Genomic DNA, 54,458 nt, shown 5'->3' on the forward strand with positions numbered 1-54,458 from the left:
GCGACGACGTGGATGCAACGCACGGTTTGCTGGATACCCAGCTATAACGATCGATAATCAGCAAACAATTTGGTGGAGCTAAGGGGACTCGAACCCCTGACCCCCACACTGCCAGTGTGGTGCGCTACCAGCTGCGCCATAGCCCCGAGAAGTCGTGCCCATCGAAGCTACACCACCGGTAACCGTCCATCAAAGTTGCTGCTCAGACCGGCTCCACGTCCGCCTCGGAGGCCAGCAGATCGGCCTCGAGATCCGCCGCCGTGCGGGTCTCCGGCGCCACCACCCAGCCGATCGCGGCGATCAGCAGGACGACCCCGCTGATGACGAAACCCCACATGTAGCTGAACTGCTCGGCGGCCCAACCGACCGCCATCGACCCGACAATCGCGCCCAGGTCCGACATCATCTGCACCGTCGCCACCGGAAGACCCGCCCGCGCCTCATTGCCCAGGATGTCGGCGACGGCGGCCTGCAACGGTGACATATAGATCCCCGTCATCGCCCCGACCACGCCCGCCGCCACCATGAACACCGGCAACGACGAGACGAAACCCAACCAGACGGTCGCCGCCCCGGACGTCACCAGCCCGATGATCAACAGGGTGCGCCGCCCCATCCGGTCCGACAGGTAGCCGCTGGGGATGACCGCCAGCGCGTTTCCACCCGCGAACGCCGCGAGCACCACGCCGATGATGCCGATGCCCCGGCCCATTACATCGGAGATGAACAGCGGCACCAGCGCGACCCGTAGGCCGAACGCGGACCAGCCGGTCGCGAAATTCGACAGCAACGCCGAGCGGTACGCGCGCACCCGCAGCGCCTCGCGCAGCGTCACCGTGGATCGCGTCGGGGGTGGCGGCGCAGCCAGCGCCGAGTTCCGCAGGCTGTAGAACAGCACCACCGCGACGGCCAGCATGGCGACGCCGTAGACCACGAACGGAGCGGTCAACCCCCAACCCGCCGCCAGGCCGCCCACCGCCGGGCCGCCGACCGCGCCCACCATGAACGAGGTGGTGAACAGCCCGGCGATCCGGCCGCGCGCATCGGGAGGGCTGATGTGGATCATCAGCCCCAGCGCCGAGACGTAAAACATCGTCGACCCGATGCCGCTGAAAACCCGGCAAAGCATTAACTGCCAGTAGGCCTGGGAAAAGGCACACGCGGCGGTGGACACCGCCACGATCAGCAAACCGCCGATGTAGATCCGCCGCTCGCCCAAGCGTTCGGTGAGCAGTCCACTGATCGGCGCGAAACACAACCTGCTCAATGAAAAGACGGTGACCAAGAAAGTCACCGCCTTGATGCTCACCCCGAACGTGCGCGCAAAGGTCGGCAGCGCCGGCGAGATCACGCCGTAGCCCAGGGCGATCATGATATTCGCCCAGCTCAGGATCCAGACTTCGCGCGGCAGCCGGCTAGAACGGGATGCACGTCCCCCCGGGCGGGCACGACGGAGGGAAAAGGTCACCCAATGACTTTATTAACCACCTCGCGCGCGGTCTCCTGCACCTGGGCCAAATGCTGCGGCCCCTTGAAGGATTCCGCGTAAATCTTGTACACGTCCTCGGTGCCCGACGGGCGCGCGGCAAACCACGCATTGGCCGTCGTCACCTTCAATCCGCCCAATGGTGCGCCATTGCCGGGCGCCGCGGTCAGCTTCGCGGTGATCGGCTCCCCCGCCAATTCGGTCGCGGTCACCTGGTCGGCGGAGAGCTTCGACAGCCGCGCCTTCTGGTCGCGATCGGCGGGCGCGTCGACGCGCGCGTAGTAGGGCGTGCCGTACTCGCCGGCCAGCTGCTGGTAGCGCTGCGACGGACTCAGCCCGGTGACCGCGAGAATCTCGGACGCCAGCAGCGCCAGAATGATGCCGTCCTTGTCGGTGGTCCACACGGAGCCGTCCCGCCGCAGGAACGACGCCCCGGCCGACTCCTCGCCGCCGAAGCCGATGGTCCCCTCGATCAGGCCGTCGACGAACCACTTGAATCCGACCGGCACCTCGATCAGCTTGCGGCCGAGCCCGGCGACCACCCGGTCGATCATGGACGAACTGACGGCGGTCTTGCCGACGGCGATACCGCCCGGCCACGACGGCCGCCGGGTGTAGAGGTATTCGATGGCCACCGCGAGGTAGTGGTTCGGGTTCAGCAGACCCCCATCGGGCGTGACGATGCCATGGCGGTCGGAGTCCGCGTCGTTGCCGGTGGCGATCTGATACCGATCGCGGTTGGCGATGAGGCTCGCCATCGCGTCCGGCGAGCTGCAGTCCATCCGGATCTTGCCGTCGTGGTCGAGGGTCATGAACCGCCAGGTCGCGTCGACCAGCGGATTGACCACGGTCAGGTCCAGGCGATGCCGCTGGGCGATCTCGCCCCAATAGTCGACGCTGGCCCCGCCCAGCGGGTCGGCACCGATGCGCACCCCCGCCTCGCGGATGGCATCGAGGTCGACCACGTTGGGCAGGTCATCGACATAGTTGCCGAGGTAGTCGTGGCGCTGCACGGACTGGAGCGCGCGGGCCAGCGGAACGCGCTTGACCCCCGACCCGTCGCGCAGGATCTCGTTGGCGCGCTTGGCGATTGCGTTGGTGGCGTCGGTATCGGCCGGTCCGCCGTTGGGCGGGTTGTATTTGAAGCCGCCGTCCGCGGGCGGGTTGTGCGACGGCGTGACCACGATCCCGTCGGCCAGCGCGTCGGTGCGCTCCCGGTTGTAGGTGAGGATGGCATGGCTGATCGCCGGCGTGGGCGTGTAGCGGTCCCTGCTGTCGACGACGGCCACCACCTCATTGGCGGCCAGCACCTCCAGCGCCGACACCCAGGCCGGCTCGGAAAGCCCGTGCGTGTCCCGGCCGATGAACAGCGGACCCGTCACGCCGTGCGCGGCGCGGTATTCGACGATGGCCTGCGTGATCGCCAAGATATGCGCCTCGTTGAACGCTCCGCCCAGTGCCGAGCCGCGATGGCCCGACGTGCCGAACGCCACCTGCTGGGCGACGTCACCGGGGTCGGGCGCGATCGAGTAATACGCCGTCACCAGGTGGGGCAGATCGACGAGATCTTCGGGCTGGGCCGGCTGTCCGGCGCGAGGGTTGGCGACCATGGTTGTCAATTCTGCCCGTGTCCGCGTCCCCCCGGGCTGCGCCGGTCTGGACTTCGGCCATACGCTGCGTAGCGCACCGGCAAACGAAGGGAACCGACGCCAGTGGCTCAACGGGACTATCGCGAATTGGCCGCGGTGTTCGCCGGTGGTGCGCTGGGGTCGGTGGCCCGTGCCGCGCTGAGCACGCTGGCCGGCGGCGATCCGGCGAGTTGGCCCTGGGCCACGTTCGCGGTCAACATCGTCGGGGCCTTCCTGGTGGGTTACTTCACCACCCGGCTGCTGGAGCGGTTGCCGACGTCAAGCTATCGGCGGCCCCTGCTCGGCACCGGATTGTGCGGCGGTTTAACCACTTTCTCGACAATGCAGGTCGAGACGCTGCGGATGATCGAGCACGGTCATTGGACGCTGGCCGTCTCTTACACGGTCACCAGCATCGTGCTGGGCCTGCTGGCGGTGCACCTTGCCACCAAGTTGGTGCGCCGGGTTCCGGTGCGCCGATGACGGCCGCCACCGTGACGACGGCTCTGGTCTGGGTCGGCGTCGCGCTGATCGGCGGCATCGGGTCGGTCCTGCGTTTCGTCGTCGACCGCACGGTGGCGCGGCGGGTGTCTCGGCCGTTTCCGTTCGGTACGCTATGCGTGAATGTCAGCGGCGCAGCGCTTTTGGGCTTTCTCGGTGGCCTGGCGTTGAACAAGGAGGCGGCCCTGCTGGCGGGCACCGCCTTCGTCGGCGCCTACACCACGTTTTCGACCTGGATGCTGGAAACGCAGCGGCTCGGCGAAGAACGCCAACTCCGCGCGGCACTGGCCAACATCGTCGTCAGCGTCGCGCTGGGTGAGGCGGCGGCCTTCATCGGACAGCAGCTGGCACAGCAGCTTTGATGGCTGTTCAGGTATCGCGCTGACGCGGGACGTCCTCTGGAGTGCGGGGCAGCACGTACAGCGCCATCCGCCGATTCGACATCTGATGCTCACCGAGGAATGTGCAACCGCTGCGCTCACAGAACTTGCGCGCCAACACGTTGCGATGGTCGGGATCGAACATGATGCGGCGACATCGCGGATCGAGGGTGAGGATGCTGACCACCAGGTAAGGCAGCAGGTAGCTGACGTGGCCGCGCTCGATGTGGTCCAGATCGGCGACCGCGACGTGCAATCCCAGATCGTGCGGGTCGTGCTCATACCGTCGGGCGATGGAATCCTTTGCCGCCCTGTATAATTCGATATACGCGCGATCGACCCCGTCCAGGGTGGCGATGAAGGGACGCGAAAACGCGCCTTCCAATTGCGCCTGCAGATACCGATGCCAGCGCTGCACCGGCCAGTTGGACTCCCAGGCCTGCACCAGATGGGGCCGGCTCATCCACTCCGCGATCATTGCGGCGTCGGCGTCCGGGTCGACGACGCGCAGACCGTAGGGCTCGGGGAGGTCCGGGATGGGCGGCGGCGGGACGCTGCTGATCGCCTCGGGAAGATCGGTCAGTTCCCGCGGAAGGATGGGCTGGGCGTCACTCATCACTGGACTCAGCGCGGCTTGAGCAGCTTCGCCAGGACGGCCGCCTGGCTGATGTCCAGGTCGCGGGTCGCCGTCACCAGCGTGACCGGGCCCTGCTTGGCAAGCGCGCGCAACTCCTGCAGGGCGGCATTGCCGTGCAGCTCCTCCTTGTAGCGTGCCGCGAATTCGTCGAACCGGTCCGCGTCGTGGTGATACCACTCGCGCAGGTCCTTCGACGGCGCGACGTCCTTGCACCACATGCCCACTCGCGGATCGTCCTTGCGCACTCCCCGCGGCCAGACCCGATCGACCAGAACCCGCTGCCCCTCGCCGGGGCTGACTTCGTCGTAGACCCGCGCCACCTGGATGCGCCTTCTGGCGCTCATCCGTTCAGCGTAGCGATGGGCGCTTGTCGGTGGGCCGTTTATAACCGAATATATGTTCGAAGAATTGGCGGCGGTCGACCCGGCTGCCGACGAAGCGGCGCTGATCGAGCGCATCGCCGACTTGGAGTCGATCAAGTCTGCGGCGGCAGCGGGCCAGGCCCGAGCGGCGGCGGCCCTGGATGCGACGCGTCGGGCCGCCGAAGCGGCCGCCGCGGTGCCCGCGGCGCGCCGCGGCCGCGGCGTGGCCGGCGAGGTCGCGCTGGCGCGACGGGACGCACCCGCGCGAGGCGGCCGGCACCTGGGCTTCGCCAAGGCTCTGGTGTACGAGATGCCACATACGCTGGCGGCGCTGGAGAGTGGGGTCTTGTCCGAGTGGCGGGCCACGTTGATCGTGCGCGAAAGCGCATGCCTGGACGTCGAGGACCGCCGCGCCCTGGACGCCGAAATGTGTGCCGACCCGACGAGTCTGACCGGCATGGGCGATGCGCGCGTGGCCGCGACCGCGAAGGCGATCGCCTACCGGCTCGATCCGCACGCCGTCGTCGAGCGGGCGGCCAAGGCCGCGAATGACCGGACGGTCACCATTCGGCCGGCGCCGTACACGATGACCTATCTCACCGCGTTATTGCCGGTGGCCCAAGGGGTTTCGGTGTACGCGGCGCTGCGCCGTGAAGCTGACACCCGCGGCGACGGGCGGCCGCGCGGGCAGGTGATGGCGGATACGCTGGTGGAACGAGTCACCGGGCGCTGCGCGACGGTCCCTACGCCGATCGCGGTCAACCTGGTGCTGTCCGACGAAACGCTGCTCGGCGGCGGCAATGCACCGGCCGACGTCTGCGGCTACGGTCCCATTCCCGCCGCGGTCGCGCGGAGCATGGTCGCACAGGCCGCCACCGACGATCGTTCGCGAGCGACCCTGCGCAGGCTCTACACGCATCCCCGAGCGGGGGCACTGGTGGCCATGGAATCACGGGCACGACTTTTCCCGCGCGCACTCGCCGCGTTCATCGGGTTGCGCGATCAACGCTGCCGCACGCCCTACTGCGACGCGCCGATCCGGCATCGCGACCACGCACAGCCGTGGGCCGACGGCGGCCTCACCACCGCAGACAATGGCCTGGGCCTGTGCGAGCGCTGCAACTACGTCAAGGAGAACGCGGCGTGGAAGGTTAGCACCGGTGTTGACGAAAACCATACGCACACCGCGCTTGTCACGACACCGACCGGCAAAACCTACCGGTCGGCGGCCCCGGCGCGTGGGCCCACGATCACCGTCAGCAAGCTGGAGATCCGCGTCGGTGTCGCGCTCGCGCGACACGCCGCATAGCGCTCAGTAGTGATAGGTGTCCGACGGCGCCGGCGAATGGTCCCGTTCTTCGTCGTCGAATTCCGACGATTCGATGCCGTACGCCCGGGCGAGCTCGAGAATCTTGGTCGCCCGGGCGATGCGCGGGAGGTCGGAGCCGTTGCGGATCTCTCCCCCGTCACGCTCGAACTCAGCGAAAAACTCTTTAGCCCACGAGATTTCGTCGTGTGAGGGTGACAGGCCCTCGTTCACAACGGCGCATTGGTCCGGGGTCAAGCAGATCTTGCCGGTCATCCCGAACTCCACGGAAACCGCCGTGGCCTCGATCAGCTTCAAAGCGTTGGAGCCGATCGTGGGCCCGTCGATGGCGCTGGGCAGGCTGGCCGCCTTGGCCGCGATCGTGAATCGCGACCGGGCATACGCCAACGTGCCCGGGTCTTCACCGAACCCCGTGTCGCGGCGGAAGTCGCCGATGCCGAAGGCGAGTCGGAAGGTTCCCTTCGCCGCGGCGATCTCGGTGATGCGCTCCAGGCCGCGGGCCGTTTCCACCAGCGCGACGATCGGCACGTTGGGCAACCGTTGCGCCGTCTCGGTGACGTGGTCCACCGATTCGACCATCGCCAGCATCACCCCGCCGACCGGAGTGGCGGCCAGGGCGGCGAGGTCGTCCGCCCACCACGGGGTGCCGAAGCCGTTGATGCGCACCCAGTCGGTGTTCCCGGCGTTCAACCAGCGCACCACGTTGTCGCGGGCGGCGTGCTTGTCCTTGGGAGCGACCGCGTCCTCGATGTCGAGCACGACGATGTCGGCGCGCGAGTGCGCCGCGGCCTGAAACCGGTCGTCGTGCGCACCGTTGACCAGCAGCCAACTCCGGGCCAACACGGGGTCGATGCGGAAACCGATGACGTCGTCGGAGTCCGGCGCGCTGCTGTTGACCTGCTCGTACATTCCCCAACCGTAGCGATATCGCAGACGGCTCGGCCGCCCGACCGAGCGAGAACTCGGGCCGGGCGGCCGTGCCACCTGATCGGATGTTCGAACTAGTTGATGCCCACGACCTCTTGCGCAATGGCCGCGACGCGCGTTTGGGCAGCTGAGACGACCCGCTGGCGATTCTTGTTCGCCTCCTCGTAGGCGATGATCGCCCGCACGTCGCTCGGGCTGGTGAGCTCCTTGACCGCGGCCGCCGCCTCGTTGACGTTGAGCTCGTCGTAGTTGGCGATGGGCAGCTCGTCGGCGTCGAGGACACCCACCGCGGCGCGCGCCGAGTGCAGGGCATCGGCGGTCTGCCGGGCGCCCTCGTTGCGAGTGACCTTCTCGGCCGCCTCGAGCGCGGCATTACGCGACGCGGCGAGCGCTTTCGTCGCCACATCACCGGCGTGGGCGCCCCTGCCTACCAGGTCATTGATCGCCGGCCGCGCCGAACGCAGTGCGTCGGCGGCGCGGTCGATTCCGCGGGTCGACCACTCAACGGGCAGGTTGAACAGTTTCACCGCGGTCCCGGTCGCCGCCTGCAATGGCGTGCGCCGCAGCGCGGCCGGACCGCCGAGGGCGTCCTCGGCAAGGACGGTCGTCAGCCAGGCGACGGTGGCCGAGTGCGCAGTGATCAGCCGCGTCGCCAGGCTTTCGATGTCGGGGAGCTCGGCGGCGACGGCCAGCGCCTTGAGGTAGCGCGAGCGGTCCAGCAGCTGGTTTTCCAGCGCCAGATCACCCAAAAGCGCCTCATCGAAAGGTTGGGCCTGCTCGGTCAAGGCCTTGACCGCGGCCGCGGCGCGGCCCAGGAACGGGCCGACCACGTCGGGGACGCCACCGAGGTCCCGGATCGCCTTCTCGATGGCCTCCGATCGCTCACGCCCGTTCGAGGCGTTCTGCGTCAGCTCCCGTTGCACCGCCTCGGTGCGTGCCTGCGCGATGCGGGTTTCGGCGACCTGGATTTCGGTGTTGGTCAGCTGGTGCAGTGCGCGCAGCTGCGCAAGCACTGTGGTCTTGTCCGATGAAGTCATGAAGATTTCGCCTCCTGCGTTGATTACTTGGATCGGCACGAGAGCGCCTTGTTTCTGCGGCTACCCATTCGCCGGGGGGCGCTCAACATCTGCGGCGGACGTGTGACACATCTCGCTTTTTTGGTTGGCGTCCGACCGGCCCGCCAATCGCTGCGGCGGTGGCCAGCAAACGAAAAAGGTCTGGCGTCGAGTTTCGGCGTGGTTTGCCGGGGTAGCCCACACCTCGCTACGTTGCGGCCATCGGTCGTGCGTCGTGTCATGCGGAGACTAGAGCATCCTGGTCCCGAAATGCGTGTCGATCAGTCGTTATGGCTCGATCAGCAAACTCACTAGGAGTAGAAATGCGTAAGACCATTGCAATCGTTTCAGCCACCGGAGCGCTGTTGTTCGGTGGCGCGGGTGTCGCCAATGCCTCCAGTGCTCCGGCGCCCTCCTCCACGACGACGACGTTGGCGGACAGCAACAACAACAATGACCAGCACAGCGACAAGACCGGGCTGTGGGGCCTGGCTGGCCTATTGGGCCTGGGCGGACTCGCCGGACTGATGCGCCGCAAGGACACGCCCGCCGGCACCGGCGTCGGGCCGGCCACCACCCGCGACCGCGGCGTCTAACTAACCCGCGCTTCCCAGATCCCCGTCGGACGTCCGCGCGGTTGACGGGGATCTGGGGAGCCGCGCACAAACACCCTGTGCCGCAAGCTATTTCAGCTGACGGTCGAGTGCCGGCGTGCGTCGCGCACGGTGAGGCGCCGTTTGGCGGCTTGTGCAGCGGGTATGCCCTGGATCAAGCCGCACACAGCCCAACGTGCGTTTCCCACTCTCTCCTCACAGGAGGTACGGCGATGGCCGAGATGATCATTCAGTCACCCGACGAAGTCGTCGCGTTCCTGAAAGCCCAGCACAACCTCATCGAGGACATGTTCGATCAGGTGCTGCACGCCACGGACCCGAAAGCGCGTGAAGAGCCGTTTGCGGCCTTGCGCCAGTTGCTGGCCGTCCACGAAACGGCCGAGGAAATGGTCGTGCATCCGCGGGTGCGGCGGGAGGACGACGCCGGCGACGCCATCGTCGATGCCCGTCTCAAGGAAGAGCACGAAGCCAAGGAGCTGCTCTCGCAAGTGGAGAAGCTCGATATCACCTCCCAGGAATTCATCGACGAACTCCGCAAGCTGCGCGAGGCCGTCCTCGAGCATGCCCGGCAGGAGGAGAACGACGAATTCCCCGTGCTGGAACGCGAAGTGGACCCCGACGATCTCAAGCGGATGGGCGCGGCGGTACGTGCGGCCGAGGCCATCGCCCCGACGCGTCCGCACCCGGGCGTGGAGTCGGCGAAGCTCAACTTCGCGCTCGGGCCGTTCGCATCCATGCTCGACCGTGCCCGTGACCTGATCGGGAAAGCGCTCGGATAGAGCACCCGGGTTTTCCGTAGGCTCGATGAGATGAGCGTTGCCCCGGATACCACCGTCGCGCTTCAGGATCGGTTCTTCCGCGAGCTGCCGGAGATGGCGGTCCGCTGGCAGGCGGAGACGTTCCCCGAGTTGCGGCTGCTGGTGCTCAATGAGCCGCTCGCCGCCACACTGGGCCTCGACCCCGGCTGGCTGCGCGGCGCCGAAGGGCTGCGCTTCTTGGCAGGCAACCTGGTGCCCGACCGCGCCACTCCGGTAGCCCAGGCCTACGCCGGGCATCAGTTCGGCGGCTTTGTTCCGCGGTTGGGCGACGGGCGTGCGCTGTTGCTCGGCGAACTGGTCGACGGTGACGGACGGCTACGCGATGTCCACCTCAAGGGCTCCGGAGCCACCCCGTTCGCCCGCGGCGGTGACGGGCTGGCGGCGGTGGGGCCGATGCTGCGCGAATACATCGTCAGCGAGGCGATGCATGCCCTGGGAGTGCCCACGACGCGGTCGCTGGCGGTGGTGGCCACCGGGCGTCCGGTCCATCGCGAAGAAACGCTGCCGGGGGCGGTACTCACCCGAGTGGCAAGCAGCCATCTGCGCGTCGGCAGCTTCCAATTCGCCGCGGCCACCGGCAACCACGACCTGCTGCGCCGCCTCGCCGACCACGCGATCGGCCGCCACCACCCCGCTGCCGCCGGGGCCGAGAATCCCTACCTCGCCCTGTTCGAAGCCGTGGTCGCCGTCCAGGCATCGCTGATCGCCCAATGGATGCTGATCGGGTTCGTCCACGGGGTGATGAACACCGACAACACGACCATCTCGGGCGAAACGATCGACTACGGACCGTGCGCCTTCATGGAGGCCTACGACCCCGACACCGTCTTCAGTTCGATCGACTTTTGGGGCCGCTATGCCTACGGCAATCAACCCGTGATCGCCGGATGGAACCTCGCCCGGTTCGCCGAGACGCTGCTGCCACTGTTCTCGGACAACACCGAGCAGGCGATCGCGCTCGCCGAGCGGTCGTTCGGGATCTTCCAAACCCGCTACGACGCGGTGTGGTCCTCCGGGATGCGCGCCAAGCTCGGTTTGCCCGCCGACATCGACGCCGAATTCGCCACGGTGTTGGCGGAGGAATTGCTCCTGCTGCTCAAGCAGAATCACGTCGACTACACCTCGTTCTTCCGCCGGCTCAGCGAGGCCGCGCGCACAGAAGCCAAGTCAGGCGCCGAACCCGTCCGCGGGTTGTTCGCCGACCTCGCCGGTTTCGACGCCTGGCTGACGCGGTGGCGGGCGCTGGGTCCCGACGCCGATGCGATGGATCGCACCAACCCGATCTACATTCCGCGCAACCACCTGGTCGAGGAGGCCCTCACCGCCGCGACGGCCGGCGAGCTCGGCCCGTTGGAACAACTGCTCGCAGCGGTGACGCAGCCCTATGCCGAACGGCCGGGTCTGGAACGCTACGCCACCCCCGCCCCCGAGGACTTCGGGAAGTACCAAACCTTCTGCGGGACTTGAGTTTACGATAGCTTGGCGAGCTCGGCCTGCAGCCCGTCCAGGCGTCGCAGCGTCTGATCGCGAGGCTCCGTTGGCAGGTCCACCAACAGGTGTGTCACTCCCAGATCGCGATAAGCCTCGAGGTTCTCCGCCGTCGGTTCGCCACCGTGGAAGTGGATCACCGGCACGTCCTGGCCGGCCACCTCGCGCAACTGCTCGAGCGGAGCCGACAGCTCCTTCGCCGATGGTGTCATCGACAGCCACCCCGCGTTCAGCCGGGCGATGCGCTTGAAGCCCGCCGGCCCGCCGCCAAGATAAAGCGGCGGATAGGGCCGCTGCACCGGCTTGGGCCAGCTGTAGATCGGGTCGAAGTTCACGAATTCGCCGTGGAATTCCGCCTTTTCGTGGGTCCAGATCTCGATCATCGCTTCGAGCCGCTCGTCCACCACACGCCCGCGAACCGCGGGATCCACACCGTGATTGGCGATTTCCTCGCGCAACCAGCCGACGCCCACACCGAACCGAAACCGGCCCTGCGACACCAGATCGAGCGATGCCACCTCTTTGGCCGCGTGGATCGGGTCGCGCTGGGGCACCAGCGCGATGCCGGTGCCCACCACGAGTCGTTCGGTGGCGACCGCCGCGGCGGTCAGCGCCACGAACGGATCCAGGGTGCGGTAGTACTTCGGCGGGATCGGCCCACCGCTCGGGTACGGAGTCTTCGCGTCGACCGGGATGTGTGAGTGCTCGGCGAGGAAGAGCGATTCAAACCCGCGCTGCTCGAGCGCCTTGCCCAGATCGACGGGACCAATGCCGTCGTCGGTAACGAAAGTCAGCACACCGAAACCCATGACGCTTAGTCAACCGCATCGCCGCGCGGCTGTCAGCGCGACGTCGTTCCGGCGGCCAGTTGGCCGCCGTCGGTGATCGGGGCCAGACGCGCCATTCCGCGCAGGATCCAGGGGGTGCGCCGGGCCAGCACCGCCACCGCCCGGTCCGATCGACGCATCGAGGTCCGTGGGCCGGGCGTGGGTGCCGCGGCCAACTGCGCTTCCCGCGACGCTATGCCGGTGCCGTGGCGGTCGACGGCGACCAGCTCCCACTCGCCCGGTACACCGCGCAACTCAACGAGACCGCGCTCCCGGAAACCGATCCCGGAGCCGACCACCAGGTCACGAACCGTGCGCGACACCAGGATTTCCCCACCACCGGCTTGACCGAGGATCCGGGCCGCGATGTGCACGGCGATGCCACCGATGTCGGTGTCCATGAGTTCGCACTCGCCAGTGTGGATGCCGATGCGAATCTCGACGCCCAGTCTCTCGACACCGTCGCGCAGGTTCTCGGCGCAGCGGATGCCCTGGGTGGGCGCGTCGAAAGTGATGAGGTAGCCGTCGCCGGTGCTCTTGACCACGGTGCCGCCGTATCGTCGCGCGGCCTCTGCGGTGATCTCGCCGAAGCGCTGCAGGATCGCGCGCCATCGCTCGTCGCCGGTCGCCGCCACGCGTTCGGTCGAGGAAACGATGTCGGTGAACAGCACTGTGCGCAGGGCGCGGTTCGACGGCGGCGGAGTGGCGTGGCTGCCGGTGAGAAGCTCCTCGATCTCGGTGGCGATCTTGTCGGGATCGGTGAACCACGGCGCGTGATCGGTGCCGTCGAGTTCGACCATCCGCGCGTTGGGAATGTGTGCGGTGAGGTACCGCCCCGCCTGCACCGGGACGCCGGGGTCCCGGGTGGCGTGCACGACCAGCGTGGGCATGGTCAGCGTCGGCAAGATCGGCCGCACATCGATCTGGAACGCCGCTTCGAGTGTGGCCCGCGCCATTCCGGGGCTCGCGCACATCCGCTCCAGCATGCCCAGCTGCCGAGAGGACCGGACGGAGGGCAGCAGACATTTGAGGGCCTCGCCACTTCCCCACGCCGACAACACCGCCCGGCCGAACCTCTGAAAGCCGCTGATCTGTTCTTCGGACGGGGTGTACTCCTCGCCGAGCTCGGCTATGCAGCGTGCCCGCAGTTCGGCCGGATCAAGATCGAGGTCGTCCCATCCCTGGCTGGGAAGGTATGCCGCCGTGCCGGTGAGGATCAGCGCCCTGGTCCTTTCCGGTCGCGTCGCGGCGAACAACATGGCGGCCGGGCCGCCCTCGCTCACGCCCAGCAGGGCGGCCCGCTGGAAGCCCGCGGCGTCCATGACGGCCTCGATCTCGGCGGCCCGATCGTCCAGGGTGCGGACCCGCGGCACCGGGTCCGACAACCCGACGCCCGCCTTGTCGAAGAGGATCACTCGGCAGAAGGTGGCCAGCCGCTCCATGAAGGCCTGGAACTCCGGCATCGCCCAGTACAGCTCGACATGGCTGGCGAACGAGCCAGCGAAGACAAGTTCGATCGGCCCGTCACCAAACACCTGGTACGCGAGGCTGAGACCACCGCTGTTTGCATACGCCGTCTCCGGCACGCACTGAGCGTACCGAGTGCATTCCGTTCTAGGGCAGCAAAAAATTAATGATTCGCCCGGGTATGTCAGCTCAGGGCGCTGGCGGTTCGGTCACCGCGCGGTTGGCCGGACGGCGGCTCGGGCGTACCGCACCCCAGAGGCCGGTGGCGACGCCGACGGCGGCGCCGCCCAGGCCGATGATCTGTTGGGAGGGCTTCAGCTCGCCGTGCACGCTCAGCCCGCCGACCAGGTCGGCCACGTCGGCGCCGGCGGACGCCAGAAACCAGCCGCGCGTGTTCTTACCGCGCAGCGCCGCCGCGGCGAGCAGCACACCGATCAATGCGTCGCGATAACCCATCGAGCGCAACAACAATTGCGCGGTCGGCGTCGGCTCTTCCGGGTCGCCCCATAGCTTGTTCGCCCGTAAGGGATCGACGAGGAATGAAACGCCAGAGGCGAGGCGGATGGTGCCTGCAAGAAGGCCGAACCGGTCGATTGACATGTTCACAGAGCCTAGGAGCAAACCGTCCCGTCGTGCACGCATTGCGTCCGCACGTCGCTCACGGTGCGGGGCAGGAATCGGCGATCTGCAACGACGCCGGCCACAGCACCGTGGCCGCCCCGAAGGCTATGGCGTCCGCGCCGGTGGGCGACACGGCTTCGATCCGTGCCTGGATTCGCTGGGTCTGCTCGGGATGAAAGACGGTCCACGCGAACCCAATACACAAATACGGAATGGTCAGCCACACCGCCAGTTCGATCAGCGCGCCGACGCTGACCTTGTGCCCGAGGATGCGTCGGACCGGGGCCATCGCATGATCGATTCCGCCCATGAGACTCCCAGCTACCGAAGCACCAGTTTGAGAGCGTAGTCGACGACGGCGTCGAGATCACTGCCCAGATGCCCGGCGAGCCACTGCTGAGCAAGCTCGGCCATGGCACCCGTGTACAGGGCGGCGGCCACCTCCGCGGCCACCGGATCGGAATCCGGATTGAGCCGCCAGCCCTCGGTCAGCACGCCCTGGCGCAGCATGTCCTGCGTCGCGCGACGGCGCGCGGCCAGCACGGGATTCGTGCGGGCATCGGTGAACAACACGCGACCGCGCCGCGGATCGGCCGACGAGAAGCCCAGCACCGCCGCGATGCCGGCGCGGGTTCGGGCCCCCAACGAGTCCCCCGCCTCCTCGATGGCGGCCGCGATCACCTCGGTCAGCTGCTCGCTCACCCGGTCGTAGACCGCGCCGAGCAGTTCGTCGGTGTCACCGAAGCTTTCGTAGAAGTACCGCGTGTTCAGCCCGCATTCCCGGCATACCGAGCGCACCGAGACGGCCGCCTCGCCGCCGTTGCCGAACAGGCGATAGGCGGCCTCGACCAGCAGCGCACGACGCTCGGCGCGGCGGTCCTTGAGCGGTATACCGGCCCACCGGGTGGGACTCGACATTCCTACAGCGTAAGTCGAGTGGGCTTCGGTCTTGTCACACTCGTAGCCAAAACTTATTCTGGTTACAGTCGTGACCAGAACTGCCGAGGAGCGCGCCGTGTTTCTGCCACACCAGATCGTCGGGCAGCTGATCAACAAAAAGTTGGACGACAACATGCGGCGGTACTTCTTTCGTGGCATGGAGTTCGCCGCACCCGTCGGCGATCCGGGCTGGTTCGGTCCCGACAGCGCCGTGTGGCGGGTGCATTCGCACCTGCCCGCCCTGATCTTCGGCCTGCAATGCGCCGCCTTCATGGAGACCCTGGACCCGTCGATCTATTGGATGGGGATGCATCACTCGCGGCTGATCAAGCGGGACAGCAACGGGAACCCGGTTTCGCATGTGCCCCACATCGATCCGGAAGGCGCAGCGACGCGCCTCGGCCACTCGGTGGCCTTCTTCATCGGCACGGCATACGGGTCGACGGAAACCGCTGAGCGACTGGCGAAATCGGTGCGCGCGATGCACCACACCATCAAGGGCACGCGCCCCGACGGCGCCCGCTACGACGCCGACGACCCCGAGTGGCTGCGGTGGAACTATGCAACGGTGGTCTGGGGCCTGGCCACCGCACACGAGCTTTATCACCCAATGCCCTTGCGCGGCAAGCAACTCGACCGATACTACGGCGAGTTCGTCCGGGTCGGACACGCCCTGGGCGGCACCGATCTGCCGGCCACCAAGGCCGAAACGCTCGAGTGTCTCGAGTCCTACTTGCCGAAACTGGCTGTCACACATGGCAAAGCGATGGGTACCGGCCCCAACGTTCCCATGCCGCAGGCGGCCGTCGACTGGGCCATCCGTGACACCATGCCGAAGTGGGCCAAGCAGCTGCTGCAGCACCGCGACTGCAACATCATCGAGCGCACCGCCCGTCGCACCGCGGTGTGGTCGATCATCAACGGGATCAACGCCGCATCCGGCCCGGCCCCGGAGTTTCGGCAGGCCCAGGCCAGGGTCAAGGGCGGCACCGCCGTCCCACACACCCTGCCGACCTACGTCCTCGGCAGCGATCAGGTTCGCAGCCGCTCCGAGGTGGAGCGCAGCTTCCAGTCGGTGTAGCCCACACTAAGGGCATCTCACAGAACTCCCGGCCCAAGCGTCTACACAGCGTGACAGCCAAACGCCCCTTCGAGGCGGTGGTGGTCGACCACGGTCCCGCGGTGTTGCGGGTGTGCCGTGCCATCGTGGGGCCGGTCGACGCCGACGACGCCTGGTCGGAGACGTTCTTATCCGCGTTGCGCAGCTACCCCGACCTGCCCGCCGACGCCAACGTCGAGGCCTGGCTGGTCACCATCGCACACCGCAAAGCCATCGACGTCACCCGGGCCCGGGCGCGGCGCGCGGTGCCCACCGATCAGGTTCCCGAGACCGCCGGCCCGGCGGACCCCGGCAGGGACGACGACCTCGCCGACGCGCTGGACAGGCTGCCGGCCAAACAGAAGCAGGCCGTGGCCTACCACTATCTGGCCGGCCTGCCCTACGCCGAGATCGCCGCCATCCTCGGCGGCAGCCCCGACGCCGCCCGGCGCGCCGCCGCCGACGGCATCGCCACCCTCAGGCGCACGTACCCCGGCATCGCCACCACCGGGACAGGAGAACACCGATGAGCAACGAACGAGTGATGGCCCACGAGCTGGCGCGGATCACCGACGCCACCGCCGGCGATCTCGACGCGCTGCACGCCCGGCTAGCCACGTCCGCCGAACACCAAGGCATCCTCGACATCGCCTACCGTGTCGTCGACAGCCCGGTCGGCGCCCTGCTCATCGCGGCTACCGAGCACGGCCTGGTCCGCGTCGCCTACGCCAGCGAGGGCCACGACACCGTCCTGCAGAGCCTCGCCGACAGAATCAGCCCACGCATCCTGCTCGCGCCGGCCCGTCTCGACACGGCCGCCAGGCAACTCGACGAGTATTTCGCCGCCAAGCGCCAAGAATTCAGTGTGCCGCTGGACTGGCGGCTCTCGGTCGGATTCCGCAACACGGTGCTTCGCCATCTGCCCGAGATCGGCTACGGCCACACCGCGAGCTACGCCGCGGTGGCCAGGCTGGCGGGCAACCCCAACGCCGTTCGCGCCGTCGGCAGTGCCTGTGCCACCAACCCGCTACCGGTCGTGGTCCCCTGCCACCGCGTGGTGCGCAGCGACGGCGCGCTGGGCGGCTATCTCGGGGGCGTGGAAGCCAAACGCATCTTGCTCACCCTCGAGGCCGCGGCGTAAGGGCGAAACCCGTTGCTGCATAACGTGATAGCGGCCGAGCCGACCGCTAGGCGGCGCCTGGGGTGAGCGGCGGAAGGTCGACGACCGGCGCCGGCTGCGCCGGCGGCGCCTGGTTCACGCGTTGACCCAGGTGCTGCGGGCAGTAGGCGCTCGCCGCGATCATGGTGAACTGCGCGGCGCCGTCGACCGTGAACCCGGGATTGCTCGACGACACGCTCTTGATGACGTCCACCTGGGGACTGCCCTGGTCCATCAGCTCACACGCCCTTTTGCCCACCCCGACGGCGGCGGCCGGATCCCGATAGGTGATGCCCGCCTGGTTGAGCGCGGCGATGAAGCTCGCATCAGGTCCCGAAGTCCCGACCGGGTCGGCGTAGGCGGGCGCGGCCGCGCCGACCAGGGCGGCGGAGCCCGCAAGCACTACCAGCATTCGCATCGCTTCATCCTCATATAGATCGGCGCCATTGTCCTGCCGAGGCCCTCCGACCCCGCATAACCGCGGTGAAGGTGCAAGTCGAGCGGTCGGGCGGCGGTTGCGCAGCAATCCTGACAGCCGCCTCCGATGTGGTACACAGTGGCTATGTCCGCGCTGCCCTATCAACCTCGTTGAGAGCCCCGGCATGCACGACGATCGACTTCTGATTCCCGGCCAGACCTGCTGGCGCGTGGCGCGTGCCGACCAGTTTGCCCCCATCATCGACGCGGCCGACTACTTCAAGCACGTCAAGGCGGCCATGTTGCGCGCCCGCCATCGAATCGTGCTGATCGGCTGGGATTTCGACTCGCGGGTGACGTTCGAGCGGGGCGAGAAAACCCTTCCCGGGCCAAATCAGTTGGGCGCGTTCCTTTATTGGATGGTGTGGAAACGCCCCGGCCTGGACATCTATGTACTGAAGTCCAATCTTCGTCTGCTGCCGGCCTTCGATGGGCTGTGGTTCGCCCTCACCCCGGTGTCGCTGCTCAACCAGATCAGCAGCAGGCGACTGCACTTCGCCATCGACGGCGCACACCCGATCGGCTCCGTGCACCATCAGAAGATCGTCGTCATCGACGACGCCGTGGCCTTCTGCGCCGGCATCGATCTCACCCTGGAACGGTGGGACACCCGTGCGCATGAGCACGACAATCGCCATCGGCGCACGGCGGGACGCGGCTATGGGCCGCGGCACGACGTCGGGCTGGCGGTTGACGGCGCGGCGGCGCGGGCGCTGGGCGAGCAGGCGCTGGCGCGCTGGGAGACCGCGACGAAACAATCGCTGAGCCAGGTCGAGGCCAAGCACAGCGCCTGGCCCGCCAAGCTGCGGCCGAGCCTGCACAACGTGGACGTCGGAATCGCCCGCACCGTGCCGGAGCTGCTAGATCGCCCCGAAGTGCGGGAGGTCGAGGCGCTCAACCTGGCGGCGATCGCGGCGGCACGCCACACCATCTATGTCGAGAACCAGTATCTGGCTTCCCGGACCATCGTCGAGGCGCTGGCCGCGCGGCTGGCCGAAGACGACGGTCCCGACGTCGTCATCGTGCTGGCCCGTAGGGGCAACAACCCTCTCGAGCGCGGAACCATGGACAGCGCACGGCACCGCCTCATCCGGCTGCTGTGGGAAGCCGACGAGCATGACCGGTTGGGCATCTACTGGCCGGTGACCGACGGCGACGGACCGATCTACGTGCACTCGAAGGTGTTGGTGGTCGACGATCGGCTGTTGCGTATCGGCTCGTCGAATTTCAACAACCGGTCCATGGGCTTCGACAGCGAGTGCGACGTGGCCATCGAGGCGCGGCCGGATGATCCGCGACACGACGAGCTGCGCCGCGAAATCTCTTCGTTCCGGGACGAATTGGTGGCCGAGCACCTCGGTGTTTCGGTGGGCGAGTTGACAGAGGCGATCGGCGAACACCAGTCGGTTTTCAAGGCGATCGAGGCGCTTCGCGGAGAGGGCAAGACGTTGCGGCCATTCACCGAGCGCACCGTGGCCAACGAGGCGGGTCCGCTGGCCGAGAACGACCTGATGGATCCCGACCACGTTCCGCGGTCGCTGACCCGTAGCGTGCAACGCTTCATCACCGGCCTTCGGGGCTGACGAGTCGGCGATTCGGGGTGTGGACCGAGGCGAAATCGGCTTAGTGTGGGCAGAAGTGCCAGTGGACTAAGGACGAGCACCGATGAGCATCGACGACGAATCCGTCACCACGCTGGAGGATCTGCGGGGCGATCTGGCGCAGCGGTACAAGCGCACGCCGACCGGCGGAAGTTCGGTCGACAACGCGATTGTCGAGGCGGACATGGCGGCCCTGGACCGCGACGGCTACGTCATCTGGGAGAACCTGATCAGCGCCGAGCAGTGCTCGCAGATCCGCGAGGTGGTGCGGCCGTGGCTCGGGCACACCGGACGCAACTCGTTCGAGGGCCTGCGCACCCAGCGCATCTACAGCGTGCTGAGTAGGACCCGGGTGTGCGATCGACTTGTCGATGATCCCCGGGTGCTGGCGGTGCTCGACCGCTTGCTGATGCCCAACTACCTGCTTTCGGCGTTGCAGGCCATCAACATTCAGCCCGGTGAGGCCGCACAGCTGGCGCACCACGACGACGGCTTCTACCCGATTCCGCGCCCCCGCGCACCGTTGGCCGCCGCGACGATCTGGGCGATCGACGACTTCACCGCCGACAACGGCGCCACGGTCCTCTACCCCGGCAGCCATCGCTGGGGCAAGCGCCGGCCCGCTCCCGGCGATGAGGCTTTACCGGTCGTCATGCCCGCCGGCTCGTGCGTCTTCTTCGTGGGCACGCTGTGGCACGGCGGCGGCGCGAACAACACCGACGGTGAGCGCCTCGCCGTCACCGCGCAGTACTGCCAACCCTGGCTGCGCCCGATGGAGGCCTTCACCTTGTCGGTGTCGCGAGATATCGCGCGAACCGTTTCCGATGACATCCGCCGGATGCTCGGCTACAGCATCCACCCGCCGTTCGTCGGCAACGTCGACGGGCTGCATCCGTTGCGGCTCTTGGAGATTGAGTTCGGGCCGCAGTAACACCGTAGCCGCGCCACCCGATGCCGACCTCTCAATCCGCGCAAACCGCGGTTTGAAGCGCCGCTACCTGGCTATTCTCAGTCCTGTCATGACGCGTCGAGCGGGGCCGCCCGGCGAAGAAGCATCGGATTCAGCGACGGCCGAGCCCCGGAATCGCCTGCACCGCAACCACAGAATCGTGGCCGGTGCCAAGATGCTGGCCGCGTTGATCTCCCTGGTGGTGGTCGCGGTCATCGGCATCGCTTGGCACGCGTATCGCAGCGCGTCGGCGGGCATCACCAAATCCGAGGCGCTGGCCGGTGAACCGGCATCGACCGGAAGTGATCAGAACATTCTGATCATGGGTCTGGACAGCCGGCGCGACCAGCATGGCAGGCCGCTTCCACCCGACATCTATGACGCGCTGCACGCGGGCAACGAGGACTCCGCCGACGGGGATTCCGACGCGCTCATCGTCGTGCACCTGCCCGCCGGCGACGCTGCGGCCACGGCGATCTCAATCCCCCGCGACGATTATGTCGATCTGGCCGGATGCCCCACCTCGGACTGCCGCGGCAAGATCAAGGAGGCCTACAGCTACGCCTACCAACGGGTGATGACCGGCCGCACCTCCGCCGGCTCGCAATCGAGTCCGACCCCGACTCAAGGTCAAGACGCCACCGCGAAGGAACAGGCCGCACGGGAGGCGGGCCGCAAAGCCGAGATCAGCACCGTCAAAAGCCTTTTGCAGATCCCGATCGACCACTTCATCGAAGTCACCTTGGCCGGATTCTTCCAAATCGCCCGGGTGGTGGAACCAATCACGGTGTGCCTCAACGAGGACACGTCGGACCGCTACTATTCCGGCGCGGACTTTCATAAGGGCATGCAACAGATCAGCGCAGGCCAGGCAATGGCCTTCGTTCGACAACGCCGCGACCCCAACGATGCGGCGTTCACCGACCTCGATCGAAGCCGGCGCCAGCAGGCCTTCATCGTCTCGGTTCTCAGCGCGCTGCGCCGCGGCGGGGCGCTGTCGGACCCCAGCCGGCTGCGCGCCCTGTTGGACGTCGCCAAGCAGAACGTCGCCGTGGACGCCGGCTTCGACTTCGACGATTTCGTGCGAAATGCGTTGACATACCCCAATAGGCCGGTGGAGCTGTACACGCTGCCGGTCACCGGCTTCGGTCAACTCTCAGATGGCGCCTATGTGAACTTCATCGACACATCCACCGTCCGATCCATCGCACACAACCTGGTGGGCGCCGATTCGTCTACCGCACCCTCGACCACCAGCCCCACCACGGCGGCGCAACCGGACGGCGACGCGCAGAGCACCGCGGGCAGCGTCGTCCTCGACGTCGTCAATGCCTCGGGACGCCAGGGTGAGGCCGCAACTGTCCAAATGCTCTTGGCGACTGGGAAATTCAGCCAGGGCAAGGTGAGCACGGCCGACTCCACCACCGAGACCAGCACCATCACCTATGGGGTCGGCGCGAAGGTGGCGGCCACCGAGCTCGCCGACCAGTACGACATAACGGCGACCGCATCCGACAGCGTCGCCCTCAACACGGTGCGGCTGACCGTCGGGACCGATTTCTCCCGGTTCGACCAGACCCATCGTTCCACGTCGGAATCGACGACGACGGCAGCGGCACCGGTCACCACCGTGCCCGCTACCGGCGCCGGTACGCAGCAACCCGCCGTTACCAACCTCTCCCGCATGACCGCCGACGGCATTCCCTGCGTGAAATGACAAAGAGCTACGGTTTTTTCCGCGGCGCGGGCGTCGTTTCCATTGGTGCGGCGCCGTAGAGGTGCAGGGCCTGCGCCGCGGCTGTGGCCACCGCGCCCCGGAGGTGCGAGATCGGCGGGCTGCCCCGTAGGTGAATCGAGTTCGAGAGCAGAATGACGTAGGTATTCGACCCTGGGTCCATCCACAGCGTGGTTCCGGTAAATCCGGTGTTGCCGAAGCTGCCGACGGGAAAGACCGTCCCGCGCGGCCTGGAGAAGGCCGTGTCGATGTCCCAGCCAAAACCGAACAGGCTCTGCCCCTCGATCGCCGGATATTTCGGAGTGCGGGCTTGCTGGGCGGCACGGTTGGCCGCTTCTACTTGTTCCGGGCTATGGCCGGGCTGCTGCGGTGTCGTCATCAGCGCGAGAGTCGTTGGCCGCAAGGGGAATTCACTCGGGCGATCCGCCAGCCGATCAAGCAGCGCCTGGGCAAAGACGCCGACGTCGTGGGCCGTCGAGAACAGGCCGGCGTTGCCGGCCACTCCTCCCATGCGGCGCGCCGTCGGGTCATGCACCGTACCCCGAAGCAGCGCAAAGAAATCCGGATTCTTGCCCGGGTCGTCTCGGCTTTCCTCGTCGCGCGCTGTCGGGGCGATGCGCGGCAAAACGTTCGTGTTCCAGGTCCCCGCAGGACATGTCACGGGCGCCGACCCCGCTGCGGCGGGGCCCCACGCTACGGCGGCCCCGCGCACTACATGTGGTCCGCACGCTTTGTCCACCGCAAGATACCGAGTGTCTTGCAGCCCAAGCGGCCCAAACACATTGCGCTCGACGTAGGTGTCCTCGGCCTCGCCGGTCGTCTTTTCCAGCAGCGCGCCCAGCAGGATGTAGTTGATGTCGGAATAGCGGAAAAGCTCCCCCGGGCCCGACTGCAGTGGCGTGGTGAGCGCGCGATGAATGCCTTCGGCTTTGTCGGGTCCGCCCAGTCCCCAAGGGTCTGCGAGGTTGACGTCGATCCCCTCGCCGGAGGTGTTGGTCAGCAGCATGCGGACCGTGACCTTCGCCCGCTGCGGGTCGTTCGCCGCGTTGAAGTCGGGCAGATACTTCTGCACCGGATCGTCGAACGCAACCCTGCCCTGTTCGTAGAGCTGCATGATGGCGACCGCCGTGGCGAGACACTTCGTCAGTGACGCCATGTCGAAGATGGTGTCCTCGGTCATCGGCTCGGCCGGTGCGGGCGACCCGTCCAGCCCCGGCTCGCCCGCGAGCTTGCGCGACCCGTAGGCCTGGTGGAAGACGACCTTGCTGTCGTGCCCAACCATCACCACGCCGCCCGGGAGCCCGCCTGCCGCGATCGCGTCATTCATCAGCTTGGAGATGGTGTCGAATTCGGGGGCGGGAGCCGCAGTCGGCGCCGCCGCGGGCGCCGGTGTCTGCGCGGGCTGCGGTGGGCGCTCGGTGACCGGTGTGTGTGCCGTGAACGCCCACGGCGAAGCCGCGATGAGGGCGAGCAACACAATCGCGACGACAACCGTCTTGCGCAGCGAGGGCGGCCAGAACTTCCCCCTGCCACTGACTACCGGCATATCGCAAGGGTAAGGCGGGGGCTTGGCTGTCTGCAGTAGCGTTGGCGCCGGACCCGTCTCGCGACGCCCGGTTGCGACGGTCTTGTTCGCGATGGAGCAAGCGGTGAGGACCCATCCCCGTTGATTGCCGGCAGGCGGTGGGGTGCCGTGCTGGCCGGCGCGTTGGCGGTCGGGGTCACCGCGACGCAGTGCACCGCCGCGCCGCCACCCCCGGTGGCCGGGCCGTCACCTCCCGCATCCACGACGTCGAGGCCGCCGCCGGCGCCTGGCCATCCCGACGTTCGCCCGGTCACCGCCGGGGAGCTCGGAGCGAGCTGGCGCCCTGGCTGCCCGGTGAGCCCGGCGCAGCTGCGGCGCGTCGGCGTCGACCACATTGGCTTCGACGGCCAGACCCACCGCGGTGAACTGATCGTGCACGAGGACCTGGTGCCCGACGTCATCGCGATCTTCGAGCGGCTGCACCGGCTGGGCTTCCCCATCGAGAAGATCCGCACCGCGGACCGCTATCCGGCCGCCGACGACGAGCAATCCATGGAGGACGACAACACGTCGGCGTTCAACTGCCGCGGCATCCCGGGAAGCGAACACTGGTCACCACACGCCTACGGTCGGGCCATCGACCTGAACCCACGCCTGAACCCCTGCGTCTACGCCGACGGCACTTTTCAGCCGCACAACGCAGCGGGCTATCTGGATCGCGGCCGCAGTGACCCGGGGCTCTTACACGACGGCGACCCGGCTGTCCGCGTCTTCACGGACGGCGGGTGGCGGTGGGGCGGCCACTGGACGGAGCCCATCGACTACCAGCACTTCGAGCGGCCCTGAGCCAGGCTTGCGGTAAGAATGGATGCATATGTCGCGATCATTCGACGTCTCGACCGAGTCGTCCGCCACTGTAAAGCAGATCCATTCCGCCTTCGGCCGCGAGGACTATTGGCTGGCCCGCATCGCGGCCGCTGACGGCGTACTCGTCACATTGGATTCTCTGCTGGTCGACGACGACGGCACGGTGACGGTCCGCACGACCCAGCACCTGGGCCGCCAGCTCCTCCCTGGACTGATCGCCAAGTTCGTCACCGGTGACGTGAAGATCGTGCAGGCGGAGACGTGGCGACCGGACGGTGACGGGCAGGTGCGCGGACACGTCAACGTCTCGGCGTCCGGCGGTTTGGGGTCGGGCCGCGCGGAAGTCTGGCTGGCGCCGACGGACGACGGGGGCTCGCAATTGCGGTCAGCCTTGCGGGTCGAGGTCAAGCTCCCTTTGGTGGGCGGCAAGCTGGAGAAGTCCATCGGGTCTGACCTGGCCAAGGGCATCCCCGAGATGCTGCGCTTCACCACCACGTGGATCATCCAGAACACCTGAGGCGTGGATCGTCGATCGCGGCCTTCGGGCCGGATGCTCCACGTTGATTTAGCCGGCAGCCGCTAGGGGTCGCGGATGGTCATCGCCAGTCCTGTCTACTGCGTCCGCGCGTCGGCGCCGAAGACTTCGCGGTGCAATTCGATCAGAGCGTGGAGTTGCTCGAGGTAGTGCCGCAACGAATGGTGGACGAAGCGGGCCGACAGGGTCGTGGTGCCGCCGTCGGCCAATTCCCGCAGCGTTTCCTGGGTCGCTTCGGGCTTCCCGGCCGGGTCGAGGGGCTGCTCAGCTGGCATCACCACCTCGAAATCCGGTGGCAGGTCAAACCGCCGAAGCCAGTCCGCCGCGGTGCGGATCGACACGTAGTACGGGCACCAGCCGTCCGCGAGGGTGACCGCGCGCCGTAGCGAACGGCGCGTGCGCCCGCCGACCCAGATCGGCATGTGCGCCTGTACCGCACAGGGATCCACCGTCAGCCCGTCGAACGAGTAGAACTCGCCGTGATACGCCGGCTCGTTGCTCGTCAGAGCCGCCCGCAGCGCCTTCAGGGCGTCGTCGCCGCGGGCGCCGCGGTCGTCGAAAGGCGCACCGAGCAGGTCGAACTCCTCCTTGAGCGAGCCGACGCCGACCCCGAGGATCACCCGCCCGCCGCTTACGTGATCTAGTGTGCCGTAACGCTTTACGATCGCCAGCGGATGGTGGTATCCGAGCACCAAGGTCATGGTGGCCAAGCGAATCCGCGTGGTGCGCCCCGCCACGTAGCCGAACGTGGCCAGTGGATCCCAGTAACGCGCTCCGCGCCGCCCGGATTCGGTCGATGGGATACCGATGTGCTCGCTGCAGGTCATGTGTTGGTAGCCGAGGCGATCGGCGACCTCGGCGGCCCGGCTGATGTCCTCGATGCCCGCGTCTTTTTCCCACTCCAGCGGTGCCCCAGCGACATTGGTGACGACCGGGGTGGCGATGCCGACTTTCACTGCAGGGGCTCTTCGCCCGCGAGGATGGTTCGGTGCATCAGTCGCCCGCTGTCCGCCGGATACGGCAAGACCCGGTGCATGGTTCCGGTGTTGTCCCAGATGAGCAGGTCGCCCGGCTGCCACTGATGCTGGTAGACGTATTGGGGCTGGGTGGCCCAATCACGAAGCCGGGCAAGCAGAGCGCGGCTTTCCTCTACCGGCAAACCGATGACGTAGTCGGACGTCGCGCCCAACAGCAGCGACTTGCGCCCGGATTGGTGGGTCCACACGATGGGGCAGGCCTTGGTGGGCGACTTCTGCCAGAACGCCACCTCGTCGTAGCTCATCTCCGGGGTGACGTAATACTGTGACCGCTCCGCGCTGTGCACCACCCGCAGCTTCGCTATCGCCTCCTTGTCGGCGTCCGGAAGGTCTTCGTAGGCCGCGTAAGTGTTGCAGAATTCGGTCTGCCCACCGGTGTCGGAGAGCTGCACCGCACGCAGCAGCGTGGCCAGATTCGGTAGCGGCTGCAAGGAACCGTCGAAGTGCCAGAACATCGAGCCTTTGAGATATTTGGCGCGCTGGTTGACCTTTTCGTCGAGGGAGATCTTGTTGATGCCACCCTGGCCTTCGTTGGCGACCAACGTGCCGAGGGTCTTGGCGATGGCGACTTGCTGCTCGTCGCCGATGTCCAATCCGCGGAAGAACACCACACCGCGCCGTTCGAGTACCTCGCGAATGGTCGAAGCCTCGCGCCCACTCAGCAGCGTGTCGAGATCGGTCCTGATCTCGCTGCCGATTCTCGGGGTGAGGTCGACAATCTCCAGCTGTGCGGAGGTGAGTCCCATGGTCTTCAGCCGACTCTCGTGAGGATGGTGTTGGCCGAATGCTTGACCCGCGGCTGCTTCCACAGCTCGACCGCCAGTGAGACGGTGATCAGCGAGTAGAGCAGGTTGCGCAGGTTGGCGACGTCGTCGGGCAGCGGCTCGGAGTAGTCGAACTTGTCGATGTAGGCGACGGCCTCCTCGGCGTGCGGAAACACCTCGTCGTAGAAGGCCCGGATTTGCTCCATCGAGCTGTTGACGCGTTTGACGTAGCGCTCGTGGCCGTCCTCGATCGCCCACTCGGGCACCAGGTGCTCGAGTTGCGAAAACTCCGGCGGCAGTGCGGTGTTCATTGCTGACCCGATTCGCCGGCCGCGACATAGTCGCCGACCATCTTGTGCAGGTGGCGCAGCAGGATCTCCTCGTCATTCATCGTGAAGTGGGTCAGCACACCGCTGTTGAGCATCGCCTGCAGGCCCTCCGACGGACTGGCGTCTTCGAGGATGATGTCGTTGAGGAAGGTGACGGTGAGCTCCTGGCCGAGCCGTTCCCTGTGCGTCTTGGGCGGCTGATAGAACATCTCGACTTCGAACACGTGCGAGTGCGGTCCGGTGGGCCAGTGGGCGTGGGTGGTGAACCCCGATGCGCCGAAGATGAGGACGAAGTTGGGGAAGAACTGGAACGAGTCGAACCCGTACTTCTCGGACCGTGTGGGATTGATCCCTGGAGGCATCGGTCCCCGGTCGAGCTTTTTGTTCCAGGGCCCCGCCGCGCTGGCTTCCATGACGCATTCAATCGGCTTGGAATATGGCGTCTTTCGCGATGGCTCACCGGCGAAAGAGAACATCCGATGCGGGCCGCTCAGTTGGTAGGCCAGGGCATCGGTGAACGGGTTCGGCTGGTCGAAGGCGTCCCTGGCCTCCGCGGTGAGAGCGCCGAACGACGACGCGTGCAGGTACGGTCCGTGGTAACTCTCGGCGAAGCTGTCGACGAAAATCTTCCAATTGCACTGCAATTCGGCCGAAAACTTATAGACCTGGTGCGGGCCGTCAAATGGATAGCCCTCGAGGCCGTGGGCCAGTTCGCCGAGGAAGGAACGCAGCGGCTCGGTGTTGTCCGGGTTGAGGTTGATGAAGATGAAGCCTTCCCACACCTCACACTGCACCGCCGGCACCCGGCAGCTGTCGGCGTCGAAGTCCAGCAGCAGGTCCTTGCGGGTGGCCGAGTGCAGCGAGCCGTCCAGCTTGTAGCGCCAGCCATGGAAGCGGCAGTACAGCAGCGGAGCGCGGCCGGAGACTTCTTGGAATGGGTCGTCTTCCCACAACATCTTGTTGCCCCGGTGCGGGCAGATGTTGTGGAAGGCGCGGATCACCCGGTCCTTGCCGCGCACGATGATGATCGATGTGTTCAGGAATTTGAACTCGCGGGTGAAGTAGCTGCCCGTGCGCGGGACGCGTTCGACCCGTCCGACGTAGAGCCAGGTCTTCTTGAAGACGTGTTCGCGTTCCTTCTCGTAGAACTCTTCGGACACGCAGTCTTCGAGCGACACCGGGCCGCGGCCGAGTTCGGGATATGCGTCGGTCCAGTGCCCGGTCGGGGGCTTGGCGACGGCGATGGGCTGATTCATCCCCGTTCCTCCTACGTGGTGCGGCCGACGGTAGCAGTCGCGCGAGGCACCAATAAGGTGTACCGACGCAACACCCTGTTGCATACTTGGAACACCGATGGAACAGAATCTGCCGTTTGACCTCAATGCCCTGCTGGTATTCGGCAAGGTGGTGGACTGCCGCAGCATCTCGAAGGCGGCGACATCGCTCGGAATGCCCAAATCCACGGTGAGCCGCAAGCTGACCAAGCTGGAATCCGACCTGGGCATCAAGCTGCTGCGCAAGAACACTCATCAACTCACGGTCACCGACCTCGGCGAGCGGATCCACGACCACGCGATGAACATCTTGGCCGAGGCCAATGGCGTGCGGGCACTGGTGGAGGCCAGCAAGCAGGAACCGCACGGGGAGCTGCGGGTCGCGATACCGGTGAGCCTCGGCATCGACTACGCGTCCCGGGTCGGCGCCACCTTCCTGCAGCGGTACCCCCACTCCCGGTTGGATATTCGGTTGGTCGACGCGATGGTCGACCCGATCAAAGACGGTTTCGACGTCGTGTTCGGTCCGGGACCGCTGCAGGATTCGACGCTGATCGCACGAAAAGTGTTTGACCTGAATCTGTTCCTCTGCGCCTCGACGGGATTCGTGCAGACGCTGCCGGAGCCGGTCACCGATCCGTTGCAGTTGAACGCGCTGCCGTTCATCGACTTCGGCTTCTGCGGGCCCCAGAAGCTGGCGCTGACAAAGTTCGACCGACGATTCGAGCTGTCTCCCCGGGTGCGGGCCCGAGCCAACAACTTTCAGGTGTGCAAGGAGTACATTCTGCAGGGCCTCGGCATCGGCGCGATGCCCACCCAGATCATCTGCGCGGAAGAATTGAGACAGGGCACCATCGTGCCGGTCCTTCCCGAATGGGCGGTCGAACCCCTCGCCGTGCACATGATCTACCCCTTCGAGCTGTCCTTCTCCACCCTGATCAGCGCCTTCTACGACACGGCCTGTCAGATCATCGTCGAGAACATCGCCAGAGCCGAGACCTAACGCTCGTCGACAATGAGACAATCGCCTGATGTCCAGCGAATCCGAAAAGCGACCGCCGGCCGCGCCCACACCGCCACGGGTGCAGGTCACGCCCGAGGACGTGGAACGGTACGCCGACGAGGACCAGGCGCGCGAGGCGCTGGACGAGCGCCGGCTCCGCGACGAGCAGCCGCCGCATCACCACTAGCCCTAAAAAGGCGCAGACTGGTAGCTATGAGTCTGGCAGAAAAGCTGCTCCCGCAGGTGCTGCGGGTGCACGACACGGTGTATCAGAAGACGAACGGCTGGATCGGTCACCGCACGCTGTGGATACCGAGCCTGCTGCTGCATACCGTCGGCGCGAAGACCGGTAAGCAACGCACGACGTCGCTGACCTACGCCCGCGACGGTGACAACTACCTGGTGGTCGCCTCCAAGGGAGGCGCGCCCGAGTCTCCGGGCTGGTACCACAACCTGAAGGCGCATCCCGACGTCGAGATCAACGTCGGCCCAAGGCGTTTCGCTGTCACCGCACGACCGGTGCTGCCCGACGATCCGGACTATTCGCGGCTATGGCAGATCGTCAACAAGAACAATCAGAACCGGTACAACGAATACCAGAAGCGGACGTCGCGACCCATCCCCGTCGTCGTCCTGGCCCCGAAAGGCTAAAGGCCGCAGGCCGCGCAGCTCAGGTCGCGCCCCTAACCGAGAGCGAAGACCCGTACCTCCGCCGATTTCCCCTTCAAAGCGTGCGGTCCCCGATCGAGGAGTCCGGGCGGTCGAGAGGCCAGTGCGTCAACGCACGAACCGGTGATAAGGATGGCGTCACCCGTCGTCTTGGTGAGTTGCTCGACGCGCGCGGCGACGTTGACCGCGTCACCGATCAAGGTGAACTCGAGCTTGCCTGCGCCTCCTATGCTGCCGGCGATCACCTTGCCGGTGTTGACGCCGATTCCGATGCGAAGTTCACCGCCGAATCGCTGCGTCACCAGACGATGGATAAGTGCGGCCGCTCCCACCGCCGCGTCAGCATGGTGTGCGAGGTCGTTGGGCGCCCCGAATACGGCCAAGGCCCCGTCGCCGAGGAATTTGTTGACGTGACCACCGGCCTCGACGACGGCGGGCACCACGATTTCGAACAGCGCGTTGAGCCGGGCGACCGTGTCCTCGGCGGAGTTCGCCTCCGCGAACGGGGTGAAGTCGCGAATGTCGACGAACATCACGGTCACCTCGCGGCGCTCACCGGTGAACACGTCGTCGCCCTGCTGAAGCAACCGCGCGGCCAAAGCGGGATCGACGTAGGTGCCGAACGCGCCCTGAAGTCGTTGGCGCTCAGCCAAACCCGCCTGCATGCGGTTGAACGACGCGGCCAGTGCACCCAGGTCGTCGTCCTGAACGACCGGCAAGCGTCGGCCATAGTCGCCCGCGGCGACGCGTTCGGCGCCTTTGGCGAGGTCGCGGACGGGTTGCAGCGAGAGCGAGAACCCGATGCCGACGGTGATCGGCACCGCGAAGACGAGCGTCAAGGCGCAGCCGACCAGGACGGACAGGATCGGGGCATCGCTGACCGGGTGCAGCACCGTCGCAAGCATGGCGCCACCGACGGTGTACGCGAAGGCGGCCGCGAGCATGGACACGTTCGATCGCGTGGCAAACGTGGGGCGCGAGCGCGGCAACGAATCGCCGATCCCCGTGTCACCGGCGAGGGCGATCCTGACGGGCCGCTGCATCGCCTCCGCGATGCTGTGAAAAGCGATCAGCTGCACCGCTATTCCGATGACGGCGCCGCGGATCCCGTATTGCAGCAATCGTGGCCCCGTCGCACCGGCGATCGCGCCGACGACGACCGACAAGGCGGCGGCCCATATGCCGGTACCCCACACCGTTCGGACGGTCGAGCTGCGCACATACCGGTACGTGGCCTCGAGGGCGGTCACTCCGTCGGCGCCGTCGCCCCTGGCCCACTGTTTCACCAGGCGCGCCCATCCGTGGTCCGGGAAAACCATGATGCCTACGAGCACCACCACGGCGACAACGGTGACGGCGGTCGCACCGAGGTAGCGGCCGGACTTTTCGGAGACGACGATCGGAAGCGACACGAACACCGTGTAGACGGGCAGCGACACGAGAAACCCCGCAGCGCACAGGGCCCACCAGTAATACCTCGGTCCGCAACGATCCCATGTCCACTGCCAGATACGGTCCATGCCGGGAGGTTAAAGCGTCCTCGGGGGCGATGCGCGGGAAAAGGCCCACATCGGCCCGGGCGCGGCGCCGAGGCACGATGTCTCCCATGGTTGCCGTGTACCGCGCGCCGATGCGATCCCGCAACGATGCCGTCGACCCACAGGCCGCGATCGATCGCGCCCGCCGGCTCGGGGTGTGCGGGTTTGGGCAATTCGTGAACCGGCCGGGCGAACAGGAGCGGCTTGTCCATCGGGTCGACCGATTCGTCGACGTCGACGAAGGCTCGTTTGTGTGGACCCGCGACACCCACGGGTGGTTCTGGTTGGGCCGCATCTGCGGGCCTTACTGCTACGACACCGACCCAAGCGCCGCAGCGGTGGACTTGGTGCACATCCGACCCTGCGAGTGGCTGTCCGTCCCGATGCTGGAGCAACACGCGCCGGTCGCCGTCATCGCGACATTTCGTCGAGGCGGACGGAACTTCCAGGAGATCCATCACGCCTCGGTCGGTGTTGAGACACAAGCCATTTGGGATGCGCGGACGAATAAGCCGGCCGGAACCTAGAGCACCGCGGCGCTGCCCAACGCGCTTGACGTCGGCGAGTGCGGAAACGCGGCGACGACCGACGGTGAACCGGGGCAGCGCACATTCCGACGTGCACGCTGATGGGCGTCGTGTTCGCATCGACGGTGAACTTCCGCTGAACGAACCAATAACGCCAGTGTGAGTCGGGACAGTTTCAGCGGGCGTCTTGTAGGAAGTCAGCTCCGCCATGCGAAGCTACGTGTTCGATGGCCGGAACCAAGGAGTGCAAGCAGTGAGAGCCCTCGTCGCCGGCGCCGCCGGATTCCTGGGGTCCCACCTGTGCGATCGTCTCCGCCGCGACGGCATCGAAGTCATCGGACTCGACAATTTCTGCACCGGTAGGCGCGAAAACATGGTGCAGCTCGAGGCAGACCCGGGCTTCCGTTTCATCGAGCACGACATCACCCGGCCCGTAGCCGCGGTCATGCCAGGTCCACTGGACGTCATCTTCAACCTGGCCTGCCCCGCATCGCCGCGCGCCTACCAGCGCGATCCGCTGTTCACCCTCGAGACCAACTACGCCGGGACCAGAAACCTACTGGAACTGGCGCGCGAGCGCGGGGCGACGATCCTGCAGGCCTCCACCAGCGAGGTCTACGGGGATCCGACTATCCATCCGCAGGTCGAAACCTACTGGGGCAACGCCAACTGCTTCGGCATGCGGGCCTGCTACGAGGAAGGCAAGCGGGTTGCGGAGACGCTGATGCTCGAATACGCGCGGCGCTACCGCGTCCGCATCAAGGTCGTCCGCATCTTCAATACCTACGGTCCGAGGATGGATCCGGCCGACGGGCGAATCATTTCGTCGTTCATCGTCCAGGCGCTACGCGGTGAACCGATCACCGTCTTCGGGGACGGCAGCCAGACCCGTTCCTTTTGTTACGTCGACGACCTCATCGAAGGGCTCGTGAAAATGGTGGCGAGCGAAGCTTCGTTCACCGGACCCGTCAACCTCGGCAGCCCAGCCGAACGCACCGTGCTCGAAACAGCAAAGCTGATCAAGGAAATGACCGGCTCCCCCTCCGTGACGGTCTTTCAGCCACTGCCGGCGGACGACCCGAAGCAGCGCAGGCCGGACATCGCCCTCGCCGAGTCCGCCCTCGGCTGGAGGCCGCGAGTCAGTTTCGAAGAAGGCGTCGAGCGGACAATCGAATATTTCACCGGCATCGCCGGATCCGGCTCCCAGACAGGCGTCCAGTGGTGAGGATTGCACTGGCTACCTTGGGAACTCGGGGCGATGTCGAGCCGTGCGCCACCATCGGTCGCGAGCTGCAGCGCCGCGGTCACGACGTACGCATGGCGGTCCCGCCAAACTACCTTGGCTTCGTCGAGTCGGCGGGGCTTGCTGCGGTCCCCCACGGCCCGGACCAGATTCGGCAGAACGCGGAGATCGCCCGCAAATACGGGGAGACTCCGAACCCAGTCTTCATGGCGTGGGTGATTGCCGAGGATCTCAAACGACTCTGGCCGCAGCTGGGCACGGCGCTCACGTCACTGGCACACGGGGCGGACCTATTGTTGACCGACGCGAGCCAGCAGGGGCTGGCCGCCAATATTGCGGAATACTACGACATTCCGCAGGCCGCGCTGCACATCTACCCGCTCGGGCGTGACACGGGTACGCAAGTAACCAAAGAGGCCGAAGACGCCGTGCGCCAAACGTTGGGCCTGCCGGAGGGATCGGGGTCCTCGGCGCGACAACCGCTGGAGATCCAGGCCTACGACGAACTCTTCTTCCCCGGGCTGGCAGCCGAGTGGGCGAAATGGGATGTCCGACGGCCTTTCGTTGGCGGGCTGACGCTGGAATTACCGACGGAGGTCGACGACGAGGTCTCGTCATGGATTGCCGCGGGCACGCCGCCGATTTACTTCGGCTTCGGGAGCAGCGCGCGAGTCGCTTTCCCCGCCGGCTTGCTCGAGATGATCAGCTGGGCCTGCGCGCAACTAGGCGAGCGTGCGCTGATCTGCAGCGGCGTAAGCGATCTGGCCGACATCCCGCAAAACGACCACGTGATGGTTGTGGGCGCGGTGAACCACTCAGCCGTCTTTCCCGCTTGCCGTGCGGTCGTTCACCACGGGGGCCCCGGCACCACGTTCGCCGGCATACGGGCCGGCAAACCCACGCTGGCCCTTGCTGTTTCGGTCGATCAGCCGATGTGGGCTGCTGCGGTCGGCCAGCTCGGCGTCGGCATCGGACGGCACTTTTCCGCAACCACTCCGGATTCTCTGCTCGCCGACCTGCGGGCCATCCTCACTCCGCATTGCGTAGCTCGGACCCTCGAGGTCGCCGCCCAGATGGCCACACCCGCCGAAAGCGCCGCCACCGCAGCCGGTCTGCTGGAAGACGCGGTCGTCCAATACGCCGGCTGAACGCCTGTCAGCGCTCATCGGAGCGGCGAAGTTGCGTGTCCGAAACGCTCCGATAAGACGGCATCTCGAAGTCGGGGAAAGCGCAGATGTCGCCGCGATCCCTGACCCGCTCTAACCAGTAACGCTGATCGGCGGCCGAGGTGCAGGCATAGATTTTCATGTACGTCGCAGCGAACGGGAACAGGAAGCCGTTGCCGACAGCCTGCCAAACGGCTGCCGCCACACCGGGGGTTTCGACCCCTCGATAGTCGTCCAGCGCGATCACCCCCCGTCTGGCCGTGTGAGTCACGGCGAGGATGATGTCATTGGCGACGCACTGGTACCCGTGACAACCGTCGATGTGGACGAAGCGGAGGCTGCGGTCTCCGAGATCGAGCTCTGAGGATTCGCAGACCTCCAGCGTTGGCCGGCGACTGTGGAAACGGTCCCAGTTGGTGAGGAACTGCTGTTGGTCCAAGCCCGAGTACTGCTGGCGTGGGGCTTCGGCGATGTCGGCGTGGTTCAGCACGGCGCCGAACAGATCGCAGATCACCAGTTCTTCGTCGTCCCGCAGGCCATAGCCCATCAAGATGGCGGACTTGCCTTGGTATGCGCCGATTTCGAGCATGTCGCCCTTGACGCCCTCGGCCGTCTGGCAAGCGAGCAGTTTGCTGAACAGCTCGACGTCGGCCTCGAAAAACCAGCCGTCGACCTTGTCCATCTGCTCGGTGTAGAGGGCCCAAGTGGCATCGGTCATGACGCGCTCCTGCGCATGAACTCCTCCAGCGCGGTTGTGGGCCGCCGATTTTCGCGAGGCCAATATGGCGAGCGGCGTGCGGTTTGAACGGTATCAGTTCTGCGCCCAGCCGCAATCGATGCCGCGGCCAGCCGTCAGCCCTCGACGGCGAACAGCCCCCACTCGCCCGTCACACCCTTGAGGGTGTGCTCGCCGCGACCGGCGAAGCGCAGGTCTGACCCGGCGACCAGGTCGACGACGATGCGCGAAACGAGCACCTCGCCGGCCCGGGCCGCTGCCGCCACCCGCGCTGCGATGTGGACGGCGATGCCGCTGATGTCGTCGTCGCGCAACTCGACCTCACCCGTGTGTACGCCCGCCCGAACCTCGAGACCAAGGCTCCGCATGACGTCGCGGATCGCCATGGCGCACCGGATCGCCCGCGCGGGCCCGTCGAACCGGGCGAGAAAGCCGTCGCCCGTCGTGTTGACCTCACAGCCCTTGAAGCGTGCGAGCTGGCGTCGTACCTGGGCGTCGTGCCTGCCGAGCAGCTCCTTCCACCGTTGGTCGCCAAGCTCGACCGCCCGCTTCGTCGAGTCCACGATGTCGGTGAACAACACGGTGGCCAGGACGCGCTCGACCGCCGGCTGCGGGCGGACGCCGGTGAGGAACTCCTCGACCTCGTCGAGCAGCGCGTCGGCGTCACCCGTGAAGAACAGATGGTCGGCGCCGTCAATCTCGACGAACTTGGCCCCGGGGATGCGATCGGCGAGGTAGCGACCCATCTCGCACCTCACCATCCGGTCGTCGTGCCGGTGCAGCACGAGCGTCGGCGCCTGGATCGCCGGCAGCACGTCACGGATGTCCAGCTGCGGATAAAGCGCGAAGATGTTGCGGACCATGCCGGGGCTGGCCGCCACGCGCTGCAGCCGCGCCCACCACCGCCGAAAATCGGCGTCGCCCCGCCGGCTCGGCGCCCATGCACCCAATCCGACGCCCTCGCCCCAGCCTGCCGCGCTCACCTCAACCAGCGCCGACAGCTGCTCCTCGGTGACACCGAGCGGGTAGTCGGCCGTTCGGAGCAGGCGGGAGAACGAGCCATAGAGGACAAGCGCATTCACGCGATCGGGATGGCTGGCCGCCGTCAGCATCGCCATCGTGCCGCCTTCCGAAACGCCCACCAGGTCGGCGCGTTCACATCCGGACGCATCCATGACGGCGCGCAGGTCATCGACGGACTCTTCCAACGTCGGCGCGTGCATCACCGGATCCGAGAGACCGGTGCCCCGCTTGTCAAAGGTGACGACGCGACGAAAGGACGCGAGCCGCGAGTAGAAGTGAACGACCGACGGCTCCTCCAACATGATGTCGAGGTGCGAGATGAAGCCGGGCGCGACGACGAGGTCGGGACCCATTCCGGCTACCGAAAACGCGATGTTGAGGCCACCGCTCTTGGCATAGTGAATGTCCGTCGGGACGTTCATGGTCGAACCTTACGCCGCGTGGGCCCTACGAAGGCGCACGGAACGGATACCGTGCATGGCATGCGTCGGGTGGACTACGTCATTCACTATGTCGAGTCGCTGCGCCGGTCGGTGGCGTTCTACCGCGACGTGATCGGCCTTCAGGTCCGAATCGAGGGCGACGGCTATGTCGAGTTCGACATGGAGAACACCAAGTTCGCGCTTTTCGAACGCTCGAAGCTGCCGGAACTCATCGGTCGCGACGGCGGCAACCCGCCCTGCGGAGAGATCGGCTTCCTGATCGACGACGTCGACGCGGAAGCGGAACGGTTGCGCGGGCTCGGTGTCGAGATCCTCACCGGGCCGGTGGATCGACCATGGCGCGAACGGACGCTGCACATCGCCGACCCCGACGGCAACGTCGTCGAATTCGCGCAGAAGCTGCGGTGATACTCGCCGTCGACCTCGGTAAGACGTCCTGCCGGGCCGCGGCGGGCGGCCGCAGGGCCGAGGGCGCGGGCGCGCCGGGGCTCGCGACGCCCGGTGGCGTGCGGGCCGCGGAGGCGGCCATCTTGGCGGTGGCGCAAAATTTCGGGCCGGTCGACGAGGTGGTCGTGGGCGCCGCCGGTGCACTGGCGGCACCCGACGCGGCGCGCGCACTGGGCGACGCGCTGTTGGCATCGCTGCGGACCCGATACGTCGCGGTGACCAGTGACGCGGTGATCGCGCACGCGGGCGCGCTGAACGGACAGGCGGGCGTCGTGCTGGTCGTGGGCACCGGCGTGGTGGCGCTCGCGATCGACACGACCGGCGCGCTGCGCACCGCCGACGGCTGGGGCCCCTGGCTGGGCGACGAAGGCGGCGGCGCGTGGATCGGCGCCGCCGGGCTGCGTGCGGCGCTACGCGCCCACGACGGGCGCGGTCCGTCCACCACGCTGCTAGAAGCTGCACGCGCCCGCTTCGGCGCGCCGGAGACCTGGCCCGCGCAGCTCACGGGCGCCGCCGCGGTCGCGTCGTTCGCGCCCGACGTCCTGGCGGCGGAGGGTGACGCCGCGGCGCTGGGGATCGTCAGCGCCGCCGCGCAGGCGCTCGCCGCGACCGCCCGCGCGGCCAGCCATGGCCCGGTGGCCTTGGTCGGCGGGCTGGCGGGAGTCCAGGCGCTCCGCTCGGGGCTCGACCTCATCCCCGCGGCCGGCGATGCGCTCGACGGCGCACTGCGGCTTTCAGCGATCCACGAGCCCTACCTGATTCGCGTGCAGGCGGATCCGAAAGTCCCTGTCCCGCAAGGGCTCGACGCGCTCGCCACCGAGGCCGTGCGGCCAGGCCTGGACGACCTCGACGCACGGCCCATCGGCGAGGTCGTCGCGCTGCTCGTTGCAGCCGAGGGCGAAGCGCACGAGGCGGTGGCCACGGCGGTCCCGCAGATCGCGGCGGCGGCCGAGGCGATCACCGCGCGGCTCGAACGCGGCGGCCGCCTGATCTACGCCGGTGCCGGGACACCCGGCCGGCTCGGGGTGCTCGACGCGGCCGAGTGCGGGCCGACGTTCGGCACCGACCTGGTGCGTGGCGTGATCGCCGGCGGGCCAACGGCTTTGACCGAGGCGATCGAGGGCGCGGAGGATGCGTTCGATCCCGCCGACCTCGCGGACTTGACCGCCGCCGACGCGCTCGTCGGGATCACGGCGTCGGGCCGCACGCCGTACGTGGTGGGAGCCCTCGCGCACGCCCGCACGGTGGGTGCGTTGACCGTCGCGATTGTCAACAACCCGCTAAGCGAAGCGTCCGCCGACCTCGTGATCGACCTGCTGACCGGGCCGGAGGTGCTCGCCGGGTCCACCCGGCTCACCGCCGGGACGGCGCAGAAGGTGGTGCTCAACGCGCTTTCGACGAGCGTGATGATCGCGCTCGGCAAGGCCTTCGGACCGCGGATGGTCGACGTGCGGGCGACCAATGCGAAGGTGCGTCGCCGCGCGGTGCGGATCGTTCGCGACGTGGCCGGCGTCGACGAGGAGACCGCGACGGCCGCGCTGGCCGCCGCGGGCGGTCACGCCAAGACCGCGATCGTCGCATTGCTCGCGGGCCTCGACGCGGCCGAGGCCGCCGCCCGGCTCGACCGGGCGCGCGGACGCGTGCGGGCCGCGTTGGGTGGGACATGAATGAAGTCGTCCCGCGGGCCGGGGTCACGCCCGTATCGTGAGAATCGTGTGTGAGCCAGCGTGCGGCCCGCCGGCTCTGGTCAGCCGCCGTCAGCTGTTAGCGCTCGCCGGCGGCGCCGGGGCGGCGTCCCTGCTCGGCGGCCCGCCGTCGGCACCGGCTCCTCCCCCGACAATCGGTGCGCACCTGACCGCCACGACTTCGGCACTGCTGCTGTGCCGGGACGCCTGGGGCGCCCGACCGGCCCACTCCGGAGGGAAGCGCCACACCATCACCCGGATGACACTGCACCACGAGGCCGTCGTCCTCGGCGAAAACCGCAATGCCCCAAACCATCTCCGCCAGGATCAGCGATTCCACCAGGATCAGCACGGATGGGTCGACATCGCCTATCACGTCGGCATCGACCGCAATGGCAACATCTACGAACTGCGCAGCACCGAGATCGCGGGCGACACCGCGACGGACTACGACACGACGGGCCATTTCCTGGTTCTGTGCGAAGGAGACTTTGATCAAGACGCCGTGCCGGAGGCCCAGCTTCAGGGGGCGGCGCGCGCGTTTGCCTGGGCCGCCCAGAATTTTCGCGTTTCGACCGACACGCTGGCGGGCCATCGGGACCTGGCCCAAACCTCGTGCCCGGGTCGAAACCTGTACGCCCACCTATCCTCGGGCGACCTCAAGCGCCGCATCGACGATCTCCTCGGCGCGGGCGGAGTGGATCTTCAGCGCTTCTGCGGACCCGACGCGGCCGCACGGGTCGCGTCAATCGAGGCCGGCAACTGACCACCGCCATCCGCTCGTCGGAGGCCGCCGGGATGCGAATCGCCGGAAATGTTTGCAGTCCTTCAGCAGCGGGCATCTCGCTGAGCACGGGCTAAGAAGGGGTCAGCATGTCGGTCACACATCTCAGCGGTTTCGCCAACGCCTGCCAGGAGGCCGTGACGGCCGTCCTCCATGCCATCACCACTCACGGGGACGAACGCCGAGAGCACCTCTCTGATGCCAAATCGGCGGTCGACACGGCCTTACGCGATGCCCATAGCGGTGAGGAATGGTACCTGGCCGAGCACCTGCGTCAGGGGATCAAGGGTGTGGAGACCCGCCTGCGCGACGCTTCCTAGCCGCTCGCCATCCCACTGGTCGTCCTCGTCGACCTGGCGAGCCGAGCCAGTCAACCGGTGACGCGCAATCCCTTTCGCTGCGCCAACTCCTCGCCGGTAACCCGTTCGAGCATCGGCTGCCCGGGCACGCGGAACAGGGTGAGGACGAAGCTGCAAGGAATGTCGGTGCGGTTGTTGGCGTCCTGATAGTGGATCACGTCGCCGCCCGGCCCCCAGAACGCGTCTCCAGCGCGCAGGACGCGTGGCGGCTCACCCTCGATCTCGAACAACAACTCACCGTCGATCATGTAACCGAACCCCGGGCCGCCGGGAAGGCGATGTGGTGGGTAACCCGGGGCCCCCGGCGGATGGCTGATGAGAACCGTCATCACATGGGCATCGTCGGGAATCAACGCCGACGGTACTTCCTGCAACACGGTCATAGTTGAGGTCGATTCGGAGTCGGTCGTGTCCTGCACCATTCGTTGCCCCTCTTATGGTTGCGAAACGGGCGCACGACCGGAGTGTGCGTCGATCCAGTCGGAGTATCGGGTGGTGAAGATGGTGGCGTTCTCAGCGGGCGCGAGGGTGTGATCGTCGATCACGGCACCGAAGTAGGGCGCCAGTGCGTCGGTCACGACGTGACGATGATCGCCAACGGCGGCAAGGCCCATGCGAACAAAGTCGTCCATCCCTATTGCCTCTGGCCCGGCGATCTCCATCACTGCGTTGATGGGGCTCCCGCCGGCCGCGTGGGCCACGGCCGTCGCGACATCGTTGGCGGCGATAGGACGAAACAACGCGTGCGGCAGCCTGACCACGTCACCTTCGGTCGCGGAATCGGCCAGTCCAACGGCGAATTCGAAGAAGGGCGTCGCTCGCACGATCGAATAAGGCCGACCGGACTTCCTGATCAAATTTTCTTGAACGGCTTTCGCGGTGTTGTAGCCGCTGTCCGGCATCGTCTGCGCACCCACAACGGACAACGCCACATGGTGGTTGACTCCGGCTTCTTGTTCAGCCGCAAGGAGATTGGTGGTCGTGGTGGTGAAGAAGCGCATCACGGGTTCATCGTCGAACTCTGGCGAATCAGCGACATCGACCACCACATCAGCACCGGCGAGCGCGCCGCCAACGCCTGCGCCGGTGAATGAATCGACACCTGATCGGCGTGAGGCCGCGATCACGTAATGCCCCTGGGCGCTGAGCTTGGAGATGACTTTCGAGCCGATCAGCCCGCGTCCGCCGATGACGACGATCTTCATGATGAACCTTTCACAGTTCGGGTTTCGTCGGGCGCGGCAGGCCGCGACACCGGGCGGAGCAATCCCCGGTATTGGTCGGTCACCAAATCCCGATATTCAGGATGGCGCAGGATGTAGTCACCCGTGATCTTGCACCGCGGGATAACCGTGTGCCCGGCCCTGCGGATCAGTGTGAGCACACCACCGATCATCGCCGAGGACACACCCCGATCACGCCATTGCGAATCGACTTCGGTGGCCATCAACACGATGTGGCCGCGGTAGCGGCGGTAGGGCTGCCAACCGATCACCTGGTCGTCTACGGTGGCCTCGAACCGACCTTCTCGGGCGTTGTCGGCGATGATTGTTAGCAGACCATGGTTTGCCCTGCGTTCGATAATGCCCATCGGCGTTGGTGATTCACTCATAGCGGTCAGCCGACGTCCTCGTCATCCCGGTCAAACTCTTCGCGCGCCACACCATAGAACGATGTGCCGTCGTGTGGGCTGCCACTGATCTGACCGCGGTGGCGCCGGGGCCGCAGCGGCGGTTGTTCGGTGTACCCGAACTCGGGCTCCTCAGCGGCCAGGCGCTCATCCAGCGCCAAATTTTCCTTGGGCGAGATCCATCGCAATGGAGCGTCGACCACGATGTCACCATCGTCGTTGCGCACCTCGTCGGAGTCCAGAGATTCGCTGGGGCCCAGCGTGTTATCGGGTCCCGGGTCGTCGTAGTCGCCGTCCAAGGTTGTCCTCCTTGACTTTTCGCTCGCCGACCTGTGGCTTTCCCGCCGACTTTGCTTGTGTGTACCGGGATTTCGGACTCCGGGGGTCCACTATCAAATAGGTTCACCGGGGAATTTCAATCCGAAGCGTTTGCATAGTTCGGGGACGCTGTCGACATCCATCTCAAGTTCGTACCGCGCGCAGAGTTGATCCAGCGTCTCTGTCGATATCTTGGCTATGCCGCCGAGGTCGGAAAGTTCATCGAAGAACTGCTCAAATCCTGCGGGGGAAATGATCTCCAGGATGCGGGCCGGCTCATCGCCCGCGTTCCAGAATGTATGCCATTGGCCTCGTGGCTTGAAAATGAAGTCGGCTGGTCCGCCATAGAGCACCTCGTCGCCAAGCAAAGCGCCCACGCGTCCCTCGATGATGAAGCTGTACTCATCTTCGTTGTGGTGGCGATGAAGTGGTGCGGCCAACGCTCGGGGGGACATGGGATGCTCGAGCACGGAGAAACGCCCTTCCGCCTGAAACCTATCCAGGATGTGGCGGATACCGACCGTCCCGTTGAACACGTACTTGCCTTCGGTGCGGCCGACCGACTTGGCCGACGGGCCGCCTGGCCTCAAGATGTCGTTTGTCACTGGGATCCTCCGTCAGCTCAGTTGCGCCCGGCCATGATGCCGCCGTCGACATTGAGAATCGCGCCGGTGACCCAGCTGGCCGCGTCGGAGAGCAGATAGGTGATGGCGTTGGCGACGTCGGCGGGGGTGCCGACTCGCCCCAGGGGATGAATTGGCGCGAAAGTGTCCAGGGTGGAGTCGATCTCGTCCTTCGGGACCCACCGCTCGAGAGCGGGGGTTTTGACGGCAGCCGGCGCTACGGCGTTGACGCGGATCTGATGCCCGGCAAGCTCGATGGCCAGGTTGTGGGTGAGCGCATGCAGCCCGGCTTTTTGCATCGAATGGCCGGTCGATGGGGTCACGCCCAGTGCCTGATGCGCCCACATGCTACCGATGTTGACGATGGACCCGCCCTCGCCGCGTGCGATCATGCCCGCGACGACGGTCTGCGTCAGGAAGAACAAGGCGAAGTTCAGCTCCATGTAGGAGTCGTAGTCCTGCGAGTCGTACGCGAGAAACGGCTTCGGGATGAAGAATCCGGCCGCATTCACCAGGAGCGTGGCGTCGCTGTGATTCTCGGAAAGCGCGCGCTGCGCGTCGGCGACCGCCGCACGGTCCGTCAGGTCGGCGACGATGCCCGAGGCTTCCCCGTCGCTCGTCAGCTCGCTGACGGTGTCGTCGACGCGCGCCTTCGACCGTCCGACGATCACCGCGCTGCCGCCGTGACCGACGATGTCGATCGCGACCTGCCGCCCCATGCCGGCACTACCGCCGACAACGATGACCTTCTTGCCATCGAAATGCATAAGCGGGGTCCCTTCCTGGCTCTCCTTGACAGCTACGAGTGGACCCGGACGGACGATCCCGCGGTCGCTCGTACCTAGGCTGCGGCCGGCCCGGGTGAACTGTCATCACCCCAACCACCCATTCACCCGGGTGAGAATGCGCCGCCTGAAGCGACGCGTGAATGAATAGGGCGGTAACGATTAGTAATTACGTTCGCGTAAATACAGTTACCTTTGACTGCACGATCTTTTTGCGAAACGCAGACCGTTGACCCTCGCCCTGGAATCAGCCCCGATTTGGGGCGATGGCGCGTACCCTGAGCGGTATGTCCAAGACCAAGACCAGGGTCTGTGTACATTGCGGCCATACGTTCGATCCAAACGACCGGCCGCGGGATTTGTCCGATCCGGAATGGCTTCCGGCCGCCTCAGTCTATTGTTCGCATGATTGTAGTGACCGGTTCCATTGCGATATGGGTCATTGCTGCTCGGCCCACGCGAAGGGGAAGGCTCGGCGCCACGCCGCCAAGGCGGCCCAGTAGCCGAGACCATCCGGCGATCGGCGACGCCCGCTGTGCGGGGTGCTAGGTCTGCGGGTCCGGTGGGGCACCGTGCCGCGGGTGGTACAGCAGAGCACGGACCAGCGGCCGCGGGCCGACGGACCGGAGCATCTGGCTGGCCGGACGGACCCGCACTCGCTTCGGCCACCAGAACCAGCGGCCCATCACCGTCATGATCGACGGCGTGATGAGGGTTCGGACGACGAAGGTGTCGAACATCAGACCGATCCCGATCGTGGACCCGAACTGACCGATCGCCCGCAGATCGCTGGAGAGCATCGCAGCCATCGTGACGGCGAAAACCACACCGGCCGCGGACACCACCGGGCCCGTCACGCCGACGCCGCGGATGAGTCCCGTGTTCAGGCCGGCTCCGATCTCTTCCTCGATTCGGGACACCAGCATCAGGTTGTAGTCGGACCCCACCGCCAAGAGCACGATCAACGCGAATTCCGTTGCCACCCAGTGCAACTGGAAGTGGCCCAGGTGCTGCCAGATCAGCGTCGAGAATCCGAACGCCGCGCCCAACGACAGCACGATCGTGCCGACGATGACTCCCGCGGCGACGAGAGCACGGGTAACGATCACCATGATGATGAAGATCAGCACGATCGACGCCACCGCGGCGATCAGCAGGTCGTACCAGGCGCCAGTGGCGATGTCGTTGAATGTTGCGGCGGTGCCGCCGAGATAGATGTCGGCGTTCTCCAGCGAGGTGAGCTTCAGCGCCTCCTTGGCCGCGTTGCGCTCTTGCTCGACGGACTTGATGCCTTCCGCGGTCGCCGGGTCCACGGAGTGAGTGATGATGAAGCGCGCTGCCTTTCCGTCGGGCGACACCATCAGGCTCAACCCGAACTGGAAGTCGGAGTTCTGGAAGATCTCCGGCGGCAGGTAGAACAGGCTTTCCACCCGAGCGTCGTTGAACGATTTGCCCATTACGGCGTTCGTGTCGGTCAGCCGATCGAACTGATCGACCAGGTTGTCGAACGTGCTGTAGATGGTCAGCGTCGTATCGCGGATCGACTTGGTGACGGCGATGTTCTCCGGGATGATCGCCAGCAATTCGCGCGTGGCCTTGGCTGTGTTGGAGAGATCGCCGGTGAGGGCGTGGAACTTTTCGGCCAGCTGATCGAATCCGTCCAGCGCGTCGAACAGCGACCGTAGCGACCAGCAGATCGGGATGTCGTAGCAGTGCTTCTCCCAGTAGAAGTAGCTGCGAATCGGCCTCCAGAAGTCGTCGAAATCCGCGATGTGGTCCCGGATCTCGTCCGTGATGGCCGCCGTCTCTCCGGTGGTCTTCGAGCTGTCCTCCGCGGCGTCGGCGAGCTTTTGGGTTATCGCGTACTGGCGCTCCAACAGCGCGATCTGGGTGTCGAGATCTCCGATGATCTTCTTGATGTCGGCGACGCGGTCCTTGAGGTAGTTCAGGTTGCTGCGGATCGGCGCGGTTTGCACACTCAGCTGGAACGGAATGGACCCGTCTTCGATCGGTGGGCCGAGCGGTCTGGTGATGCTCTGCACCCGTTCGATGCCCGGCACCCGGAAAATGGCACCGGCAACCTTGTCCAACACCAGCATGTCTCGGGGATTGCGCAAATCGTGGTCCGATTCGATCATCAGCAGGTCCGGGTTCAGGCGGGCCTGGGTGAAGTGCCGATCGGCCGCGTCGTACGCCTGCACCGAGGCCGCGCTCTTCGGCAGGTAATACAGGTCGTTGTAGCGCGGGGTGAAGCCCGCGAGACCAAGGGCGCCAACGATCGCCAGGATGACCGAGGTCGCGAGGATGGGCGCCGGCCAGCGCACGATGGCCGTCGCCAGGCGGCGCCAGCGGGTGTAGTTGAACTTGCGCTTGGGGTCCAAAAGGCCGAAACCACTGGCGACTGCAATGAGAGCGGGCGTCAGCGTGACCCCAGCCGCCACCACCACCAGCAGTCCCACCGCGCACGGGAACGCCAGCGAACTGAAGTAGGGCAGCCGGGTGAACTTCAAGCAGGCCAGCGCCCCGACGATCGTCAGCCCGGAGCCCAGGACCACCTTGCTGACGCCGGCGAACGTGTCGTAATAGGCGGCCTCACGGTCCAGACCGCGTTCGCGGCCCTCCTGGTAGCGGCCGACCATGAAAATCGCATAGTCGGTACCCGCTGCGATCGCGAGTGAGGTCAGCAGGTTCACGGCGAAGGTCGACAACCCCATGACGCCGGTTTCGCCCAACAGCGCCACCGCGCCGCGGCCGGCCGCGAGTCCCACGAAGAGGATCACCATGGTCAGCAACACGGTGCTGATGGACCGGTAAACGAACATCAGCATGAGCGCGATGATCACGACCGTGATGATCGTGATCTTGGCCAGGCTCTTGTCACCGACAACAATCACGTCGGCGGTCAGCGCTCCCTGGCCCGCGACGTAGGCCTTGACGCCGGCGGGCGGCTTGGAGTCCGCGACGATCTTGCGCACCGCGGCAACGGATTCGTCGCCGACCGCCCCACCCTGATCGCCTTTGAGGTTGACCTGGACGTAGGCGGCCTTATGGTCGTAGCTCTCCACACCTGAGGACGTGAATCGCTGCCCCCAGAAGTTCAGCGCATGCTCGACGTGTTCGTGGTCGGCCTGGATCTTTTTGACCAGGTCGTCGTAGAACCGGTGGGCGTCCGGGCCGAGCGGTTTGTCACCGACCAGGGTGACCAGGACGAGGTTGTCGGAGTCGTACTCCTTGAACTTCTCGCCGATGTGTTTCATCCCGGTTACCGATGGTGCGTCTGACGGCGAGAGCGGGACGGAAATCTCCTCGGCAACCTTCTCCAACTGCGGGACGAAGACGTTCACCCCGATCGCGATCAGCACCCAGGCCACGACGATCGGCAGCGCCAGCGCGCGGATGGTACGAGCGAGGCGCGGTTTGCGCTCGAGCTCATAGGGCTGCGCGACGGGGATTTCGTCCGTGTCGCTGGTTTGGTCGGTCATGCCGACTTGTCCAAGCAGGAAACTTGCGCGTTGTGCCCGTTGGCCTGTTGCTGATCGACCAATTTGCCGTCAACGGTGATGCGGCAACCGATGAAGGGGCTGTCACCTTGGGCGACGACATAGGCGAAGATGCCGGGCATCTCGGCGACGATCGTCTTCGACCACGGCAATGTCGTGAAGTTCGCCTTCTGCGGCAGCGACTCCGCATCCATCCAGTTGACGACTCCGGTCGTCCCGGGCGGTCCCAGTATTTCGTAGATGGCGGTCTTGGCCGCATAGGGCGGGGTGGCATCCCGGGGATCGGGCTTGGGCAAGCCGGGTCCAGGGAAGACGCCATTGAGTCGCATCACCGCGATGCCGCCGACGGCCAGCGCCACCACCACGACCAGCGGAACCCATGCCCGCGTGAGAAGCCTCAACACCGCGCCCCCCGATTTGGAATGCCCGAAGGGCTGATATTAAGCCATCTCTTCGCTTGTGCCACGGCTAGCCGAACGCCATCACGATCGAGTTGATTCCCGGGGTGGCCGCTAGGGCGACGCTGCAGCAGCGAGCAGGCATCGTCGTCGCCCCTGTGATAGTGAAAGTCGAGCGCCTTTCGCTGATATCTCTGGCCGATCGCGTCCGCTGCCAATACATCGGCCCCCCGTGGCGGCTACCATGTCAGATCCCTACGGTTTCTATGACGGCGAACTGCCCAGCCTGTCCGACGGTGGTGCGGCGAAATCCGGTGGAGGCGAAAAGCGCGTCGAACTCTGCGATGTCGCGTTCCTTGCCACCGGTCATGACCAACATGTTCATGTCCATCATTGTCGGCAGCACGGGACCGCCGAATTCTCCGACGAGATAGTCGATCACGACGAGGCGCCCACCCTCTTGGAGGGCAGCACGGCAGTTTGTCAAGATCCGTATGCAGTTCTGGTCGTCCCAGTCGTGCAGGATGTATTTGAGCACGTACAGATCTGCGGGCGGTACCGACTCGAAAAAGTCTCCCCCCACTGCGTTAAGGCGTTCCCGCAGGCCATCTTTGCGAGCCGCCGCCGCCGCGTAGGGCACGATTTGCGGCAGGTCGAAGACGCCGCCGCGCAGCTCGGGATTCGACCGCATCATCGCCCGAAGAACCTCGCCGTTTGCTCCCCCGACGTCGAGCGCGTACTCGACGCCTCGGGTATCGACCAGCTTCGCGATCTCGATCGCAGCGGCCGCACTGAGATTCGACATGGCTTCGGTGAAATGACTCGCCTCGTCGGGATGTGTGGCTAAGTAGTCGAAGATCGTGCCAGGTATACCGTGGGCAGCCTCCATCTGCCTGGTGCCGCTGCGAACAGCATCCGGGAAGCATCCCCAGGTCAACCAATGACCAGGTGCGGCTTGCGCAAGGACCATGCCACGCAACGAGTTCGGGTCGTCTCTGAGCAGCGTGCTGAGCAGGGGCGTCCCGCTCAGCTGCACACCGTCGGCCGACGTCACAAGCCCCAGCGAGGCGCAGGCCCGGATGAGCCTCCGAGTGGCGTCGGGATCGAGGGACTCCTCCGCAGCGATCGATTCAGCCGTATCGATACTCCCAGCGAGATGATCCGCTAAGTTGAAAGTCGCTGCGGCACGAACGATCTGGGTGACCCAGTAACCAGTCAGCATGGTCATCATCCGCTCGTGGTCTCGGGCTTCGGACGGTACGGGTGGTGTGGTCATCTTTCCTCCAACTTGCCGTGCCATGTTGCGGTACCTTCCTGCGACATCACGGCGGCGGGGATGGTTCGGTCGCTGCCGACGGCTGGCCGGCCAGGGCGGGTTGCGCACCGGGCCGGTCGCGGCAGAGCGCCGCGATGTCACAGGGCACAGGTTGGCACCCGGCGACGGGGTTGGTGATCAACAGCGCGGCGCACAATGCGCCCAGGCCGAAGAGCGCAGCGCTCACCCCTAACACGTGGGCGAATCCGGTGGCGCTCGCCACGCCAACGGTGATCAGGCCCATGGATCCGATCGACATCAGCGCGGCGAGTCGCGAGACGGCGTTGTTGATCCCCGACGCCAGGCCGCCGTGTTCGATCGGCACCGAGGCCAACGTGACGGACATCAGCGGTGTGATGGTCGCGACCAGTCCGATGGCCAGCACGGTCATGCCGGGGATCAGGTCGGTGATCGCGTGAAATCCGTTGGGCTTCGGGCGAATCAGCAGCAGCCCGACCCCCGCCACGGCGGGGCCGACGATCAGGAACGCGCGTGGTCCCACCCGCGCGGCGATGCGGCCGACGTGACGGGCGAACAGGAACGACACCGCTGGGATGGGCAGGGTGGCCAGTCCGGCCGCGGTGGCTGAGTAGCCGCCGATCTCTTGGGTGTAGAGGGCGACCGCCAACGACCCCAGTGTCAACCCGCCGTAGACGAAGGCGGTGACGAGGTTGGCGGCAGCGAAGTTGCGAAAGGCGAACAGCGGCAACGGAAGCATCGGGCATCGGCTGCGGTGCTGCCAGCCCACGAAGCCGGCCAGTGCGGTAATCCCGACCACCGATGGCGTGATGACCATCGGGGCGGTCCAGCCGTCGTGTTGTGATTCGATCAACGCAAACACGGTCGCGGCCAACCCAATCGACGATAGGCCCACCCCGGCCACATCGACGTGGGCGCCCTCGATGCGCGCCGACATCGGGCACAACCAGAAGGTCAGCGCATATCCGATCGCCATGGGAATCGCAGACAACACGAAAATCCAACGCCAGCTGAGGAAATCGACGCACAGTCCTCCTAGCAGGGGGCCCAACGCGAACGCGGCTCCCGTCCATCCGGTCCAGACGCCGATCGCTGCCGACTGGTGCGCTTTATCGAACACCGAGTTGATCAGCGCCAGCGAGCCCGGCACGAGGAACGCCGCTCCCAGGCCTTGGATGAGGCGCCCCGTGATCAGCATCGTCGGCGTGATGGCGGCCGCCGCGAGAACCGAGCCCGCCCCGAAAGCCGACAGCCCGAACCGCATTACGGGTACCCGTCCGATCAGATCCGAGATGGACCCGCCGGGCAACATTGCGGCCGCCATCGCCAACAGGTAGCCGTCGACGATCCATTGCTGCAGCACCAGGCCACCCCCGAGGTCGCGCTCGGTGGCCGGCAAGGCCAGGTTGATCACCGTCGAGTCGAGGAACGCGACCATCGACACCGTGACCGCGACCACCATGGCACGTCTGGTCGGCGCCGCGTCGCGCAACCTCATTGCGGGGTCACCATCGGTCGAAATGCAGCACGTCGTCCAGCGGAATCCGCTTGGCGGGGCGGAAGGTCGTGCCGGTGTAGTAGGCGGTGGGGACGGTCGTGGCGTGATAGACGTTGTCCGGCAGGCCGAGGATGGCCCGCATCTCGTCGTCGGCCATGATGGTCACCCCGGTCCATGTGGTTCCCAAGCCCCGAGAGCGCGCGGCCAGCATGTAACTCCACGTGGCGGGCATGACCGAACTCCAATACTGGTTGGCGTTTTCGCCGGTCAACCTGCCGTCGCCGTCGATGACCGCGACGCACGGAATCATTAAAACCGGGACCTCGCTGAAATGCTCGGCCAGATACGCCGCACTGTCGGACACCTTGCGCTGCTCCCGATTGCGCGCGGGGTCCTCCTTGAACCGATCGGCGACCGCGTACGGCGACGCGGCGATCAGGTCCCAGGTGCGGCGGTACACATCGGCGATCGCACGACGCTGTTGGGCGTGGGTGACCACGATGAAGCTCCAGTTCTGCACGTTGGCCGACGTCGGTGCTTGCACCGCGATCTCCAGGCATTCCCGGATCAGGCCGATGGGAACGGGTTTGGTCAGGTCGAGGCGTCTGCGCACCGAGCGGGTCGTGGTCAGCAGTTCGTCGGTGGATAGCTGGAGTTTCGCGTAATCGCTCATGCCGGCAGGACGGCGATGACTTCGACTTCCACCCGGATGTCGGGCCATACCAGCCCGTCGATGATGCTGAACATGCCGCCGGGTCGGTGGCGGATGAACTCTTTGCTCACCGCCAGGTAGGCGGACGCGTTGTCACGGCTGGTGACCCATTGGCGCATGTAGACAATGTCGGTGAGTTCGGCACCGGCCTTGCGGAGCGCGGTTTCGACATTGGTCCAGCATTGACGCGCCTCCTCGGTGAAGTCGTCGGGCAACGTGCCGTCTTCGCGTACCCCGGGTGTTCCGGAGACGAAAATTGTTGTGCCACCGCCGGATACGGTGACCGCGTCGGCGTAGTGCCCGATGTGATCGGCCACTCCGGTGTGGATGGGGGTAATGGTGGTCATCTGCAGACTCCTTCTGTGGTGTGAGGTTTGCGGCTAACTTGGTGAGTTCGTTTGCGTGATCACTACTCCGCTGGGCTCGTGGCCCGCGACGACGTGCGCGAGGGCGGCGGCGGCCTGATCGAGGCCGCAGGAACGCGGGGTCGGCATGCTCAATCGACCGGAGGCGAGTAGCGCGGTGAGGCGGCCGAGTTGGGCCCCGTCCGAGCGGACGTAAACCGCTGTCACGCTGATCCCCCGGGTCGATGCGGGTGGATCGGGGGTGATGGTGGCCAGCCGGCCGCCGTCGGCAAGCGCGGTCATCGCCGCGGCAGCACCGCCTGGGGCCGCGTTGGCGACGGCGTCGATGGAGTCCTTGGCCAACGCACGTGCGTGTCGGGGCCAGAGCGGATCGCGGTAGTCGATGACTTCGCGGGCGCCATGGCCGCGGACCCGGTCGGCGCTGCGCGGGCCGGCGGTCGCGAGCACCTCGGCCCCGCGCAGGGCGGCCAGCTGGACGATCAGCCCACCGGTGATTCCGCCCGCGCCATGAACGAGCAACGTTTCTCCACCGCGCAGTGCCAACGCCTCGGCAACCACCTGCTCGGCGGTCAAGGCCGGCACCGGAAAGATCGCTGCGATCTCCCACGGAACCTCGGGCGGTTTGTGGGCGAGCGACCCGGCGGGTGCGATCAGCAACGGCGCCCACGTGCCTTGGTCGCGTAGCGGCACGGGGTGGCACAGCACCTCTTGATCTACGCTGAATCCGCTCGAGTGGCCGCCGACGGCCTTGATGATCCCGGCGGCCTCGACGCCGAGCGCCAGCGGCGGCGGTGTTCCGACGTCCCAGCCGCCATAGCGAATGACGTTGTCCCAGTTGCCGACGCCGGCACTTCGAATGTCGACAAGAGCCTCGTCGGCCGCCAACGGTCTCGGGTCGTCCGCTTCGAACGTCACCACGTCGCCGCCGAGCGTACGGACCCCCGCTACCAGCATGGTCACAGTCGCACGACCGGCCACTCGTAGGTCATTGCCGTTCCTCTCAGGGATTCGCTCACGCGCTCTTCTGCGCTTGCCGCGCCTCGTTCTCCAGCAACGGGCCGAGCTCGGATTCTTGGGTCAGTAGCGGATCCCAAACCTGGTTGACCGTCGGATGTGGTGCGACGGCATGGCGTAGCAGACTGACCGGGACCTCCGCGAGGATGGCCAGTGTGGCTGCTTGAACCAGTTCGGAGAACTGCGGGCCCACGAATGTCGCGCCGAGAAGTGTGTTGGTCTCGGCGTCGATCACCAATTTTGCCCATCCTTGGAAGCCGTCCCGGTACAGGGCAAGGAACGACACCGCGCCGGGGTAACGGGCAGCCCGCGTCCGAACCGCGAACCCTTCTGCCCGGGCCTGACTTTCGGTGCGCCCCACCCAGGCCACTTGAGGCTCGGTGTAGATAACCTGCGCCACATTGCCGGCATCACGGGCGATCAACTCGTTGTCGGATAGTTCACGTCCCGCGGCCCGGGCCGCGATGATGTCGGCCACGACCCGGCCGTGGTAGGTGGAGATATGAGACAGCCGGGCACGCCCGGTGGTATCCCCGAGGGCGTAGAGCCAACCGCCCGAGACGCCGACCGCCTGGAGATGGTCGTTCACTGTGACGAAGCCGCCGCTTGGCAGGCCAAGGGATTCCAGTCCGATGGTGTCGGTGTTGGTGCGGCGTCCCGCGGCCAGGACGATTTCGTCTACCTCGATGGTCTGGTCGTGGAAAGTTGCCGTGACGCAGCCGCCCGGCACGGGCCGGCATACCGCCGACAACTCCGTCTCGAAGTGAATCGTCACGCCTTTGCTTCGCAGCGATTGCGTGACCAGCTCTCGAGCTTCGGGTTCGCAGTTGGCTAGCAGAGTGTTCTCACGCACCAGAAGCGTTACCGCTGAGCCTAACCCGCTCAGGATGGTCGCGAACTCGACAGCGACGGGGCCGCCACCCACCAGCAGCGCGCGAGGCGGCACCCGCGTCATGGTCGTCAGGTCCCGATTGGTCCACGGGCGTGCCTGCGCCAGCCCAGGTATCTCCGGCACGTTGGGACGAGTGCCGGTGGCCAGCACGACCGCGTGACGTGCGGTCAAGACGGCTTCGGTGGTGTCTCCCAGGGTGTAGGCCACCCGCACTGTTCGTTGGCCGCTCAACCGGGCGAACCCGTGAAACACCGCAACACCGGCTTGCCGCAGCGACTCTATTCGGTCTTGGTCCGACAGGTTCTCGACGATCGCGTCGCGCTTCTTGAAGACGGCCGCAACGTCCAACCTGCGGTCCGAAATCGCCTCTCGCACACCGGGAACCGCCTTTGCGAGGTTGAACACCTCGATCGGGCGGAGTAACGTTTTGCTTGGGTTGCAACCCCAGTAATGACATTCTCCGCCGACCAGACGATCCTCGACGAGCGCTACCGAAAGGCCCACGGATGCAAGCTTGCGCACGGCGGCCACACCGCCCACTCCGCCACCGATGACGATCACGTCGAAGTCTTTACTGGCTTTCATCTGCCCTCTTTTCCAAACCGACTCGATGGATTAGCCGTCGTGCGACGGTTTCGAGCGCCCGGAGTGAACGATGTCTCATCTTCAGGCGTTGTCGTTGGTGGTGAGCGGGCCGTCTCCGGTATCGAGCAGGAAAACCGCCAGTAATTCGGCGGGTTCGGTGGTGCTGGCGTTTTCGCTGATCGTGTGGTGCGCGCCAGGGGCTTCACTCCACGTCTCACCGGCGTGGTAGACGCGTGCCGGCTCACCTTCCACCTGACTGCGGATCGCTCCGGAGATCACGTACGCCATGATGAACGCCGATTTGGCGTGGTGGTGGGCTTCGCTTTTACCGCCGGGCGGATAGCTGACGGCCACCGCTTCCAGCGATTTACCGGGAACATTGGTGGGTTGGCTGAAAACTGGTCGGATCACGGGGTTTTGATCCGAATTCTCCGGCACCGGCGCGGCATCGCTTGCGGGCGCGAGCATTACCGCAACCACCAGTGCGGCTAGTGCTATTTTCATGGCCATTTCGGCTGCCTTCGTTTTCAGTCTTCGGCGACGCGCAGGATCGTCTTGCCCGGGACGCGCTTCGCGGGAGCGAATGCGGCGGCTGCTTCGGCAAGTGGCAGCACTGCACCGACCACCGGCCGAAGGCGTCCATCGCGCACTCGCGCGGCGAGGGCGGCGAGCTGGGCGCGATCGGCCTCGACAAGGAAGAAAATTGCCCTTCCGTCTTGCGGCTGCGTCTTCGGCGGCTCAGCAATGGTGACGAGCGTTCCGCCGGCGCGCACCAGAGCGGCCGATCGGGCGA

Annotated in this window: 60 protein-coding genes, 1 tRNA gene and 1 pseudogene (1 of these 62 running past the window's edge); 25 read left to right on the forward strand and 37 right to left on the reverse strand. The window is 66.3% G+C overall.

Translation table 11 applies throughout. From position 1 onward, the window contains the following. Nucleotides 1-70: 70 nt before the first annotated feature. The 3 genes from A5622_RS13875 to pgm all read right to left on the reverse strand — a co-directional run bounded on the left by A5622_RS13875 (nucleotide 71) and on the right by pgm (nucleotide 3,096). A tRNA-Ala gene (locus A5622_RS13875) sits at nucleotides 71-146 on the reverse strand. Nucleotides 147-202: 56 nt separating this feature from the next. Then, entirely contained in the window at nucleotides 203-1,411 is a 1,209-nt protein-coding gene (locus tag A5622_RS13880) for an MFS transporter (protein WP_232002976.1), read from the reverse strand. Nucleotides 1,412-1,464: 53 nt separating this feature from the next. After that, entirely contained in the window at nucleotides 1,465-3,096 is a 1,632-nt protein-coding gene (pgm, locus tag A5622_RS13885; RefSeq protein ID WP_066879125.1) for a phosphoglucomutase (alpha-D-glucose-1,6-bisphosphate-dependent), read from the reverse strand. A gap of 102 nt (nucleotides 3,097-3,198) precedes the next feature. Between pgm and crcB (A5622_RS13890) the strand changes: the two genes are divergently transcribed. After that, a complete protein-coding gene (gene crcB / locus A5622_RS13890; RefSeq protein WP_066879128.1) occupies nucleotides 3,199-3,597 on the forward strand; it encodes a fluoride efflux transporter CrcB in 399 nt (132 codons plus the stop codon). Then, a complete protein-coding gene (gene crcB, locus A5622_RS13895; RefSeq protein WP_066879131.1) occupies nucleotides 3,594-3,977 on the forward strand; it encodes a fluoride efflux transporter CrcB in 384 nt (127 codons plus the stop codon). The genes crcB (A5622_RS13890) and crcB (A5622_RS13895) overlap by 4 nt, the downstream gene beginning before the upstream one ends. Before the next feature lie 7 nt (nucleotides 3,978-3,984). Here crcB (A5622_RS13895) and A5622_RS13900 read toward each other — a convergent pair whose 3' ends face one another. Beyond that, complete coding sequence (locus A5622_RS13900) at nucleotides 3,985-4,611, reverse strand: GNAT family N-acetyltransferase (protein WP_066879134.1); 627 nt, start codon at nucleotides 4,609-4,611, stop codon at nucleotides 3,985-3,987. Between the two features lie 8 nt (nucleotides 4,612-4,619). Continuing rightward, the gene (locus A5622_RS13905; protein ID WP_066879137.1) at nucleotides 4,620-4,976 is read right to left on the reverse strand and encodes a DUF488 domain-containing protein; all 357 of its coding nucleotides are present in this window, start codon (nucleotides 4,974-4,976) and stop codon (nucleotides 4,620-4,622) included. Nucleotides 4,977-5,028: 52 nt separating this feature from the next. Here A5622_RS13905 and A5622_RS13910 point away from each other — a divergent pair, with 52 nt between their 5' ends. Then, entirely contained in the window at nucleotides 5,029-6,303 is a 1,275-nt protein-coding gene (locus A5622_RS13910; protein WP_066879140.1) for an HNH endonuclease signature motif containing protein, read from the forward strand. Nucleotides 6,304-6,306: 3 nt separating this feature from the next. Here the strand turns inward: A5622_RS13910 and A5622_RS13915 are convergent, their stop codons facing one another. Together A5622_RS13915 and A5622_RS13920 are read right to left on the reverse strand one after the other, a co-directional pair. Continuing rightward, on the reverse strand, nucleotides 6,307-7,230 hold the full coding sequence (locus A5622_RS13915) for a CoA ester lyase (protein WP_066864920.1): 924 nt from the start codon (nucleotides 7,228-7,230) through the stop codon (nucleotides 6,307-6,309). A gap of 92 nt (nucleotides 7,231-7,322) precedes the next feature. Further along, entirely contained in the window at nucleotides 7,323-8,285 is a 963-nt protein-coding gene (locus A5622_RS13920) for a hypothetical protein (protein ID WP_066879144.1), read from the reverse strand. Nucleotides 8,286-8,626: 341 nt separating this feature from the next. Here A5622_RS13920 and A5622_RS13925 point away from each other — a divergent pair, with 341 nt between their 5' ends. From A5622_RS13925 to A5622_RS13935, 3 genes are all read left to right on the forward strand, one after another. Then, nucleotides 8,627-8,899 (forward strand): WGxxGxxG family protein, encoded by a 273-nt coding sequence (locus A5622_RS13925; protein WP_066864926.1) that lies wholly within the window; start codon nucleotides 8,627-8,629, stop codon nucleotides 8,897-8,899. A gap of 230 nt (nucleotides 8,900-9,129) precedes the next feature. Beyond that, nucleotides 9,130-9,696, forward strand: coding sequence for a hemerythrin domain-containing protein (locus tag A5622_RS13930; RefSeq protein WP_066864929.1), 567 nt, complete (start codon nucleotides 9,130-9,132; stop codon nucleotides 9,694-9,696). 30 nt (nucleotides 9,697-9,726) lie between these two features. Beyond that, nucleotides 9,727-11,202 (forward strand): YdiU family protein, encoded by a 1,476-nt coding sequence (locus A5622_RS13935; protein ID WP_066879146.1) that lies wholly within the window; start codon nucleotides 9,727-9,729, stop codon nucleotides 11,200-11,202. A 2-nt stretch (nucleotides 11,203-11,204) separates the two neighbouring features. Here the strand turns inward: A5622_RS13935 and A5622_RS13940 are convergent, their stop codons facing one another. From A5622_RS13940 to A5622_RS13960, 5 genes are all read right to left on the reverse strand, one after another. Then, entirely contained in the window at nucleotides 11,205-12,032 is an 828-nt protein-coding gene (locus A5622_RS13940; RefSeq protein WP_066864936.1) for an LLM class F420-dependent oxidoreductase, read from the reverse strand. Between the two features lie 32 nt (nucleotides 12,033-12,064). After that, nucleotides 12,065-13,636, reverse strand: a complete 1,572-nt coding sequence (locus A5622_RS13945; RefSeq protein ID WP_066879149.1) for an adenylate/guanylate cyclase domain-containing protein — start codon at nucleotides 13,634-13,636, stop codon at nucleotides 12,065-12,067. 70 nt (nucleotides 13,637-13,706) lie between these two features. After that, a complete protein-coding gene (locus A5622_RS13950; RefSeq protein WP_066865234.1) occupies nucleotides 13,707-14,117 on the reverse strand; it encodes a DUF4267 domain-containing protein in 411 nt (136 codons plus the stop codon). 58 nt (nucleotides 14,118-14,175) lie between these two features. Next, nucleotides 14,176-14,448 (reverse strand): hypothetical protein, encoded by a 273-nt coding sequence (locus tag A5622_RS13955; protein WP_066864943.1) that lies wholly within the window; start codon nucleotides 14,446-14,448, stop codon nucleotides 14,176-14,178. An 11-nt stretch (nucleotides 14,449-14,459) separates the two neighbouring features. Further along, nucleotides 14,460-15,056 (reverse strand): TetR/AcrR family transcriptional regulator, encoded by a 597-nt coding sequence (locus A5622_RS13960; RefSeq protein ID WP_066864946.1) that lies wholly within the window; start codon nucleotides 15,054-15,056, stop codon nucleotides 14,460-14,462. Nucleotides 15,057-15,153: 97 nt separating this feature from the next. On the opposite strand from A5622_RS13960, the gene A5622_RS13965 reads away from it, so the two are divergent. Genes A5622_RS13965 through A5622_RS13975 form a run of 3 tightly spaced genes read left to right on the forward strand, consistent with a single transcriptional unit; the run spans nucleotide 15,154 to nucleotide 17,317 of the window. Continuing rightward, the gene (locus tag A5622_RS13965) at nucleotides 15,154-16,158 is read left to right on the forward strand and encodes an oxygenase MpaB family protein (protein ID WP_066879271.1); all 1,005 of its coding nucleotides are present in this window, start codon (nucleotides 15,154-15,156) and stop codon (nucleotides 16,156-16,158) included. Between the two features lie 50 nt (nucleotides 16,159-16,208). Further along, nucleotides 16,209-16,706, forward strand: coding sequence for an RNA polymerase sigma factor (locus A5622_RS13970; protein ID WP_066879151.1), 498 nt, complete (start codon nucleotides 16,209-16,211; stop codon nucleotides 16,704-16,706). 14 nt (nucleotides 16,707-16,720) lie between these two features. Then, nucleotides 16,721-17,317, forward strand: coding sequence for a methylated-DNA--[protein]-cysteine S-methyltransferase (locus A5622_RS13975; RefSeq protein ID WP_066879274.1), 597 nt, complete (start codon nucleotides 16,721-16,723; stop codon nucleotides 17,315-17,317). 46 nt (nucleotides 17,318-17,363) lie between these two features. On the opposite strand, the gene A5622_RS13980 is transcribed toward A5622_RS13975, so the two are convergent. Next, on the reverse strand, nucleotides 17,364-17,753 hold the full coding sequence (locus A5622_RS13980; protein WP_066864956.1) for a DUF732 domain-containing protein: 390 nt from the start codon (nucleotides 17,751-17,753) through the stop codon (nucleotides 17,364-17,366). A gap of 184 nt (nucleotides 17,754-17,937) precedes the next feature. Between A5622_RS13980 and A5622_RS13985 the strand changes: the two genes are divergently transcribed. The 3 genes from A5622_RS13985 to A5622_RS13995 all read left to right on the forward strand — a co-directional run bounded on the left by A5622_RS13985 (nucleotide 17,938) and on the right by A5622_RS13995 (nucleotide 22,079). Next, nucleotides 17,938-19,395: a phospholipase D-like domain-containing protein gene (locus A5622_RS13985; RefSeq protein WP_066879155.1), complete on the forward strand. Its 1,458-nt coding sequence runs from the start codon at nucleotides 17,938-17,940 to the stop codon at nucleotides 19,393-19,395. A gap of 82 nt (nucleotides 19,396-19,477) precedes the next feature. Further along, the gene (locus A5622_RS13990) at nucleotides 19,478-20,344 is read left to right on the forward strand and encodes a phytanoyl-CoA dioxygenase family protein (RefSeq protein WP_066864964.1); all 867 of its coding nucleotides are present in this window, start codon (nucleotides 19,478-19,480) and stop codon (nucleotides 20,342-20,344) included. 193 nt (nucleotides 20,345-20,537) lie between these two features. Continuing rightward, the gene (locus A5622_RS13995; RefSeq protein WP_066879277.1) at nucleotides 20,538-22,079 is read left to right on the forward strand and encodes an LCP family protein; all 1,542 of its coding nucleotides are present in this window, start codon (nucleotides 20,538-20,540) and stop codon (nucleotides 22,077-22,079) included. Between the two features lie 7 nt (nucleotides 22,080-22,086). On the opposite strand, the gene A5622_RS14000 is transcribed toward A5622_RS13995, so the two are convergent. After that, complete coding sequence (locus A5622_RS14000; RefSeq protein ID WP_369829241.1) at nucleotides 22,087-23,571, reverse strand: serine hydrolase domain-containing protein; 1,485 nt, start codon at nucleotides 23,569-23,571, stop codon at nucleotides 22,087-22,089. Between the two features lie 192 nt (nucleotides 23,572-23,763). On the opposite strand from A5622_RS14000, the gene A5622_RS14005 reads away from it, so the two are divergent. Both A5622_RS14005 and A5622_RS14010 read left to right on the forward strand, forming a co-directional pair. Beyond that, nucleotides 23,764-24,468, forward strand: a complete 705-nt coding sequence (locus A5622_RS14005; protein WP_066879161.1) for a M15 family metallopeptidase — start codon at nucleotides 23,764-23,766, stop codon at nucleotides 24,466-24,468. Nucleotides 24,469-24,496: 28 nt separating this feature from the next. Continuing rightward, on the forward strand, nucleotides 24,497-25,006 hold the full coding sequence (locus tag A5622_RS14010; RefSeq protein ID WP_066879164.1) for a DUF2505 domain-containing protein: 510 nt from the start codon (nucleotides 24,497-24,499) through the stop codon (nucleotides 25,004-25,006). 95 nt (nucleotides 25,007-25,101) lie between these two features. On the opposite strand, the gene A5622_RS14015 is transcribed toward A5622_RS14010, so the two are convergent. The 4 genes from A5622_RS14015 to A5622_RS14030 are packed head-to-tail and all read right to left on the reverse strand — an operon-like array spanning nucleotide 25,102 to nucleotide 28,410. After that, nucleotides 25,102-25,980 carry a TIGR03619 family F420-dependent LLM class oxidoreductase gene (locus A5622_RS14015; protein WP_066879167.1) on the reverse strand — a complete coding sequence of 293 codons (879 nt, stop codon included), beginning with the start codon at nucleotides 25,978-25,980 and terminating at the stop codon, nucleotides 25,102-25,104. Then, a complete protein-coding gene (locus A5622_RS14020; RefSeq protein WP_066879170.1) occupies nucleotides 25,977-26,807 on the reverse strand; it encodes a TauD/TfdA family dioxygenase in 831 nt (276 codons plus the stop codon). The genes A5622_RS14015 and A5622_RS14020 overlap by 4 nt, the downstream gene beginning before the upstream one ends. A gap of 5 nt (nucleotides 26,808-26,812) precedes the next feature. Then, nucleotides 26,813-27,136: a hypothetical protein gene (locus A5622_RS14025; protein WP_066864982.1), complete on the reverse strand. Its 324-nt coding sequence runs from the start codon at nucleotides 27,134-27,136 to the stop codon at nucleotides 26,813-26,815. Next, nucleotides 27,133-28,410 (reverse strand): SRPBCC family protein, encoded by a 1,278-nt coding sequence (locus tag A5622_RS14030; protein ID WP_066864985.1) that lies wholly within the window; start codon nucleotides 28,408-28,410, stop codon nucleotides 27,133-27,135. Before A5622_RS14030 ends, A5622_RS14025 begins: the two co-directional genes overlap by 4 nt. Before the next feature lie 97 nt (nucleotides 28,411-28,507). Here A5622_RS14030 and A5622_RS14035 point away from each other — a divergent pair, with 97 nt between their 5' ends. The 3 genes from A5622_RS14035 to A5622_RS14040 are packed head-to-tail and all read left to right on the forward strand — an operon-like array spanning nucleotide 28,508 to nucleotide 30,082. After that, nucleotides 28,508-29,431 (forward strand): LysR family transcriptional regulator, encoded by a 924-nt coding sequence (locus A5622_RS14035; protein WP_066879172.1) that lies wholly within the window; start codon nucleotides 28,508-28,510, stop codon nucleotides 29,429-29,431. Between the two features lie 28 nt (nucleotides 29,432-29,459). Next, complete coding sequence (locus A5622_RS29690; protein WP_165827775.1) at nucleotides 29,460-29,618, forward strand: hypothetical protein; 159 nt, start codon at nucleotides 29,460-29,462, stop codon at nucleotides 29,616-29,618. A gap of 26 nt (nucleotides 29,619-29,644) precedes the next feature. Further along, nucleotides 29,645-30,082 carry a nitroreductase family deazaflavin-dependent oxidoreductase gene (locus tag A5622_RS14040; protein WP_066864994.1) on the forward strand — a complete coding sequence of 146 codons (438 nt, stop codon included), beginning with the start codon at nucleotides 29,645-29,647 and terminating at the stop codon, nucleotides 30,080-30,082. A 32-nt stretch (nucleotides 30,083-30,114) separates the two neighbouring features. On the opposite strand, the gene A5622_RS14045 is transcribed toward A5622_RS14040, so the two are convergent. Beyond that, nucleotides 30,115-31,620, reverse strand: coding sequence for an adenylate/guanylate cyclase domain-containing protein (locus tag A5622_RS14045; protein WP_066864997.1), 1,506 nt, complete (start codon nucleotides 31,618-31,620; stop codon nucleotides 30,115-30,117). Between the two features lie 86 nt (nucleotides 31,621-31,706). Here A5622_RS14045 and A5622_RS14050 point away from each other — a divergent pair, with 86 nt between their 5' ends. From A5622_RS14050 to A5622_RS14060, 3 genes are all read left to right on the forward strand, one after another. After that, the gene (locus A5622_RS14050; RefSeq protein ID WP_082994591.1) at nucleotides 31,707-32,165 is read left to right on the forward strand and encodes a GAF domain-containing protein; all 459 of its coding nucleotides are present in this window, start codon (nucleotides 31,707-31,709) and stop codon (nucleotides 32,163-32,165) included. A gap of 208 nt (nucleotides 32,166-32,373) precedes the next feature. Then, the gene (locus A5622_RS14055) at nucleotides 32,374-33,390 is read left to right on the forward strand and encodes a UDP-glucuronic acid decarboxylase family protein (RefSeq protein WP_232002973.1); all 1,017 of its coding nucleotides are present in this window, start codon (nucleotides 32,374-32,376) and stop codon (nucleotides 33,388-33,390) included. Beyond that, entirely contained in the window at nucleotides 33,387-34,556 is a 1,170-nt protein-coding gene (locus A5622_RS14060) for a glycosyltransferase (protein WP_066879280.1), read from the forward strand. Before A5622_RS14055 ends, A5622_RS14060 begins: the two co-directional genes overlap by 4 nt. Nucleotides 34,557-34,563: 7 nt before the next feature. Here A5622_RS14060 and A5622_RS14065 read toward each other — a convergent pair whose 3' ends face one another. Further along, on the reverse strand, nucleotides 34,564-35,292 hold the full coding sequence (locus A5622_RS14065; protein ID WP_066879181.1) for a class I SAM-dependent methyltransferase: 729 nt from the start codon (nucleotides 35,290-35,292) through the stop codon (nucleotides 34,564-34,566). A 134-nt stretch (nucleotides 35,293-35,426) separates the two neighbouring features. Continuing rightward, entirely contained in the window at nucleotides 35,427-36,755 is a 1,329-nt protein-coding gene (locus A5622_RS14070; protein WP_066879184.1) for an adenylate/guanylate cyclase domain-containing protein, read from the reverse strand. A gap of 60 nt (nucleotides 36,756-36,815) precedes the next feature. On the opposite strand from A5622_RS14070, the gene A5622_RS14075 reads away from it, so the two are divergent. From A5622_RS14075 to A5622_RS14090, 5 genes and pseudogenes are all read left to right on the forward strand, one after another. Then, nucleotides 36,816-37,184: a VOC family protein gene (locus A5622_RS14075; protein WP_066879187.1), complete on the forward strand. Its 369-nt coding sequence runs from the start codon at nucleotides 36,816-36,818 to the stop codon at nucleotides 37,182-37,184. Further along, nucleotides 37,112-37,888 (forward strand): annotated as a pseudogene (locus A5622_RS30760) (BadF/BadG/BcrA/BcrD ATPase family protein); the annotation flags it as partial. The gene A5622_RS14075 and the pseudogene A5622_RS30760, both read left to right, overlap by 73 nt. Before the next feature lie 99 nt (nucleotides 37,889-37,987). Continuing rightward, nucleotides 37,988-38,890: an N-acetylmuramic acid 6-phosphate etherase gene (gene murQ, locus A5622_RS30765; protein ID WP_197508011.1), complete on the forward strand. Its 903-nt coding sequence runs from the start codon at nucleotides 37,988-37,990 to the stop codon at nucleotides 38,888-38,890. Nucleotides 38,891-39,101: 211 nt separating this feature from the next. Next, nucleotides 39,102-39,674 (forward strand): N-acetylmuramoyl-L-alanine amidase, encoded by a 573-nt coding sequence (locus A5622_RS14085; protein ID WP_255361699.1) that lies wholly within the window; start codon nucleotides 39,102-39,104, stop codon nucleotides 39,672-39,674. 107 nt (nucleotides 39,675-39,781) lie between these two features. After that, nucleotides 39,782-40,012, forward strand: a complete 231-nt coding sequence (locus A5622_RS14090; RefSeq protein ID WP_066865019.1) for a hypothetical protein — start codon at nucleotides 39,782-39,784, stop codon at nucleotides 40,010-40,012. A 50-nt stretch (nucleotides 40,013-40,062) separates the two neighbouring features. Here the strand turns inward: A5622_RS14090 and A5622_RS14095 are convergent, their stop codons facing one another. The 16 genes from A5622_RS14095 to A5622_RS14170 all read right to left on the reverse strand — a co-directional run. After that, nucleotides 40,063-40,473, reverse strand: a complete 411-nt coding sequence (locus A5622_RS14095; RefSeq protein ID WP_066879192.1) for a cupin domain-containing protein — start codon at nucleotides 40,471-40,473, stop codon at nucleotides 40,063-40,065. Nucleotides 40,474-40,485: 12 nt separating this feature from the next. Continuing rightward, the gene (locus A5622_RS14100) at nucleotides 40,486-41,256 is read right to left on the reverse strand and encodes an SDR family oxidoreductase (RefSeq protein WP_066879195.1); all 771 of its coding nucleotides are present in this window, start codon (nucleotides 41,254-41,256) and stop codon (nucleotides 40,486-40,488) included. Then, nucleotides 41,253-41,663, reverse strand: coding sequence for a GNAT family N-acetyltransferase (locus A5622_RS14105; protein ID WP_066879199.1), 411 nt, complete (start codon nucleotides 41,661-41,663; stop codon nucleotides 41,253-41,255). The genes A5622_RS14100 and A5622_RS14105 overlap by 4 nt, the downstream gene beginning before the upstream one ends. A gap of 5 nt (nucleotides 41,664-41,668) precedes the next feature. Further along, nucleotides 41,669-41,980: a hypothetical protein gene (locus A5622_RS14110; RefSeq protein WP_066879202.1), complete on the reverse strand. Its 312-nt coding sequence runs from the start codon at nucleotides 41,978-41,980 to the stop codon at nucleotides 41,669-41,671. Nucleotides 41,981-42,073: 93 nt separating this feature from the next. Continuing rightward, nucleotides 42,074-42,604, reverse strand: a complete 531-nt coding sequence (locus A5622_RS14115) for a cupin domain-containing protein (RefSeq protein ID WP_231998451.1) — start codon at nucleotides 42,602-42,604, stop codon at nucleotides 42,074-42,076. A gap of 17 nt (nucleotides 42,605-42,621) precedes the next feature. Beyond that, nucleotides 42,622-43,389 (reverse strand): SDR family NAD(P)-dependent oxidoreductase, encoded by a 768-nt coding sequence (locus A5622_RS14120; RefSeq protein ID WP_066865036.1) that lies wholly within the window; start codon nucleotides 43,387-43,389, stop codon nucleotides 42,622-42,624. Nucleotides 43,390-43,952: 563 nt separating this feature from the next. Continuing rightward, nucleotides 43,953-46,889: an RND family transporter gene (locus A5622_RS14125; RefSeq protein ID WP_066865039.1), complete on the reverse strand. Its 2,937-nt coding sequence runs from the start codon at nucleotides 46,887-46,889 to the stop codon at nucleotides 43,953-43,955. Further along, entirely contained in the window at nucleotides 46,886-47,311 is a 426-nt protein-coding gene (locus tag A5622_RS14130; RefSeq protein ID WP_066865042.1) for an MmpS family transport accessory protein, read from the reverse strand. Before A5622_RS14130 ends, A5622_RS14125 begins: the two co-directional genes overlap by 4 nt. Nucleotides 47,312-47,552: 241 nt before the next feature. Further along, nucleotides 47,553-48,581: a methyltransferase gene (locus A5622_RS14135; protein ID WP_066865045.1), complete on the reverse strand. Its 1,029-nt coding sequence runs from the start codon at nucleotides 48,579-48,581 to the stop codon at nucleotides 47,553-47,555. Between the two features lie 46 nt (nucleotides 48,582-48,627). Beyond that, nucleotides 48,628-50,097, reverse strand: coding sequence for an MFS transporter (locus A5622_RS14140; RefSeq protein ID WP_066879205.1), 1,470 nt, complete (start codon nucleotides 50,095-50,097; stop codon nucleotides 48,628-48,630). Between the two features lie 7 nt (nucleotides 50,098-50,104). Then, the gene (locus A5622_RS14145; protein ID WP_066879208.1) at nucleotides 50,105-50,770 is read right to left on the reverse strand and encodes a nitroreductase family protein; all 666 of its coding nucleotides are present in this window, start codon (nucleotides 50,768-50,770) and stop codon (nucleotides 50,105-50,107) included. Further along, entirely contained in the window at nucleotides 50,767-51,156 is a 390-nt protein-coding gene (locus A5622_RS14150) for a RidA family protein (protein ID WP_066865053.1), read from the reverse strand. Before A5622_RS14150 ends, A5622_RS14145 begins: the two co-directional genes overlap by 4 nt. 33 nt (nucleotides 51,157-51,189) lie before the next feature. Continuing rightward, entirely contained in the window at nucleotides 51,190-52,128 is a 939-nt protein-coding gene (locus A5622_RS14155) for an NADP-dependent oxidoreductase (protein WP_231998461.1), read from the reverse strand. A 58-nt stretch (nucleotides 52,129-52,186) separates the two neighbouring features. Continuing rightward, nucleotides 52,187-53,665 carry an NAD(P)/FAD-dependent oxidoreductase gene (locus A5622_RS14160; protein WP_066865059.1) on the reverse strand — a complete coding sequence of 493 codons (1,479 nt, stop codon included), beginning with the start codon at nucleotides 53,663-53,665 and terminating at the stop codon, nucleotides 52,187-52,189. 81 nt (nucleotides 53,666-53,746) lie between these two features. Then, on the reverse strand, nucleotides 53,747-54,175 hold the full coding sequence (locus tag A5622_RS14165; RefSeq protein ID WP_066865062.1) for a cupin domain-containing protein: 429 nt from the start codon (nucleotides 54,173-54,175) through the stop codon (nucleotides 53,747-53,749). Nucleotides 54,176-54,192: 17 nt separating this feature from the next. Then, a protein-coding gene (locus A5622_RS14170) for an NADP-dependent oxidoreductase (RefSeq protein ID WP_066865066.1) crosses the window boundary here: on the reverse strand, nucleotides 54,193-54,458 show its 3' portion. The gene runs 655 nt beyond the window's last position; 266 of the gene's 921 nt are visible here — the last part of the coding sequence; its start codon lies off the right edge, out of view; its stop codon occupies nucleotides 54,193-54,195.

It is taken from the genome of Mycobacterium sp. 1245801.1 (assembly GCF_001673055.1).
GTDB classification, from domain to species: Bacteria; Actinomycetota; Actinomycetes; order Mycobacteriales; family Mycobacteriaceae; genus Mycobacterium; species Mycobacterium europaeum_A.

What these genes read in the sequence shown, in the direction of transcription:
- pgm (WP_066879125.1), bottom strand. Translation starts at nt 3,096, where the DNA reads ATGGTCGCCAACCCTCGCGCCGGACAGCCGGCCCAGCCCGAAGATCTC.
- crcB (WP_066879131.1), top strand. Translation starts at nt 3,594, where the DNA reads ATGACGGCCGCCACCGTGACGACGGCTCTGGTCTGGGTCGGCGTCGCG.
- A5622_RS13900 (WP_066879134.1), bottom strand. Translation starts at nt 4,611, where the DNA reads ATGAGTGACGCCCAGCCCATCCTTCCGCGGGAACTGACCGATCTTCCC.
- A5622_RS13905 (WP_066879137.1), bottom strand. Translation starts at nt 4,976, where the DNA reads ATGAGCGCCAGAAGGCGCATCCAGGTGGCGCGGGTCTACGACGAAGTC.
- A5622_RS13910 (WP_066879140.1), top strand. Translation starts at nt 5,029, where the DNA reads ATGTTCGAAGAATTGGCGGCGGTCGACCCGGCTGCCGACGAAGCGGCG.
- A5622_RS13915 (WP_066864920.1), bottom strand. Translation starts at nt 7,230, where the DNA reads ATGTACGAGCAGGTCAACAGCAGCGCGCCGGACTCCGACGACGTCATC.
- A5622_RS13920 (WP_066879144.1), bottom strand. Translation starts at nt 8,285, where the DNA reads ATGACTTCATCGGACAAGACCACAGTGCTTGCGCAGCTGCGCGCACTG.
- A5622_RS13925 (WP_066864926.1), top strand. Translation starts at nt 8,627, where the DNA reads ATGCGTAAGACCATTGCAATCGTTTCAGCCACCGGAGCGCTGTTGTTC.
- A5622_RS13930 (WP_066864929.1), top strand. Translation starts at nt 9,130, where the DNA reads ATGGCCGAGATGATCATTCAGTCACCCGACGAAGTCGTCGCGTTCCTG.
- A5622_RS13935 (WP_066879146.1), top strand. Translation starts at nt 9,727, where the DNA reads ATGAGCGTTGCCCCGGATACCACCGTCGCGCTTCAGGATCGGTTCTTC.
- A5622_RS13940 (WP_066864936.1), bottom strand. Translation starts at nt 12,032, where the DNA reads ATGGGTTTCGGTGTGCTGACTTTCGTTACCGACGACGGCATTGGTCCC.
- A5622_RS13950 (WP_066865234.1), bottom strand. Translation starts at nt 14,117, where the DNA reads ATGTCAATCGACCGGTTCGGCCTTCTTGCAGGCACCATCCGCCTCGCC.
- A5622_RS13955 (WP_066864943.1), bottom strand. Translation starts at nt 14,448, where the DNA reads ATGGGCGGAATCGATCATGCGATGGCCCCGGTCCGACGCATCCTCGGG.
- A5622_RS13960 (WP_066864946.1), bottom strand. Translation starts at nt 15,056, where the DNA reads ATGTCGAGTCCCACCCGGTGGGCCGGTATACCGCTCAAGGACCGCCGC.
- A5622_RS13975 (WP_066879274.1), top strand. Translation starts at nt 16,721, where the DNA reads ATGGCCCACGAGCTGGCGCGGATCACCGACGCCACCGCCGGCGATCTC.
- A5622_RS13980 (WP_066864956.1), bottom strand. Translation starts at nt 17,753, where the DNA reads ATGCGAATGCTGGTAGTGCTTGCGGGCTCCGCCGCCCTGGTCGGCGCG.
- A5622_RS13985 (WP_066879155.1), top strand. Translation starts at nt 17,938, where the DNA reads ATGCACGACGATCGACTTCTGATTCCCGGCCAGACCTGCTGGCGCGTG.
- A5622_RS13990 (WP_066864964.1), top strand. Translation starts at nt 19,478, where the DNA reads ATGAGCATCGACGACGAATCCGTCACCACGCTGGAGGATCTGCGGGGC.
- A5622_RS13995 (WP_066879277.1), top strand. Translation starts at nt 20,538, where the DNA reads ATGCTGGCCGCGTTGATCTCCCTGGTGGTGGTCGCGGTCATCGGCATC.
- A5622_RS14010 (WP_066879164.1), top strand. Translation starts at nt 24,497, where the DNA reads ATGTCGCGATCATTCGACGTCTCGACCGAGTCGTCCGCCACTGTAAAG.
- A5622_RS14020 (WP_066879170.1), bottom strand. Translation starts at nt 26,807, where the DNA reads ATGGGACTCACCTCCGCACAGCTGGAGATTGTCGACCTCACCCCGAGA.
- A5622_RS14025 (WP_066864982.1), bottom strand. Translation starts at nt 27,136, where the DNA reads ATGAACACCGCACTGCCGCCGGAGTTTTCGCAACTCGAGCACCTGGTG.
- A5622_RS14030 (WP_066864985.1), bottom strand. Translation starts at nt 28,410, where the DNA reads ATGAATCAGCCCATCGCCGTCGCCAAGCCCCCGACCGGGCACTGGACC.
- A5622_RS14035 (WP_066879172.1), top strand. Translation starts at nt 28,508, where the DNA reads ATGGAACAGAATCTGCCGTTTGACCTCAATGCCCTGCTGGTATTCGGC.
- A5622_RS29690 (WP_165827775.1), top strand. Translation starts at nt 29,460, where the DNA reads ATGTCCAGCGAATCCGAAAAGCGACCGCCGGCCGCGCCCACACCGCCA.
- A5622_RS14040 (WP_066864994.1), top strand. Translation starts at nt 29,645, where the DNA reads ATGAGTCTGGCAGAAAAGCTGCTCCCGCAGGTGCTGCGGGTGCACGAC.
- A5622_RS14045 (WP_066864997.1), bottom strand. Translation starts at nt 31,620, where the DNA reads ATGGACCGTATCTGGCAGTGGACATGGGATCGTTGCGGACCGAGGTAT.
- A5622_RS14050 (WP_082994591.1), top strand. Translation starts at nt 31,707, where the DNA reads ATGGTTGCCGTGTACCGCGCGCCGATGCGATCCCGCAACGATGCCGTC.
- A5622_RS14055 (WP_232002973.1), top strand. Translation starts at nt 32,374, where the DNA reads ATGCGAAGCTACGTGTTCGATGGCCGGAACCAAGGAGTGCAAGCAGTG.
- A5622_RS14065 (WP_066879181.1), bottom strand. Translation starts at nt 35,292, where the DNA reads ATGACCGATGCCACTTGGGCCCTCTACACCGAGCAGATGGACAAGGTC.
- A5622_RS14070 (WP_066879184.1), bottom strand. Translation starts at nt 36,755, where the DNA reads ATGAACGTCCCGACGGACATTCACTATGCCAAGAGCGGTGGCCTCAAC.
- A5622_RS14075 (WP_066879187.1), top strand. Translation starts at nt 36,816, where the DNA reads ATGCGTCGGGTGGACTACGTCATTCACTATGTCGAGTCGCTGCGCCGG.
- A5622_RS14090 (WP_066865019.1), top strand. Translation starts at nt 39,782, where the DNA reads ATGTCGGTCACACATCTCAGCGGTTTCGCCAACGCCTGCCAGGAGGCC.
- A5622_RS14095 (WP_066879192.1), bottom strand. Translation starts at nt 40,473, where the DNA reads ATGGTGCAGGACACGACCGACTCCGAATCGACCTCAACTATGACCGTG.
- A5622_RS14100 (WP_066879195.1), bottom strand. Translation starts at nt 41,256, where the DNA reads ATGAAGATCGTCGTCATCGGCGGACGCGGGCTGATCGGCTCGAAAGTC.
- A5622_RS14105 (WP_066879199.1), bottom strand. Translation starts at nt 41,663, where the DNA reads ATGAGTGAATCACCAACGCCGATGGGCATTATCGAACGCAGGGCAAAC.
- A5622_RS14120 (WP_066865036.1), bottom strand. Translation starts at nt 43,389, where the DNA reads ATGCATTTCGATGGCAAGAAGGTCATCGTTGTCGGCGGTAGTGCCGGC.
- A5622_RS14125 (WP_066865039.1), bottom strand. Translation starts at nt 46,889, where the DNA reads ATGACCGACCAAACCAGCGACACGGACGAAATCCCCGTCGCGCAGCCC.
- A5622_RS14135 (WP_066865045.1), bottom strand. Translation starts at nt 48,581, where the DNA reads ATGACCACACCACCCGTACCGTCCGAAGCCCGAGACCACGAGCGGATG.
- A5622_RS14140 (WP_066879205.1), bottom strand. Translation starts at nt 50,097, where the DNA reads ATGAGGTTGCGCGACGCGGCGCCGACCAGACGTGCCATGGTGGTCGCG.
- A5622_RS14145 (WP_066879208.1), bottom strand. Translation starts at nt 50,770, where the DNA reads ATGAGCGATTACGCGAAACTCCAGCTATCCACCGACGAACTGCTGACC.
- A5622_RS14150 (WP_066865053.1), bottom strand. Translation starts at nt 51,156, where the DNA reads ATGACCACCATTACCCCCATCCACACCGGAGTGGCCGATCACATCGGG.
- A5622_RS14155 (WP_231998461.1), bottom strand. Translation starts at nt 52,128, where the DNA reads ATGCTGGTAGCGGGGGTCCGTACGCTCGGCGGCGACGTGGTGACGTTC.
- A5622_RS14160 (WP_066865059.1), bottom strand. Translation starts at nt 53,665, where the DNA reads ATGAAAGCCAGTAAAGACTTCGACGTGATCGTCATCGGTGGCGGAGTG.
- A5622_RS14165 (WP_066865062.1), bottom strand. Translation starts at nt 54,175, where the DNA reads ATGGCCATGAAAATAGCACTAGCCGCACTGGTGGTTGCGGTAATGCTC.